The following is a 57,671-nucleotide window of genomic DNA, read 5'->3' on the forward strand; positions in this document are numbered from 1 at the left end:
AGCGCCGGACGGGGCGGCACGGAGAACGACGGGATTCGCTGCTTGAGCCGCACCGGCCGGTGGAAGTCGAGGATCGGCCACCCGCGTGCCACGGCCTCCCGTCGCAGCGCCCGGTCCGGGTTCACGGCGTGCGGATGGCCCACTTCCTTCAGCATCGGAAGATCGGTCGCCGAATCGCTGTAGGCGTAACAGCGCGAGAGGTCGTACCCCTCGGACGCGGCCAGCTCCTTGACCGCCTCCGCCTTGGTGGGGCCGTACGCGTAGTACTCCACCTCGCCGGTGTAGCAGCCGTCCTCGCCCACCACCATCCGGGTGGCCACCACACGGTCCGCGCCCAGGAGTTCACCGATCGGCTCGACCACCTCGGCGCCCGACGTCGACACGATGACGACGTCCCGGCCGGCCACGTGGTGCTCCTCGATCAGCGAGGCCGCCTCGTCGTAGATGAGGGGATCGATCAAGTCATGAAGGGTCTCGGCGACGATTTCCTTCACCTGTTGGACGTTCCAGCCGCGCACCATCCGGGACAGGTACTCTCGGGTCCGCTCCATCTGGTCGTGGTCCATACCGCCGACGAGGAAGACGAACTGGGCGTACGCGGTCCGCAAGGCGGCCCTGCGGTTGATCAGTCCGCCTTGGTAGAAGGACTTGCTGAAGGTGAGCGTGCTCGACTTCGCAATGACCGTCTTGTCCAGGTCAAAGAAGGCCGCTGTGCGGGGCAAGGAGTGGTTTTCCACAAGCATGAGCATAGGGGCAGCCCATTCGGCGTAAGGTGGGCGCGTGGGTTTGCCTGAGAAGGCTCTCGGGTACACCATGGAAGTCACGGATCGTTCGCGACCGTGCTAACCCGGTCCGGCTCCTCCCCCCCCGAGTCGGCCGTGGAGACGACCCCCGCTCTCCCCCCCGGCGGGGGTCGTCGCATGTCCGGGTGGGTTTTTCCCTTCTGAACACGGCCGTGGCGCCGTACCGAGGCGGCTGCGGCCGCCTCTTCCGCATGTCCGTGGTCCGTCACTTTGGGTAGTCGTCTGACTGCTCTGCGGAAGTCGCGCGGAGGGCGGCCCGGGGGTGGCCGGCGGGTGGTCCCGGCATGGTGCGGGGCTCACCGGTATGGGTGACGACGATATTCACAAGCACCCGCTTGTCCACAGTTTTCCACCAAGATCCACATCATTTCCGTCTTCGCTGCACCGTGATTCCGAAGCGCCCGCTCGGGCCGCGTTCATGGCCGGGTTCAAGCCCGGTTCATGGCCGGTTCCCTTTGGCCGGCGCACCCGGGCGGTTTCCGTCCGGGCTGTTCATACGGAGACCGGTTGCCCGGTTCTTCACACATTTGGGAATCGCGGGACCGCGGAAGACTGCGCGGCCCGCAGCGAAGGGGGATGGAAACCGTGACCGGAGCCGTCACACACGACCCGCCGCCCACGGCCGGAGACCGGCCGGGCAAGCCGCTGATCGTCACCGAGGACGCGGCACTCCTCGACGACCTGCTGCGCCTGTGCGCCGCGGCGGGCGCCACACCCGAGGTGCACCCCTCGGTGCCCGCACGCCGCGGAAGCTGGGAGGCGGCGCCACTCGTCCTGGTCGGCGACGACGCCGCGCACCGGGTGCGCGGGGCCGCCCGCAGACGAGGCGTGGTCCTCGTCGGACGCGACCAGGACGACTCCGGGGTCTGGCGGCGCGCCGTCGAGATCGGCGCCGACCATGTGCTGATGCTGCCCGACGGCGAACAGTGGCTGGTCGACCGCATCGCCGACGTCGCCGAGGGCGTCGGCCGGCCCGCGCTCACCGTCGGCGTGATGGGCGGCCGCGGCGGCGCCGGAGCCTCCACGCTCGCGTGCGCCCTCGCCGTCACCTCCGCGCGGGAGGGCCTGCGCACCCTTCTGGTGGACGCCGATCCAACTGGAGATCCGGCGGGTTCCCGTACAGCTTCCGTACGTGCTTATCCGCTGTTTGCGCTGGTTGCAGCCCGATGAGCGTGGTCCACACGATCGTGTGAGGTTTTCACCGTTACTGGCAGATTCCAGGTGATCGGCCCGTAATTTGCTGGCTCGTGGCGGATTCCAGAACACGTCGCTTCTCGCTCATCGCGGGTGAGGCTGGTGCGGACGTACAGGACGGACCCCGGCAGGAAGCCGGGCTCGCCGACGTGCTCACGCTGCAACAGCAGGCCTTCGAGACGTCCTCGCCGGCGGACGAGAGGGCACTGTTCCACGACACGCTCGCCGAGTACTGCTGGGCGAGGGATGTAGCTGGGCTGTCGGCGAAGACGCTCCAGACGCTGGTGGTGCCGGTGCTGGAGATCTGCTCGTTCTACGACGTCGTGCCCTGGCGGCTGACCTCGCGGGATCTGGACCGGTACTTCGCCGGGCCGGGCAAGCCCGGGCGGCACGCGACGATGCGGTCGAAGCTGACGAAGATCGACAATTACTTCGCCTTCCTCGAACAGCGCTACGCGGGCGAGATTCTGCGGCGGTTCGGGGCGGCGGTGGAGTCGCCGATCGACCCGTTCAACAGGCCCCGACACCGCGGCGACTTCGGGTTGAGGATCCCGCCGTCGGCGCGGGCGATGAAGGAGTTTTTCGCCTCCTGGCGGGACGTGTTGCCGACCGAGCGGAAGTATCCGGTCGCCGCCAGGAACTACGTGATGTCCAAGCTCACCTACATCTCCGGAGTGCGGGCCGCCGAACTGTGCGCGGTGCGGATCGGCGACGTCCACTGGGAAAACGGCCAGTGGGGCCGCTTCCTCGTCCAGGGCAAGGGCGCCAACGGCTCTGGACCGCGCGAACGCGAGGCGTTTTTGTTCCAGGACGGCCGTGAACTTCTGTGGTGGTACGTCGAGGAGATCCGCGGCGAGTTCCGCGACGACGCGAGCGATCCGCACGCCCCGTTGTTCCCCTCCGAGCGGCTGCCGAAGGCGATCGCCGCACTGAACATGCCGATCGCCCCGGCGGTGCTGCCGGACACCTTCCGCCGAGCCTTGAAGACCGCCTCCAAGCAGCACCTGAAGGGGTCGGTCACCGAGTTGTTCCCGCACTTGCTGCGGCACGCTTGCGCGACCCACAACTACGAGTCGGGCATGCCGTTGTGGGACGTGCAGGTCTTGTTGGGCCACACCTGGGCGACCACGACGGTCGGGTATCTCGCGACCGCCAAGGGCGACCCGGAAAGGCAGAGCCTGGAGTCCTCCCGGCGAGCGGTTCGCCGACTGAGCATGGAGTCGTGATCCGATGAAGTGGAACCTGCGCTGGGTCGCCGCCCGGCGCGACATCTGGCGCCCCACCCAGTTGCAGGCTGCCTTCGCCGAAGTGGGGTTCACGCCCTCGCTGAGCAAGGTCGCCGCCTTGTGGTCGAACAAGCCGATCACGGTCCGCCTCGACGACCTTGACATGATCTGCACCGCGCTGGACTGCACCGTCGCGGACCTGATGGAGGCCGAGCCGGTCGAGCTGGTGGACGGCGGCCGCGAGACCGAGCGGCGGGCCGCCGCAGGCGGCGCCGAGGCCGGGCCGAACGGCCCGGCCCGGCCGGTCCCCAAGCCGGGCAGCAACGGCCGGCGCCGCTCGATGCCGCCGAACTGACCGGGGACGAGGCGATGGCACGGCGGCAACGGCCCCCGGTGGGCTCCTGCGAGTACTGCGCGAGCTGGGGCGAGGTGACCATGCACTGGCTCTGTCCGCCCTGCGGGCGGCTGCGGACCTGGGCGAACAAGGGCACCCACGGCCGCTACCTGGGCACCTGCCGCCGCTGCGGCTACCCGCAGTCCGTCGCCCAGGACGGCACCTGCCGGGCCTGTCTGCTGGCCGTTCGCGCGGGCCAGGACGAGGACTGGATGTGGTCCGAGGTCCGTCGCGGCTACCTGCCGCCGGGCAGGCCCCGGCAGCTGACCTTCTCCCTGGCCGGCGTCACCCCGCCCGAGGCGAACCCGCTGCGGAGACACGATCAGCCGATGGCGAGGCAGAAGATTCCGCCCTGGGTGAGGGAGTTGTGTCCGTCGCCGGTGCGGGACGACCCGCGGATCTGTCCGCCGCAGATGCCCGGGCAGCTCGGTCTGTTCCCCGTCCCGCGGCGGACCTTCACGAGGCACGACGGCGGGCGCATTCACGACCGTGAGGTCCCCGATCTCCCGACCGTGATCGCCGAATTGAGGAAGATCGCCGACGAGCGGGGCGTCACGGCCGCGTCCTGGTCCCGGATGACCTGGAACCTTGCCCGGCTCGCGCTGGCCGCCCGCGAGCCCGGCGAACGGCAGGTCCGCCCGGAGCTGGTCCAGCAGCTGCCGACCATGCAGCCCACCGTCGGAGAGGCACTGCGGCGGGCCGGGCTGCTGGCGCCCAAACGGCCCCGCCTCGTTCCGGCCGACGAACTCGACTACGGCAGCTGCGGACACTGCTTCGCCTGGGCCAACGATGGACTGACGGTCTGCCTGGGCTGTCGCCAGTGGTCCTATCTGCACCGCGGCACCGGCGAATGCCGCCGCTGTCACCGCGACCTTCCGATCGCCGAGTCCGACGGGCTCTGCCGGTTCTGCCGGGTGGTGACCATGGAGAGCGAGATCGACTTCGCCGGGATCGCCCTGGTCGGCGGCGATCAGTTGTGGCTCGGCCGGGAGGTTGCCCCGCAACTGCGGACGCTCGACGCCCGCTACCCGGGAACCCGTCGCAAGGGCCGTTTCGAGTCCAAGCGCAAGCTCGCGCAGGCCGCCGAAAGAGCGGCCCGCCCCGTCTCCACCCAGCTCGTCGTCCCCGGGCAGCTGGAGCTGTTCCCCGCTCCGCCACGGGACTGGGGACGGCTGGACGAAGCCGAACTTCCCACTCTGACCGCGAAGGCGGAGTCGGTAATGGCCGACTTCGTGACCTACATCGAGCAACGCGGCTGGACAGTGGCACAGATGGGCGGCAGCACCCGCACCCTGCGGATCCTGGTCGCCCACCTCGGCGCCGACGCACCGATCCGCGAGAAGGACGTGAGGTCGGTGGCCTCACTCAGCTCGAACCACCAAGGCGCCCGCGTCGTCAATTACCTGCGGCGACGCGGCCTCCTGGCCATCGAGGAGCCGGTTGACGGGCAGATCGCCGCGGCCCGCAGGATCGCGGAAGGGCTGCCCAAGGCGTTCGGCGACGCAGTTCACGCCTGGATCGACGTGCTGACCGGCCAGGGGAGCAAGCCGAGCCTGCCCCGCAGCTCGGAGACCGTCAACCGCTACGTCCGCGACGTCGCCCCCACCCTGCGGGCCTGGGAGGCGTCCGGTCTCGCCGACCCAAGAGAGATCACGAAGCAGCACGTCGAGGACGTCGTCAAACCGCTGCGGGGGACTGCCGCCCGCAACATCCACGTCGGCCTCCGGTCGATGTTCCGGGCGTTGAAGCGGGAGCGTCTGATCTTCCGCGACCCCGCCCGCACCGTCTCCCTGGCCGTCGCACGGCGCCTGCCGGCACCACTGCCCTCGGACCGCCTCCGAGGTCTGCTCGACAAGGTCCCCGGCGTCCGGGACAAGCTGATCGTCGCCCTGACGGCGGTGCATGCCCTCCCTATGACGCAGATCCGCCGACTGCGGCTGGAAGACCTGGACCGGGCCCGCGGTCAGCTGCGAGTCCGCCGCCATGGCCGCATGGACCACGTGGTCTATCTCGACGAACTCACCATGAACCTGGCAACCGCCTGGATCATCGAGCGCGTCGAGCGGTGGCCCGACTGCACTAACCCCTACCTGATCGTCAGCAGACAGACCGCGGTCGACGATCTGCACCCGCAGGTCAGCAACGAGGTCATCAAAACCCCCTTCCAGCGGGCCCGCATCAGCCCGGACAAGCTCCGGCAGGACCGGCTCTTCGACGAGGCCCGGGAAACCGCCGACCCGGTCCGCCTCATGCGCGTCTTCGGCATCTGCGGCGCGACCGCGACAAGATACGTCGCCGCCGCCCACCCGGACAAAAAGGTTGATTTAACCAAAGCGTGATCATCTTCCTCGTGTTGTCCGGAACGATCCGACTGATTCGGCGCCTGGATACGCGATGACCTGGGCTTTCTTGCAAAGTAGTCCGGGGTGGTCCGGCCTTACAGGTTCGGCAGCTTGGTGAACCTGATATTTCACGGCACGAGCTTCAGGGTCCACGCCGTTGGGACTGACGTTCATCCCAGGCCATCTGCCACATCTGCTCAAGTCGGGCCTTGGTGTCCCGAGGGAGGCGCCTTTCTCCCCCGCTCATCCGTTGCAACGCCTCCAGCAGGACGTGCAGAGTTGGCCAGTCTCGCGGGATAGTTCTCCCTGTCAACCAGTCGCTGAGCGTGCTTCTCGACGGCGCCACCCTGTTGTTGGTCATCAGAAGCTCGCGCGTGATCGAGTCCAAGGTTGGCCTGCCGGCGAGCTCGTGAGTCCGCCGCAGCTCGTTGGTGAAACGCTCGAAGGCCGGGCCCCGTTCACCGCGTGACCGGCCCTCCGATGCCGCGGACGGCTCATTTTGCAACGTGGAGCCAGGGGCGATACCGCGTTCCCTTGCGGTCTTGTCGGCCACTGCGGCACCCAGGGCGTCGAGAGCCCGCCGGATGGCCTGCTTGCGCTGGCTCGCGTCGGCTTCCGACTCCTCTTCCTCTCTGCTCTGGAAGAGGGCCCCCACGACGGTCTTCACGAGGCTCTGGCTAGGGAGATCGGGTCCCCTCAGTGCCTTATGCAGTGCCTGGCGCGAATAACCCGTCATCTTCGCCATCGCTGCCAGAGATGGATCATCGCGTTCGAGGACGAACTGCTGCATGAGGGCGAAGAATTCGAATTGCGGACCGGCGGGAGCCAGGGGTATGCCTAAGCGCCGCTTTGCCAAGATCACTCCTCCGTCAGGCAGTTGTCAACTAGATGTCTCTAGTGCGTCTACAACTTATCCCCGGATGCCCGTGCGTTGACCTGCGACGACGTGACCGTAGTACAACAGAAACGTCCATATGATCCGGACGCCCGCCGGACCTGATGGTTACTCGGCTCCTACACACGAGCCATCAGGCCAGGCGGTCGCCGCGACCGAGAGCAGGCTGAATGAACAAGCTCCGGCACCTCAAGAGTGCCCTACTGAAGCGGCTGGCGGAAAGGCGACGCCTCGCCATCAGTGTGTCCGTCGCGCTCGTCGGGTTCACCTGCGGGGCTCTCATGCCCTACGAGCGGGTTCTCGCGGGCGCTGCGGTTGCGGCGGTGGCCGTGGCGTTGACCCAGCTGATCTTCAACCTCCTTGACAAGAAGAGCGACGGCGGACCCCCGCCCCAGCCGCCCGAGACGCCGGAGGCCCCCTCGGACCTCGTCTGAGGCCACCAGCCCGGCCTAGAAGCCCCGCCGACACCGGCGGGGCTTCTTTTTTTGTGCTCCACTGGAACCCGACGCCGACCAGGGCTTCTAAGGTGAACGGCCTGCCGGTTCGAGGCTGATCTGCCTCCAGATTCGGCGAACCCGTCGGTTTCCCTGGGCGGCGGACTCGACGTCCTGCTCGGCGGCGAGACCACCGAAGGGCTGCGTTGGCCGGCCTTCGCCGCCTCGCGCGGCCGGGTCGGCGGCGGCGCCCTGGAGGAATCGCTGCCCAAACTGCACTCCCTGCGCGTGCTGAGCTGGGACCGCGGCGACTGCGTCGCCGTCCCGCCCCAGGCCGTCCGCGCGGTGCTCGCCGCAGCGCGCCGCCGAGGGGGCACGGTCGTCGTCGACCTGCCCCGCCGCATCGACGACGGCGTCGCCGAGATCCTCGCCCAGCTCGACCTCGGGATCCTCGTGGTCCCCGCGGAGCTGCGCGCCGTCGCCGCCGCCGGACGGGTCGCCTCCGCCGCCGGCATGGTCCTGCGCGACCTGCGGGTGGCCGTCCGCGGCCCCTACGCGCCCGGCCTCGACGACCACGAGGTGGCCAGGCTGCTCACCCTGCCCCTGGCCGGCGAGGTGCCCGTCGAGCCGGGACTGCACCGGGAGGACGGCGGCAGGACACCCCCCGGAGCCACCGCACGCGGGCCCCTCGCCCGCTTCTGCAAGAACTTCTGGGAGCGGGCCCTGACCGAGGCGAGCGGCACATGAGCACACCACCCGGACCCGAAGGGCTCCTGCTGGACGGCGTACGGCAGTGGCTCGCCGACAGCGGGGCGGAACCCACACCCGCGCGCGTGGCGCAGGCCCTGCGCGAACAGGGCCGCGTCCTCGGAGACGCCGAGGTGCTCGGCGCGGCGGAGCGGCTGCGCCGCGAACTGACCGGCAGCGGGCCCCTGGAGCCGCTGCTCGCCGACCCGTCGGTCACCGACGTCCTGGTCTCGGCCCCGGACCGGGTCTGGGTCGACCGGGGCGGCGGTCTCGAACTGACCACCGTCGCCTTCCCCGACGCGGCCGCCGTACGACGGCTCGCGCAGCGGCTGGCCGCGGTGGCGGGGCGGCGCCTGGACGACGCCCGGCCGTGGGTCGACGCCCGGCTGCCCGACGGGACCCGGCTGCACGCGGTGCTGCCCCCGGTCGCCGTCGGCTGCACCTGTCTGTCGCTGCGGGTGGTACGGCCGCGCGCGTTCACCCTCGACGAACTGGTGGCCGCCGGCACGGTCCCGCCGGGCGGCGACGGGATCCTGCGGGCCCTGCTACGGGCGCGGCTGTCCTTCCTGATCAGCGGCGGCACCGGCAGCGGCAAGACCACCCTGCTGAGCGCGCTGCTGGGGCTGGTCGGGCCCCGGGAGCGGATCGTGCTCGCCGAGGACTCGTCGGAGCTGCGGCCGGACCATCCGCACGTGGTCCGGCTGGAGAGCAGACCGGCCAACCAGGAGGGTGCCGGGCTCGTCACGCTCGAGGACCTGGTGCGGCAGGCCCTGCGAATGCGACCGGACCGGCTCGTCGTGGGCGAGGTGCGAGGGCGGGAGGTCGTGGACCTGCTGGCCGCGCTCAACACGGGCCACGAAGGCGGCTGCGGGACGGTCCACGCCAACACCGCCGCGGATGTCCCCGCACGGCTGGAGGCGCTCGGCACGGCGGCCGGGCTCGACCGGGCCGCGCTGCACAGCCAGGTGGCCGCCGCCCTGTCGGTGGTCCTGCATCTTGTCCGGGATCCGGTGGGGCGGCGCCGGATCGCCGAGGTGGACGTGTTGGAGCGGGACCCGTCCGGGCTGGTGCGGACTGTGCCGGCGCTGCGGTGGCAGGCCGACGCTTTCGCCTATGAACGGGGGTGGCCGCGGCTGCGGGAGCTGCTGCGGGGTGCGGGGAGCGGTGGGGCCGGCGGGAGCGGGGAGCGCGGAGGAATCGGATGCGGCGGACGACGTGGTGGGACCGAGGGGAGTGGAGAAGGCGATGAGCTGGACGGGTGAAATTCCGATGGCGGCTGCCGTGGCCTGTGCCGGCGCGGCGGCGTGGATGCTGGGCGGGCCGTACTCCGGGGCCAGGCGCGCACAGTTGCTGCTGGCCGGGGGAGGAGTGGTCGGCGTCGGGCCCCCGGCCTGGCCGGAGCCGGCCCGGATGATGCGGTGGCTGCGCGACCGGTGGCGGCCCGAGTGGTGGGCGCCGGTCGTCGGGCTGGCCCTGGCGGTGCTGGGCGCCTCGGTGCTGCCGCTCCTCGCGGGGGCGGCCGCAGTGCCCCTGCTGCGGCGGGCCCTGAGGGCCGCCGAGGCGCGGCGGGACGGGGAGCGGCGCGGGGACGCGGTGATCGCGTTGTGCGCGGCGCTCGCCGGGGAGGTGCGTGCGGGACGGCAGCCCGGGGAGGCGTTGCAGCGGGCCGCTCGGGACACCGGCGGTCTTGGCGAGGCTCAGGCGGCGGTGCTGGCGGCGGCGAGGTTCGGCGAGGACGTCCCGCAGGCCCTTGCGGCTGCGGCGCGCCGACCGGGTGCCGAAGGGCTGCTGGGACTCGCGGCGTGCTGGCGGGTGGCCGTGGACAGAGGCGCCGGGCTCGCGGCCGGACTCGACCGTCTCGAAGCGGCGTTGCGTGCCGAGCGCGACCAACGGGCCGATCTCAGTGCCCAGTTGGCGGGGCCTAGGGCCACGGCGGTGCTGCTCGCCGGCCTGCCGGCCGTCGGCCTTCTCCTGGGCACGGCTCTCGGTGCCGACCCGCTGCACGTCCTGCTCCACACCGGCCTGGGGCTGGCCTGCCTGGCGGTCGGCGGGGCGCTGGAGGCGGCCGGGGTGTGGTGGGTGCTGTGGATCGTGCGGAAGGCGGAGGGACGGGACGGTCGGGACGGGCGTGGTGAGCGAGGTGCGCGAGGCGGGCCTGAGGGGCGTGCGGCGCGGGCGGTGACGGCCCGTGTGGGGCGGGCCGCGGCGGGGCGGGTGACGGCGAGGTGGGTGTCGTGAGCGGAGTCGATGTGGGTGGAGGCGGTGTGGGCGCGGAGGTTTTCCACAGGCTGGGGGTGACCTTGGGGGTCGTACTGCTCCTGGTGTGGTGCGTGAGGTGGCTGGAGACCGTCCGGCGGCGGCGCGGGGCGCGGCGACGACTGGCCGGACTGCTGCCCTGGCTGCCGGCGGCGGCAAAGGAGGAGGCCGGGCGTCGGGTGCGTCGGGCGGCTGTGCGGCAGTGGCTGCCGGAGATCGCGGTGGCCGGTGCCGGGTGCGCGGTGGTCGGTGGCATCGGCGGCCTCGCGGTCGGGGCGATCGGTGCGCTGGCGTTGCGGCGGTGGCGTCGTGGGCGACGGCGGCCGACGGAGTCCGTGAGTGCGGCCGACGCGCGGTTGGCGGCCCGTCAACTCCCCTTGGCGGCCGATCTGCTAGCTGCGTGCATCGCGGCGGGCGCCGGTCCGGTGATCGCGGCCCAGGCCGTGGGCGAGGCGCTGGGCGGGCCCGTCGGGGAGGCGTTGGAACGGGGTGCCGCCGAGGTGCGGCTCGGCGGTGAACCGGACACCGCCTGGCGGAGGTTGGCCGCCACGCCCGGTGCCGCGGCGTTGGCCCGGCTGCTGGAGCGGGCCGGTGTCTCGGGGGTGCCCGCGGCCGGACCGGTCGCCCGGGTCGCTTCGGACGCCCGGGCCGACTGGACACGCGCCGCGACGATCCGGGCCCGGCGGGCGGCCGTCATGGTCACCGCGCCGGTGGGGCTCTGCTTCCTGCCCGCCTTCATCGCGGTCGGCGTCGCACCCGTGGTGATCGGGCTCGCGGGCGGGGCGTTGGGCGGAGGGAGGTGAGCGGGATGAGGTGAGCGAGATGCGGTGAGACGACGCGTGGAGCGTGCGCGCATGACCAGTGGTGACGAACAGACCGAGACCTCACGGGGGTTGAGATGTACAAGGCGGTACGGGCGCGGCTGCGCGCCCTGGTGCGCGGGAAACGACGTGGACGCGGGGACGCCGGAATGGTGACCTCCGAGTACGCGACGGGGATCGTGGCGGTGGTCGGCTTCGCCGTGCTGCTCTACCAGGTGCTGACGAGCGACAGCGTCAGGGCGCTGTTGGACGACATCGTGAAGAAGGCGCTCAGTGGCCAGATGTGAGCGGGAGCGGGAGTACGGGCGGCGTCGGTGGCGGGGCTCCGACGGGGGATTCGTGACGGCTGAGTCGGCGGTTGTGCTGCCGGTGCTGGTGGCGTTCACGCTGGCGCTGATGTGGGGGCTGCTCGTCGTCGCCGCCCAGCTCCAGTGCGTGGACGCCGCCAGGGCCGGTGCCCGGGCGGCGGCCCGGCAGGACCCTCCCGAAGCGGTCGTCGCACTGGCCCGCGAGGCCGCGCCGCGCGGGGCGAGCGTGACGGTGAGCCGGGAGGGGGACCAGGTCCGGGTGGTGGTCGTGGCACAGCCCGCGGTACTGCGCGGGCTGCCGTTCGAGGTACGGGAGGAGGCCGTGGCGGTGGCGGAGGACGCGGGGGCTGCGGACGGGGTGTCGGCGGGCGACGAGGGAGTGACGGTGACCGAGGACGCGGGGGCGGACGAGGCCGGGGCGGGGCCGTGAGGGCGGCCCGTGGCCGTGGGGACGAGGGTTCCGCCACCATCCTGAGCCTCGCGGTGATCGCCGTGCTGTGTGTGGTGTTCGGGGCGCTGCTGGCGTACGGGCAGGCCGTGGTGATTCGGCACCGGGCGGCGGGCGGCGCGGATCTCGCGGCGCTCGCGGCGGCGGACCACTGGACGGACGGTGAGCGGGACGCCTGTGCCCGGGCGGGCCGGGTGGCCCGGGCACAGGGGGTGCGGCTGGTGCGGTGCGCGGTCGTCGGGGAGATCTCGGACGTGACGGCGGCGTCGGGGCAGGGTCTCTTCCGGGCCGAGGTCAGGGCGCGGGCGGGCCCTCCGGAGCCGGCACCGGCGCCGCTGCCGACGGGGTCTTCTGAGCAGCCCGAGCACCCCTTGCCGGACCAGTCTCCGACTCCGTCCCCGGCGCCGCCTTCGCCCCCGGCTCCGCCTTCGCCGGAGACACCTGGGCCCCACCACTCCCCGCAGGCGGCTCCTGAAGCCCGTCTTCCGCCCCCAGGGTGACCGGCGCCCCGTTTTCCGCCCCCGGGGTGACCTCCGCCCCGCTTTCCGCCCCGGAGCGACCGGCGCCCCGCCTTCCCCCTGGGGTGACCCGCGCCCCCCTTCCGCCCCTGGGCGACCCCCGCCCCGCCCTCCGTCCCCGGAGTGACCGGCCCACCGCCTGTCACCCCTGGAGTGACCGGCGCCCCGTCTCCCGCCCCTGGGGTGACCCGCCCTCGGTCTCCACCCTCGGAGATCCCAGGCTCGCTTCGTCCCCCCTCGCCGCGGCGTCCTCCGAGTCCGCCTCGCCCTCCGAGTCCGCCCCGGCCCCCGCATCGGCGGCGCCCCCCAAACCGTCCCCATCTCCCTCCGGCGCCCCCCGCAGCAGCTCCGTAAGGAGCCGGACCGCCCCCCGCTTGTGCAGCGGGTCGTTGCCGTTGCCGCACTTGGGGGACTGGATGCAGGACGGGCAGCCGGCGTCGCATTCGCAGGAGGCGATGGCCTGGCGGGTGGCGGTCAGCCAGGCGCGGGCGGTGTGGAAGGCGCGCTCCGCGAAGCCCGCGCCGCCCGGATGGCCGTCGTAGACGAAGACCGTCGGGAGGAGGGTGTCGGGGTGCAGGGGGACCGACACGCCGCCGATGTCCCAGCGGTCGCAGGTCGCGAAGAGCGGGAGGAGGCCGATGGAGGCGTGTTCGGCGGCGTGCAGGGCGCCGCCGAGGATCTCGGGGTTGATGCGGGCCGCGTCGAGCTGGTCCTCGGTGACCGTCCACCACACCGCGCGGGTGCGCAGCGTACGAGGAGGGAGGTCGAGTTTCGACTCGCCGAGCACTTCGCCGGTGATGAGCCGCCGGCGCAGGAAGGAGACGACCTGGTTGGTGACCTCGACGGAGCCGTAACAGAGCCGGCCGTCGCCCCAGGGGATCTCGACGTCCGTCTCCAGGACGGAGATGGCGGTGGTGTCGCGGGCGACCGTCGAGTAGGGCGGGCCGGCCTCCTCGACGAGGGCGACCGAGTCCTCCAGGTCCAGGGAGCGGACCAGATAGGTGCGGCCCTGGTGGAGGTGGACGGCGCCCTCGTGGACGGTGGTGTGGGCGGAGCCGGCGTCGACCGTGCCGAGCAGCCGTCCCGTCCCCTCCTCGACGATCTGCACGGGCCGGCCGCCCTCGCCGCGGATGTCGGTGAGGTCGGCGGCGCGCTCGCGGCGGGTCCAGTGCCAGGCTTTGGTGCGGCGGCGCAGCAGTTTCGCGGCCTCCAGTTGCGGCAGCAGGGCCTCGGTCTCGGGGCCGAACAGGGCCAGGTCCTCGTCGGTGAGCGGGAGTTCCGCGGCGGCGGCGCACAGGTGCGGGGCGAGGACGTAGGGGTTGTCGGGGTCGAGGACCGTCGACTCCACCGGGCGGTCGAACAGTGCCTCGGGATGGTGGACGAGGTAGGTGTCCAGCGGGTCGTCGCGGGCCACCAGGATCGCCAGGGCGCCCTGTCCGGCGCGGCCCGCCCGGCCGGCCTGCTGCCACAGGGACGCGCGGGTGCCCGGGTAGCCGGCGATCAGGACGGCGTCGAGGCCGGAGACGTCGATGCCGAGTTCCAGGGCGGTGGTGGCGGCGAGGCCGAGGAGTTCGCCGGAGTGGAGGGCCTGTTCGAGAGCGCGCCGTTCCTCGGGGAGGTAGCCGCCGCGGTAGGCCGCGACACGCCGGGCCAGTGAGCGGTCGACCTCGGCGAGCCGTTCCTGGGCGATCACCGAGATCAGCTCGGCGCCGCGCCGGGAGCGGACGAAGGCGACCGTGCGCACGCCCTGCACGGCGAGGTCGGTGAGCAGGTCGGCGGTCTCGGCGGTGGCGGTACGCCGGACGGGCGCACCCTTCTCACCCTGGAGCTCGGTAAGCGGGGGCTCCCAGAGGGCGAACACCAGTTCACCGCGGGGCGAGGCGTCGTCGGCGACCTCGACCACCGGGAGGCCGGTCAGACGGCCCGCTGCGGCCGCGGGGTCGGCGGAGGTCGCCGAGGCCAGCAGGAAGACCGGAGAGGCGCCGTAGCGGGCGCACAGGCGCCGCAGCCGGCGCAGCACCTGGGCGACGTGGGAGCCGAACACGCCGCGGTAGGTGTGGCACTCGTCGATGACGACGTACTTCAGCGACTTCAGGAAGGAGGACCAGCGGGGGTGGGACGGCAGGATGCCCCGGTGCAGCATGTCCGGGTTGGTCAGGACGTAATTGGCGTACTGGCGGATCCACTCGCGGTCCTCGACCGGCGTGTCGCCGTCGTAGACGGCCGGTCGCACCGCGTGGCCTAGCGGCCGGGAGAGTTCCTTCACCGCGCGGCGCTGGTCGGCCGCGAGGGCCTTGGTGGGGGCGAGGTAGAGGGCGGTGGCGCCGCGGCCGTTCGGGGCCTCGGAGCCGTCCAGGAGGGTGGAGAGGACCGGCACGAGGTACGCCAGGGACTTGCCGGACGCGGTGCCGGTGGCGACGACCACGCTGTCGCCGTCCAGGGCGTGCTCGGCGGCCCGTGCCTGGTGGGCCCAGGGGTGCTCGATCCCGCAGGCCTGGACCGCCGCGACGACCTCGGACCGAATCCGGTCCGGCCAGACGGCATGGCGACCCGCGCGTGGGGGCAAGTGCTCCGTATGAGTGATGCGCGACGTCCGGCTCGGGCCCGGGGCGAGCCGGTCCAGGAGCGCCCCCGGCGCCAGCCGGGACGCGGGCTGTGCCGAGGATCGATCGGATCGGTGATTCTTGGCCATCGGCACCGAGTGTGTCACTGGCGTGACGGACAATGGGGCCAAGGCGTCGTGCACGCCTGCCGGTAAGTGATTGAATGCCATCGCGGCTGGCGAACCGTCCCGGGGGCTCCTGCCCAGGTTTCCCGAGGGGCGACCGCTCGATAGCAAGGTGCTGGAGGATCCGTGGACCTGTCCCTGTCGACCCGTACCGTCGGCGATCGTACGGTCGTCGAGGTCGGTGGCGAAATCGACGTATATACCGCGCCCAAGCTGCGCGAGCAGCTCGTTGAGCTGGTGAACGACGGGAATTTCCACCTCGTCGTCGACATGGAGGGCGTGGACTTCCTCGACTCCACCGGGCTCGGCGTGCTGGTCGGTGGCCTGAAGCGGGTGCGTGCCCATGAGGGCTCGCTCCGTCTGGTGTGCAACCAGGAGCGCATTCTGAAGATCTTCCGCATCACCGGTCTGACCAAGGTGTTCCCGATTCACACCTCGGTCGACGAAGCGGTCGCTGCCACCGACTGAGACCACCCCGTGCCGGGCCTCCGGGCCCGGCCGGCGGTCGAACGAAGGTCGAAGAACAAGGGGGCCCGGGCTTCGGCGTCCCGGCCCCCCGACAGCACGCCCGTAGTTCCGAGGGGGACGCATGGCCACCGTTGAACTCCGCTTCAGCGCGCTGCCCGAGCATGTCAGGACCGCCCGACTGGTGGCGGCGGCGGTGGCGCGCAGGGCCGGGGTGGACGAGGCCGTTCTCGACGAGGTGCGGCTCGCCGTGGGCGAGGCGTGTACGCGGGCCGTCGGCCTGCACCAGAGCGGTGGCATCACCGCCCCGGTGAAGGTGGCGCTCATCGAGGAGGAGAAGCAGTTCTCCATCGAGGTGGGCGACGAAGCGCCCCGGGTGGCTCCGGGCGACCGGGCGCCCGGCTCCGGCGTGGACGACACGGACGTCGAGGAGGACGAGATGGGCCTCGCGGTCATCAGCGGCCTCGTGGACGACGTGGAGGTCAGCGCCGGGGAACACGGCGGGCTCATCCGTATGACCTGGCCGAGGACACCCCTGGCGGTGACACCGGCCTGAGCCGACCGGCTCGACAGACTCACCCGAAGGGCCCCACTCCGGTGGGGCCCTTCGGCATGCGCGCCCCGGGGTGTCCGTGCCTACAGTGGTTCCCAGGAAATGAATCATGGAACAGCGTATTCGTGAAGCAATTCACGAATGAGTTTCAGCCGGCGTATTCGATCAATGCTTTCAAGGCATTACTCGACACAAAGGCGAATTCCGTTTACCGCCCACTGTTTTGATCAGGTTCCGGTACCTACAATCCGTCCACATCTTGAGCTCAGCCCAAGCGTCAAGGAGGACGAATGGCGGGGCTTTCTCTCACCCCTCAACTGCTGGACCACTCCACCACCCTCGCGGCCGAGGTACGTCTGACCGACGGCAACCGTCTGCTCGTGGTGGTCTTCGTGGTCGTCGCCCTGGCCGCGCTCGCCGTAGCGGGCGTCCTGCTGCGCCAGGTGCTCACGGCCGGCGAGGGCACCGACCGCATGAAGGAGATCGCGGGAGCCATCCAGGAAGGCGCCAACGCCTATCTGGCGCGGCAGTTGCGCACGCTCGGCGTATTCGCCGTCGTCGTGTTCTTCCTGCTCATGCTGCTGCCCGCGGACGACTGGAATCAGCGCATCGGACGATCGGTGTTCTTCTTGATCGGAGCGGCGTTCTCGGCGGCCACCGGCTACATCGGTATGTGGCTCGCCGTGCGCAGCAATGTGCGGGTCGCCGCGGCGGCCCGTGAAGCCACTCCGGCGGAAGGCGAACCGGAAAAGGATCTCACCGCCGTCTCGCACAGAGCGATGAAGATCGCTTTCCGTACGGGCGGTGTCGTCGGCATGTTCACGGTGGGGCTCGGCCTGCTGGGCGCCTCCTGTGTGGTGCTGGTGTACGCGGCGGACGCGCCGAAGGTGCTGGAGGGCTTCGGACTCGGCGCGGCGCTCATCGCGATGTTCATGAGGGTCGGCGGCGGCATCTTCACCAAGGCCGCCGACGTCGGCGCCGACCTGGTCGGCAAGGTCGAGCAGGGCATTCCGGAGGACGATCCGCGCAATGCCGCGACCATTGCCGACAACGTGGGCGACAACGTCGGCGACTGCGCGGGTATGGCGGCCGACCTCTTCGAGTCGTACGCCGTGACGCTGGTCGCCGCGCTGATCCTCGGTAAGGTCGCCTTCGGGGACGCCGGACTGGCCTTCCCGCTGCTGGTGCCCGCCATCGGGGTGCTCACCGCGATGATCGGCATCTTCGCGGTCGCACCCCGCCGCACCGACCGCAGCGGAATGTCGGCCATCAATCGGGGCTTCTTCATCTCGGCGGTGATCTCGCTGGCCCTGGTGGCCGTGGCCGTCTTCGTCTACCTCCCGGGCTCCTACGCGGACCTCGACGGGGTCACCGACGCGGCGATCGCGGGCAAGGGCGGCGACCCGCGCATCCTCGCGCTGGTCGCGGTGGCGATCGGCATCCTCCTGGCCGCCGTCATCCAGCAGCTCACCGGGTACTTCACCGAGACCACCCGCCGTCCGGTCCGCGACATCGGCAAGTCGTCGCTGACCGGCCCCGCGACCGTCGTCCTGGCCGGTGTCTCCATCGGACTGGAATCGGCCGTCTACACCGCCCTGTTGATCGGTCTGGGTGTGTACGGGGCGTTCCTGCTCGGCGGTACGTCGATCATGCTGGCGCTGTTCGCGGTGGCGCTGGCCGGCACCGGACTGCTCACCACGGTCGGTGTGATCGTCGCGATGGACACCTTCGGGCCGGTCTCCGACAACGCGCAGGGCATCGCCGAGATGTCCGGTGACGTCGAGGGCGAGGGCGCGCAGGTGCTCACCAACCTGGACGCCGTCGGCAACACCACCAAGGCGATCACCAAGGGCATCGCGATCGCCACGGCCGTGCTCGCGGCGGCGGCGCTCTTCGGGTCGTACCGGGACGCCATCACCACGGGCGCGCAGGACGTCGGGGAGAGCCTCTCCGGCGACGGCGCGGCGATGAGCCTGATGATGGACATCTCGCAGCCCAACAACCTCGTCGGGCTGATCGCCGGCGCGGCGGTCGTCTTCCTCTTCTCGGGGCTGGCGATCAACGCGGTGTCGCGGTCGGCGGGTTCGGTGGTCTACGAGGTGCGGCGGCAGTTCCGCGAGCACCCCGGGATCATGGACCGCACCGAGAAACCCGAGTACGGCAAGGTCGTCGACATCTGCACCCGGGACGCGCTCCGGGAGCTGGCGACCCCGGGTCTGCTCGCCGTCATGGCGCCGATCTTCATCGGGTTCACGCTCGGCGTCGGCCCGCTCGGCGCGTATCTCGCGGGCGCGATCGGGGCGGGCACCCTGATGGCGGTGTTCCTCGCCAACTCCGGCGGCGCGTGGGACAACGCCAAGAAACTGGTCGAGGACGGCAACCACGGCGGCAAGGGCAGCGAGGCGCACGCGGCGACGGTGATCGGCGACACGGTCGGCGACCCCTTCAAGGACACCGCGGGCCCGGCGATCAACCCGCTGCTCAAGGTCATGAACCTGGTGGCCCTGCTCATCGCGCCCGCCGTGATCAAGTTCAGCTACGGCGAGGACAAGAGCATCGGCGTACGGATCCTGATCGCGGTGCTCGCGCTGGTGGTGATCGTGGGCGCGGTCTACGTCTCCAAGCGGCGCGGCATCGCCATGGGCGACGAGGACGACGCCGACTCCTCGCCCAAGTCGGCGGATCCGGCGGTGGTTTCGTAGGGACGGACGGAGGAGTCCCCGGCAAGAGGCGGGCGGGCGGCGCGTGTTGACGCACCGCCCGCCCGTCGTCGTGTCCGGGCGCGGGCCGTGAGCCTTCTCTCCCCCGTCGTAAATGCTGATGAAAGTATGCAGATCAGACATCCCTTCTGGGGGTGTCGTCCGGTTGGCGTGTATGTTCCGGGGCCGAGGGCCATGGAAGGGACCAAACCGGTGAACAAGAAGCTCGCTGCCGCACTGTCCGGCGGTGCGGTACTGGTACTGGCGCTGACCGGATGCAGCGACGAGAAGGACAACAAGGAGCTGGACGCCTGGGCCGAGCAGGTCTGCAAGACCGTGCCCGCCCAGCAGGCGAAGATCACGGCCGCCTACGACGCGCTGGCCAAGGTCGCCAAGGACGGCAAGCCGGAGGAGCTCCAGAAGACCGACTCCGAGGCGTTCCAGAACCTCTCCGACGGGTTCAAGGCGCGTGCGACCGCCCTCGGCTCGGCCGGCGCCCCTCCCGGTGTGGAGGGCGCGGAGAAGAAGCACAAGGACGCCGTCGACAAGCTCACCCTGCTGTCCGACTCCTACGCCGACCTGAAGAAGCAGGTCGACGCGCTCGACACGAAGGACCAGGCGAAGTTCGCCTCCGGCCTGGACGACGTCTCCGAGCAGATGAAGAAGGTGTCGCAGCAGTACGAGAGCGCGGTCGCCTCGCTCCAGAGCCTGGAGGAGGGCGACGTCAAGGAGGCCGTGGCCAAGCAGCCGGGCTGCAAGAAGGCCGCCGCGTCGGCGTCGTCCGCCGATAGCTGAGACGGCGCGGGACGCACGGCACGCGGCAGTGGGCGCGGGACACAATGGGTGGCGTGAGTAACGCCACCCTGCCGCCCCCGCCGCCCCTGCCCTCCGCCGACCGCCCCGACGTCGCCGCGCACCTGCGCGAGGCGCTCCTCGCCGCCTCCTTCACCGCCGACGGGCTGCTCGAACTGCTCGGCGCCCCCGCGTACGCGGCGCTGGCCCGCAGCGAGACCGTGCCCGCGCTCCGGGCCACGCGCGGGGAGACGCCCCTGGAGACGCTCGCCCGTCTCTTCCTGCTCCAGCAGCCCGTGCCCCACGCGCGCGTGGAGAAGGTGCTGCCCGTACGCGCGTGCGTGGACAGCGGCTGGCTGGTCCCCGTCGGCGCCGACGAGGTCGCCGCGACCGTGGACGTACGGCCGTACGGCGGGCCGGACGGCGAGGACTGGTTCATCGTCTCCGACCTCGGATGCGCCGTCGGCGGCGCCGGGGGCATCGGCGGCGGGGACGGCCCGGCGGACACCGCCGTCGTCCTGGGCGTGGGCGGCGCCTCCATGACCCTCGCCGGCATCACCGTCCGTACGCCCGTCGCCGCCGCCCTCGACCTCGGCACCGGCTCGGGCATCCAGGCGCTGCACGCCGCCCGGCACGCCACGCGCGTGACGGCCACCGACCTCAACCCGCGCGCGCTGCACATCACCTCGCTCACCCTCGCCCTGTCCGGCGCCCCCGCCGCGGATCTGCGCGAGGGCTCCCTCTTCGAACCGGTCAAGGACGACGAGACGTACGACCTGATCGTCTCGAACCCGCCGTTCGTGATCTCGCCCGGCGCCCGCCTCACCTATCGCGACGGCGGCATGGCCGGGGACGATCTGTGCCGCTCGCTCGTTCAGGGAGCGGGGGAACGGCTGAACGAGGGCGGGTTCGCGCAGTTCCTCGCCAACTGGCAGCACGTGGAAGGGGAGGACTGGCAGGAGAGGCTCAGGTCATGGGTGCCGCGGGGCTGCGACGCGTGGATCGTGCAGCGCGAGGTGCAGGACATCACGCAGTACGCCGAGCTGTGGTTGAGGGACGCCGGTGACCACCGCGGTGACCAGGCCACGTACCAGGCGCGCTACGACGCGTGGCTCGACGAGTTCGAGGCGCGCAAGGTGAAGGCCGTCGGCTTCGGCTGGATCACCCTGTGCAGGACGGCCGCCGCCGAACCCGTCGTCACCGTGGAGGAGTGGCCGCACCCGGTCGAACAGCCGCTCGGTGACACCGTCCGGGCGCACTTCGAACGGCTCGACTATCTGCGGGCGAACGACGACGCGGCCCTGCTCGCCGCGCACTTCCGGCTGGCCGGCGAGGTCGTGCAGGAACAGGTCGGGCTGCCCGGCGCCGAGGACCCGGAGCACGTCGTGCTGCGCCAGAACCGCGGCATGCGCCGGGCCACCAAGGTGGACACGGTCGGCGCGGGCTTCGCCGGCGTCTGCGACGGCACGCTGAGCGCGGGCCGCATCCTGGACGCCATCGCCCAGCTCGTCGGCGAGGACCCGGTGCTGCTGCGCGACCGCACCCCGGCGCAGATCCGGCTGCTGGTGGGACAGGGGTTCCTGGAACCGGTGGGGTGAGCGACGCCTCACCGGAAGGAGCCGGTCGGGAGAACCGGCGGGGTGAGCGAAGCCTCACTGCGAGAAGTCGGCCGGAAACGGTCCCCGCCGGGTCCCGCCCCCGTCCGTAGCCCTCCCGTTCACCTCCGGTTCGCCGCGGCGCCGCACGCGCGTGTCAGCCTCCCCTGGCTGGGGCAGGCGCGGGCGGCGGAACAAAGGGGCGGGCGATCATGGAGAGCGGGCCGGCGATCTTCGCGGGAATGGTGTTCGCCCTGTTCGGAGGCGCGCTGCTGCTGTGGACCGCGGTGCGGGTGCGGCAGCGGCAGCCCGTCGCACAGGGGGTGAGCCCCGTCGCGTCCGTGACCCTCGCGACACTCACCGCGGTCGTGGCGCTGGCCCTCGGCGTCTGGTGCCTCACCCGCCCCTGAGGCGCAACACGCGCGCGGTTCGCACATCACTTCGAACCCGGCGCGTACACGATCTCGCCGATCCCTGTTCGACCCGCGTGAGCGCGGGCATGCCGGTAAAGGAGAGGACGCGTTCCGGTCCGACGGAAATCGACCGGTCGGCAGTCCGGGCGGCAGGAATGGCGGTAGTCGGGTTACCGTTCGAGTGGCCGTTGCGGGCTTTTCCCGTTTGACACGGGGGCGGGATGTACCGTCACACTCCGCAGCGTCACCCGACCCGCCCCCGGGATCCAGAGCCCGGGGAGGCCCCAGCCTCGACCGGAGAGAAGAGCGAAGTTGTCCCCGACCAGCGAGACCGCGAAGGGCGGCCGCCGACTCGTCATCGTCGAGTCGCCTGCCAAGGCGAAGACGATCAAGGGTTACCTCGGCCCCGGCTACATCGTCGAGGCCAGCGTCGGGCACATCCGCGACCTTCCCAACGGCGCCGCGGAGGTGCCGGAGAAGTACACCGGCGAGGTCCGCCGCCTCGGCGTCGACGTCGAGCACGACTTCCAGCCGATCTACGTGGTCAACGCGGACAAGCGGGCCCAGGTCAAGAAGCTCAAGGACCTGCTCAAGGAGTCCGACGAACTCTTCCTCGCCACGGACGAGGACCGGGAGGGCGAGGCGATCGCCTGGCACCTCCAGGAGGTCCTCAAGCCGAAGATCCCCGTCAAGCGGATGGTCTTCCACGAGATCACCAAGGACGCGATCCGGGCCGCCGTGGCCAACCCGCGCCAGCTCAACCAGTTGCTCGTCGACGCCCAGGAGACCCGCCGCATCCTCGACCGCCTCTACGGCTACGAGGTCTCGCCGGTCCTGTGGAAGAAGGTCATGCCGCGCCTGTCGGCCGGCCGTGTCCAGTCCGTCGCCACCCGTCTCGTCGTCGAGCGGGAACGCGAACGCATCGCCTTTCGTTCTGCCGAGTACTGGGACCTGACGGGCACCTTCGGCACCGGCCGCGCCGGAGACCCCTCGGACCCGTCGTCGCTGGTCGCCCGCCTCCAGACCGTCGACGGCAGGCGGGTCGCGCAGGGCCGCGACTTCGACTCCCTGGGACAACTGAAGAGCGCGAACACCCTCCACCTCGACGAGGCGAACGCCCGCGCCCTCGCCGCCGCCCTGGAGAACACCCGCTTCTCCGTCCGGTCCGTCGAGTCCAAGCCGTACCGCCGCTCGCCGTACGCCCCGTTCCGTACGACGACGCTCCAGCAGGAGGCCAGCCGCAAGCTCGGCTTCGGGGCGAAGGCCACCATGCAGGTCGCCCAGAAGCTGTACGAGAACGGCTACATCACCTACATGCGTACCGACTCCACCACGCTGAGCGAGACCGCCGTGTCCGCCGCGCGGGCCCAGGTCACGCAGTTGTACGGCGCCGACTACCTGCCGCCGCAGCCGCGTACGTACGCCGGAAAGGTGAAGAACGCGCAGGAGGCGCACGAGGCGATCCGCCCCTCGGGTGATCGTTTCCGCACGCCCGCGGAGACCGGTCTGACCGGTGACCAGTTCAAGCTGTACGAACTGATCTGGAAGCGGACCGTCGCCTCCCAGATGAAGGACGCCACCGGCAACAGCGTGACGGTCAAGATCGGTGGCACCGCCGCCGACGGCCGGGACGTCGAGTTCAGCGCCTCCGGCAAGACGATCACCTTCCACGGCTTCCTGAAGGCGTACGTCGAGGGCGCCGACGACCCGAACGCCGAGCTGGACGACCGCGAGCGCCGGCTGCCCCAGGTCACCGAGGGCGACGCGCTCAGCGCCGACGAGATCACGGTCGACGGGCACGCCACCAAGCCCCCGGCCCGCTACACCGAGGCCAGCCTGGTCAAGGAGCTGGAGGAGCGGGAGATCGGCCGCCCGTCGACGTACGCGTCGATCATCGGCACGATCCTCGACCGCGGCTATGTCTTCAAGAAGGGCACCGCGCTCGTCCCGTCCTTCCTGTCCTTCGCCGTGGTCAACCTCCTGGAGAAGCACTTCGGGCGGCTCGTCGACTACGACTTCACCGCCAAGATGGAGGACGACCTCGACCGCATCGCCCGCGGTGAGGCCCAGGCCGTGCCGTGGCTGAAGCGCTTCTACTTCGGTGAGGTCGAGGGAGCCGACGCGGGCGGCGCCGCCGACGCCGGCAACGGCGACGGGGACCACCTCGGCGGCCTCAAGGAACTGGTGACCGACCTGGGCGCGATCGACGCGCGCGAGGTGTCGTCGTTCCCCGTGGGCAACGGCATCGTGCTGCGGGTCGGCCGCTACGGCCCGTACATCGAGCGGGGCGAGAAGGACGCGGAGGGCCACCAGCGCGCCGACATCCCCGAGGACCTGGCGCCCGACGAGCTCTCCGTCGAGCTGGCCGAGGAACTCCTCGCCAAGCCGAGCGGCGACTTCGAGCTGGGCACCGACCCGGCCAGCGGCCACCCGGTCATCGCCCGCGCCGGCCGGTACGGCCCGTACGTCACCGAGGTGCTCCCCGAGGGCACCCCGAAGACCGGCAAGAACGCCGTCAAGCCGCGCACGGCCTCGCTGTTCAAGTCGATGTCGCTGGACACGGTCACGCTGGAGGACGCCCTCAAGCTGATGTCGCTCCCGCGTGTCGTCGGCACCGACGCCGAGGGCCAGGAGATCACCGCGCAGAACGGCCGCTACGGCCCGTACCTGAAGAAGGGGACGGACTCCCGCTCCCTCCAGACCGAGGACCAGCTCTTCACGATCACCCTCGAAGAGGCGCTGGCGATCTACGCCCAGCCCAAGCAGCGCGGCCGCGCCGCCGCCAAGCCGCCGCTGAAGGAACTGGGCACCGACCCGGTCAGCGAGAAGCCGGTCGTCGTCAAGGACGGCCGCTTCGGACCGTACGTCACCGACGGGGAGACCAACGCGACCCTGCGCTCCGGCGACAGCGTCGAGGAGATCACCCCCGAGCGCGGCTACGAACTGCTCGCCGAGAAGCGCGCCAAGGGCCCCGCCAAGAAGACGGCGAAGAAGGCACCCGCGAAGAAGGCGACGGCCAAGAAGACCACGGCCAAGAAGGCGGCCCCGGCGAAGAAGACGGCCGCCAAGAAGACCACGGCGAAGAAGACGACGACGGCCGCGAAGACCACCGCGGCCGCGAAGAAGACGACGGCGTCCGCCCCGCAGGAGGACTGACCCCGGCCCCTCCGGGCCATCGCCACCGTCGTCACCGTTTCTCCACGGCCGGTCCACGAGACGACCGCCCCGGCATCACTTTGGTGTCGGGGCGGTCGTACGTGCGGACGGACGCCCCGAGCTGTCAGTCGCTGCCGATAGGCTGAAAGCATGACGCGAGCCGAGCAGCCAACGGCCCACCACCCGGCCCCGGACGACGCCCTGGTGGCCGACTCACGCGAGCGCGCCGTGCGCGCCCTGTTGCGCGAGCCCCAGCTCAAGCGGCTGTGGAGCGCCCAGTTGGTGGGGGGTGTGGCGGACACCCTGGCCCTGCTGGTGTTCGTCTTCCTCGCCCTCCAGGCGGCCATCGTCGAGGGCGCCTTCGGGAGCGGCTACCGGGGCGTGGCGTTCGCCGTGGCGTCCGTCTTCGCCGTACGGATCCTCGCCACCCTCCTCTTCGGCGCCGTCCTCCTCGGCCCGCTCAGCTCGCTCACCTCACCCGAGGGGCCGCTCGACCGGCGCTGGACCATGGTCGGCGCCGACGGTGTGCGCGCCGCGCTGCTGATCGTCGCGCCCCTGTGGATCGACTGGACGCCGGACGACGCGCTGGCCCTGCTGCTGGTCACCGTCTTCGTGACCGGTGTCGCCGAGCGGTTCTGGACCGTCGCCCGCGAGAGCGCCGCCCCCGCGCTGCTGCCCGCCCCGCCCCTGGAGGGCGCGACGGTACGGCCGCTGCCGGACCATCTGGACGCCCTGCGCCGGCTCGCCGTGCGCACCGGCTTCGTGGCGATCCCGCTCGGCGCGGCCGTGCTGGTCGGGGCCTCGCTGGTCAACAACCTGCTGGGCGCCGGCATCGACTGGTTCGCCCAGCATCAGGCCGCCCTCGCCTCGTACGTCGCCGGGGGGCTCTTCGCCGGGTCCCTGTCGGTCGTGGTCTTCCTGGAGCTGCCCTCGACGCGCACCCCGCGCGCGCGGTCCCCGCTGGAGGGCCTGCGCCGGCCCCGTACGGCCACCGGTGTCGACGCCGGCCGCACCGGCGCCGTGCCGCTGCTGGTCCTCTCCTGCGCGGCCGTCGCCGCCGCGATCGCGGCCGCCGTCGCCGTGGCCGTCCTGCACGCCACGTACCTGGGCGGCGGCCCGGTGCTGTACGGCCTGTTCGTGCTCGGCCTCACCGGCGGCGTCGTCGTCGGCGTGCGGACGGCACCCAAGGTGCTGGTGTCGCTGTCGCGGCGCCGCCTGCTCGCCCTGGCCATCGCCTTCACCGGCATCGCCCTGCTCGCCGCCGGGCTGGTCCCGGACGTCACCAGCGTGCTGCTGATCACCACCCTGGCCGGCGTCGGCGCGGGCGTCGCCGCCAACACCGGGCACGCCCTGCTCGACCAGGAGACCGAGGACCACCGCCGCGCCCGGACCACCGAGCATCTGCACGCGGTCGTCCGGGTGTCCGTCGCGCTGGCGGCGCTGATCGCCCCGCTGGTCGCGGCGCTGATCGGCCCGCACCGCCTGGAGAACGGCAAGTTCGTGTTCGCGCACGGCGGCGCCGCGTTCACCCTGATGCTGGTCGGCGCGCTGCTGCTGCCGGTGGCCGCGCTGGTGCTGGCCAAGGTCGACGACCGTTCCGGCGTCCCGCTGCGCCAGGACCTGCGGGACGCGCTGCTCGGCGGCGACGACCCGGTGCAGGCGCCCGCCCCGACCGGCTTCTTCATCGCCCTGGAGGGCGGCGACGGCGCCGGCAAGTCCACCCAGGCCGAGGCGCTCGCCGAGTGGATCCGCGCCAAGGGCCACGAGGTCGTCCTCACGCGCGAGCCGGGGGCCACCCCCGTGGGCAAGCGGCTGCGCTCGATCCTGCTGGACGTGTCGTCCGCGGGCCTCTCGCACCGCGCGGAGGCGCTGCTGTACGCGGCGGACCGCGCGGAGCACGTCGACACCGTCGTCCGGCCCGCCCTGGAGCGCGGCGCGGTCGTGATCACCGACCGGTACATCGACTCGTCCGTGGCCTACCAGGGCGCGGGCCGCGACCTCTCCCCGACCGAGATCGCCCGGATCTCCCGCTGGGCGACCGACGGCCTGGTGCCGCATCTGACGGTGCTGCTCGACGTCTCCCCGGAGACCGCCCGCGAGCGGTTCACGGAGGCACCCGACCGTCTGGAGTCGGAGCCGGCGGAGTTCCACACGCGTGTGCGCTCCGGTTTCCTCACCCTGGCCGCCGCCGACCCCGGCCGCTACCTGGTGGTCGACGCGGGCCAGCAGCCCGAGGCCGTCACCACCGTCGTACGCGCCCGGCTCGACCGGATGCTGCCGCTGTCCGAGGCCGAGATCGCGGCCCAGGAGGAGGCGCGCCGCAAGGCCGAGGAGGAGGCCCGGCGCAAGGCCGAGGAAGAGGCCGCGCGCAAGGCCGAGGAGGAGCGCCTGGAGCGCGAGCGCGAGGAGCAGCTCGCCAAGCTGCGCGCCGAGGAGGAGGAGCGCAAGCGGCGCGAGCTGGAGGAGGCGCAGCGGCGCGAGGCCGAGCGCCAGGCCGAGGAGGCCCGGCTGCGCGCCGAGGAGGCCCAGCGGCGTGCGGAGGAGGAGCGCAAGCGGCTCCTCGCCGAGGAGAAGGCCCGCGCGGAGGAGGAGGCCCGCCGTAAGGCGGAGGAGGAACGGCGCCGTCGGCAGGCCGAGGAGGAGGCCCGGCTGCGGGCCGAGGCCGAGACGCGGCGCCTGGAGAAGCAGCGCAAGGCGGAGGAGGCCCTGTTGCGGGCCGAGGAGGCACGCCGTGCGGCGGAGCAGGCCGCGGCCGCGGCGCAGGCCGGTCCTCGCAAGCCGCCGCCGGCCGCGCCGCAGGAGGCGGTGACCGTGCCCACTCCTGTCGTGTCCCCGGCGAACGTGCCGGGTGGCTCCGGGGCGCCGGGTGGTTCTGGCTCGGTGGAGGACACCGCGAAGCTGCCCCGGGTCCGCCCGGGCAAGAACGCGGCGGACAGCGCGCCCGCGCGGGCCCGCCTGGAGAAGGACCCGGAGCCCACACAGGCCGAGGTGACGACCGAGCTGCCCGTGCCTCCGGCGGGGGCCGCGGACGAGACGGCGGTCCTGCCGCCCGTGCCCCCGGCCGGTGCGGCGGACGAGACGGCTGTGCTGCCGCCGGTCCGTGACCAGCGTGCCGCGGACGAGACCGCGGTGCTGCCTCCGGTACGGGGGGACAGTCCCGCGGACCGGGTGCCCACGGGGTTCTTCCGTGACGAGCGGGGGGACGCCGGGCCGGGCGCCGGTCCCGACGGGTCCGAGGGCAGCACGCGTGAGCTGCCGCAGGTCGACGAGGAGGGCGCGCCCCGCAGACGGCCTCGCCCCGACTGGGCCGAGGAGACCCCGCTGGACGACCTGCCGTCCCTCGCGGACGAACTGCTGGGCCCGCACCGGGACGACGACGACTTCGATGAGGGCGGCCGGGACGGCGGCGGCAGGGGGCGCGGGGGGCGACGGCGCTGAGCGCGTCGGTGAGGTCGGCCGCGGTTGACGCGGCGGACCGCGTTGTCAGTGGTGGCCCGCACAATGGAAGCGGCCACCACGGCTGGGCGGGTGCCGATGCCGAGGCATGCCGCAAGGACGACGTGCCGGTAGGACGGCAGGCCCCGCTAGGGCGATGTGACGGAAGGACGGCGTGACCCATGACCGTATGGGACGACCTCGTCGGGCAGGAGAAGGTCAGCGGCCAGCTCGCCGCCGCGGCCCGTGACGCCGACGCGCTCGTCACCGCGGCCACCACGGGCGCCCCGCCGCCCGAGGCGTCGAAGATGACCCACGCCTGGCTGTTCACCGGCCCGCCCGGCGCCGGCCGGACGCAGGTGGCGCGGGCGTTCGCCGCCGCGTTGCAGTGCGTCAGCCCGGACCGCGCGCTCGGCGGCGCCCCCGGCTGCGGCTTCTGCGACGGCTGCCACACGGCGCTCATCGGCACCCACGCCGATGTCACCACCGTGGCCGCCGTGGGCTCGCAGATCCTCGCCGAGGACATGCGCGACACGGTCCGCAAGTCCTACACCTCGCCGGCCACGGGCCGCTGGCAGGTCATCCTCGTCGAGGACGCCGAGCGGCTGAACGAGAAGTCGGCCAACGCCGTCCTGAAGGCGGTCGAGGAGCCGGCCCCCCGTACGGTCTGGCTGCTCTGCGCCCCCTCCCTGGAGGACGTGCTGCCCACGATCCGCTCCCGCTGCCGTCACCTGAACCTGCGCACGCCGTCCGTCGAGGCCGTCGCCGACCTGCTCGTACGGCGCGAGGGCATCGAGCCGGCCGTCGCCGAGGCCGCCGCCCGCGCCACCCAGGGGCATGTGGACCGGGCCCGCCGTCTGGCCACCGACCCGGCCGCGCGCGAGCGCCGCGCCGCCGTGCTGAAGCTGCCGCTGCGCGTCGAGGACGTGGGCGGCTGCCTCAAGGCCGCGCAGGAACTGGTCGACGCGGCGGCGGAGGACGCCAAGGTGCTCGCCGAGGAGATGGACGGCAAGGAGACCGAGGAACTGAAGGCGGCCCTGGGTGCGGCCCAGGGCGGGCGGCTGCCGCGCGGCACGGCGGGCGTGATGAAGGACCTGGAGGACAAGCAGAAGCGCCGTCGCACCCGCACGCAGCGCGACAGCCTCGACCTCGCGCTCACCGACCTCACCGGCTTCTACCGCGACGTCCTCGCCCTCCAGCTCGGCTCCCGTGTCGCGATCGCCAACGGGGACGCGGAGGACGCCCTGGAACGGCTCGCGCGCGGCAGCTCCCCGGAGTCCACCCTGCGCCGTATCGAGGCGATCGCCGCGTGCAGAGACGCCCTCGACCGGAACGTGGCGCCGCTGCTGGCGGTGGAGGCGATGACGATGGCGCTGAGAGCGGGCTGAGCGGTCTGAGCGGTCTGAGTCGCGCTCGGGAGGGGTACCCGCTCCGGGACGTTGACGCCGTCACTCGTCCGTGCCACTTCGCGCACGTAAGGCGTTCATCCGGTCGCGCAGAGTTACGCTCGCGGCATGCACACCAGGCGCTCACCCGGCAGGCCCCCGCGCAGGTCCCTCGTTGCCGTCACGCTGCTCTCCGTCGCGGCGCTGCTGGTCCCGGCCTGCTCCCCCTCCCGGGACACGACGAGTCCGGCGGGCTCGGCGGCCCGGGCGGAACTGGCCGCGCTGCCGAAGGCGACGCCGTCGGCGCTGGCGCCGTACTACGGGCAGAAGCCGGCCTGGCGCTCCTGCGGCGTCCCCGGTTTCCAGTGCGCCACGATGAAGGCGCCGCTCGACTACGCCGACCCGGCCAAGGGCGACGTCCGCCTCGCCGTCGCCCGCAAGAAGGCCACCGGGCCGGGCAAGCGGCTGGGCTCCCTGCTGGTGAACCCGGGCGGGCCCGGCGGATCGGCGGTCGGCTACCTCCAGGGGTACGCGGGGATCGGCTACCCGGCCGAGGTCCGCGCGCGGTACGACATGGTCGCCGTCGACCCGCGCGGGGTGGCCCGCAGCGAGCCCGTGCTCTGTCTCGACGGGCGCGCGATGGACGCGTACACGCAGACCGACGTGACCCCCGACGACCAGCGGGAGACCGGAAAACTGGTCGACGCGTACCAGAAGTTCGCGGAGAGCTGCGGGGCGAAGTCCGCGCGGCTGCTGCGGCACGTCTCGACCGTCGAGGCGGCCCGTGACATGGACGTGCTGCGCGGGGTGCTGGGGGACCGGCGGCTGACGTACGTGGGCGCGTCGTACGGGACGCTGCTCGGCGCGACGTACGCCGGGCTGTTCCCGGAGCGGGTGGGCCGGCTGGTCCTGGACGGCGCGATGGACCCCTCGCTGTCCGCCCGCCGGCTGAGCCTGGACCAGACGGCGGGCTTCGAGACGGCGTTCCGGTCCTTCGCCAAGGACTGCGCGCGCACCGCCGGCTGCCCGCTCGGCAGGGAGGAGGGCGAGGTCGGCCGCAACCTCAAGGCGTTCTTCCGCCGCCTCGACGCCCGCCCTGTCCCCACCGGCGACCCGTCCGGCCGCCCGCTCGGCGAGGCGCTCGCCACCACCGGCGTGATCGCGGCGATGTACGACGAGAGCTCCTGGGAGCAGCTCCGCGACGCGCTGACCTCGGCGATCGAGGAGAACGACGGCTCGGGCCTGCTCGCCCTGTCCGACAGCTACTACGAACGCGACGGCGACGGCCGCTACGCCAACCTCATGGCCGCCAACGCCGCCGTGAACTGCCTCGACCTCCCGTCCGCCTTCTCGGGCCCCGAGGACGTACGGCGGGCGCTGCCGTCCTTCGAGAAGGCGTCCCCGGTCTTCGGCGAGGGCCTCGCCTGGGCCTCACTGAACTGCACGTACTGGCCGGTCCGGGCCACGGGCGAGCCGCGCCGCATCGAGGCGAAGGGCGCCGCCCCGATCGTCGTCGTCGGCACCACCCGCGACCCGGCGACCCCCTACCGCTGGGCCCAGGCCCTCTCCGGCCAGCTCGCCTCGGCCCGCCTCCTCACCTACGTCGGCGACGGCCACACCGCCTACGGCCGGGGCAGCGCCTGCATCGACTCCACGATCGACACCTACCTCCTGACCGGCACACCCCCACCCTCCGGCAAGCGCTGCCACTGACCCCAAGGGGTGGTCCGAGCCCCTCCAGAAACTGTGTAGACTTACCGACGTTGCTGACCGCACCATGGTGCGCACAGCGCGCCGCCTTAGCTCAGATGGCCAGAGCAACGCACTCGTAATGCGTAGGTCTCGGGTTCGAATCCCGAAGGCGGCTCTTTCTAAGCCCAGCCCAGACAGTGTCTGAGCTGGGCTTTCTCGTTCAGCGGATGCGGTCGTGGCCACGGGCAGCTTCCGCGTGGCTGTCCGTGGTCTCAATGACTGGCTCAGCATGGGGCCGGATTGCTGCGAGATGAGAGCAGCGGGTCCGCCCGTACCGCTCAACGCGGGCGCCCCGATCAGAACGGTTGCCTGACTATGCTCCCCAGATGGCCGCTGGGATCGACGAGCAAGAAGTCCTACGGGCGCTGCTGACCCGTATGGAGAAGGCGAAGGCATTCCAGGAGCTGACCAGCACGCCGGAGTCAGCGTGGACGGTCGAGCCCGGGAGCCCTCTCGCTGGTGATGACGCGAAGACCGCCCCATACCAGGTCTCCCAACTGGCCTGGCAAGCGCTCCTCGTGTCCTCGGATCACTTGCACTGCCTGCGCCGCAGCCTCGTCGGCGATAGTCCGAGCAAACACATCACATTTGCGATGCACATCTATGCACAGGCCACTCTTATCCGGGGCGCATATGAAAACGCGGCTCGCGCCGTGTGGCTGCTCGCACCCACGGCGCGTCGGACGCGTGTCCAGCGGCGCTTGTCTCTGCACATGGACGACAACAAGCACGCGAACCGGATGCACGAGCTCATGAAGCATGACTCCAGCGCGCCCACTGGCTGATCGGACACAGCACCTCGTCGACTTGGCCAAAGCTGCTGGCTGGGAGGAGAGCACGCTTCCGAAAGCGATCAGGTTCCCTGGCTTCAAGGAGATGGTCCGCGCAGCGGGGGACCATCTGGGCGTCGGAGCGGATACCGCCGAGACCGTCTGGAGCGCTTGCAGCTCTCTCGCTCACGGCGACATTCACAGCATGAGCTTCCTTGAGCGGGAAATCGTCGGCACCGTGGGCACGGTCCACCAGGCGAAGCTGTCGGCTGATGCAGGCGTGCTGCTATGGGCGACTGATCACACCGTGCGGATGCTGGAGTTCGCTTTCCAGCTTCATCAGTCGCGTTGCGCGGCCCCCTGGCGTTAGCTCGGGACCGATGACCGCCGTAGTGGGCCCCGCACGATTGGTGAGGGCAAAGGGATGACCAACGAGCGGGCTCCCCCTGCTCGTGGCCTCAAGCCAGCGATTTGCGCACCGCCTCAACCGGGCCCCGCCCGCTCAATGTCGGGGCCGCTGATGATGACGATGGCGCAGCTTACCGAGGGGCATCGAGGCGCCGAGCTGGGGCTCACTCAATGGACGCGGCGTCGGCGTCGCGTGCCTTCTGCTCGTGTGCCTATGACAGCCGGGGCATCAAGGCGTGGCCGATCCGGCGCATGGCGTCCATGGATAGATGCGATCGGCCCTTAACGTGCAGGCGGGTCTGGCTGATCTGGGTGTGCCGCAGGATCTCCATGATCGTGGGCATGTCCACCCCGTGCACACCGGAGAGGTCGGATTTGGGCTTGGTGCCGAGGTTGGCGCGAGTGCCGGCTCGGGTGTAACCGGCGTCACGAAGCTCTGGACTTGGTAGCACGTAGTGTGGGCGGCTTCCGGGCGGGCCACAGGCAGGCCGTGAAGCCGTCCGGACCCCAAATATTGGAGAGTGTGTGTTTCATTTCGTATGGGCTGTGGCGGTTGCTGTCCTCGGCACACTGATCGCCCTTGATTACCGCAACCTGGCCATTCGGGTGTACGACGTGATCGGGATGGTCACGCCGGGAGGACCGCCCAGTCCTCGGTTCACTCTGGACTATCTCAGAGTTGTCTGGGGAATATTGGCGGTCGTTTCTGGCGTGGTGGCGGTTGTGAGAGGCGTGGCGTTGTTCGGCTGATCCACATCATGCCGTCGCCGGCGCCAAGAGCGCCTTGGGCTACAACGGGGCGGGTAATATCACCTGGTGGGGCCTTCTTTGTGAGTGTTAATTCCACCGATCTTGAGTCACTGCGGGGAGACGGCTGGGGTGGCTACGGTGTGGGCACGCCGATAAGTCATGACCGAGTAATTGGTGCGAGTAATAGTCGTGGCGAACCGGTGGGAATGCTAAATCCAGTTCGTCGGTAACGAGAGAAACGTGAAACATGTGGAAGTTGCAGAGTTGGCGGGCCGTGGCCCAACCGAGATGAGCGTCGCATGGCTCGTTATCTTCGCACTTCGCTTCGCTGGTTGGGTCATCGCGTTCCTCTCCTTCGTGGGGATGGTAGCTGAAATTAGATCAGGCGTTACCTGACGCTTCGCGTGGTGGGACTGTCATTTTCTGCAACGTGGAAACAGTGGGCAAGTGTGGGTGGCTGGGCGCGGAGGTAATGTGTCTCATTTCGTGTGGGCTGTGGCAGTTGCCTTTGGTGGGACGGCGTTGTTCGGCTGATTCGAATTGGTGGCGCTCGCCGCAGGCGCCTCGGCGCTTCTCGGGCTGGCTGCCGTCCAGATCTGGCCGTTGGTCCGCGCCGTGCGCGGGGACGGAGTCTGGGTCGCGCCACCGAGGGTGTGGCTGATCGGGCAGTTGGTTCTCACCTACCTGCCGGTTCTCCTGTTCAAAGATGCCTGGCTGTACGTTCCCGGATTGCTTGTCGCTTCCGTCCTGCTCACGCTCGACGGCCCCAGGTCGTGGCTGCTGAGCGCGGCCGTCGTCGTGAGTGTGCCGGCTCTGGTGTACTTCCAGCCCATCGACAACGTCCTCGGCCTTCGCCGCGGGCTGCTCGCCGCGGTGCTGGGGCTACTGCTCGCCGGCGCGGTGCGCCTGTCGCGGGACCTGGCAAGGCAGCAGACTCGTAGTCGATACGAAGCGCAACTGGCCGTCCTGCACGAACGGCAGCGTGTGACGCAGGACCTCCACGACGGACTGGGGCTGCGGCTCGCGACGATCACCTTGCGAGGTGAGCTCGCGCATCGACTGCTGGCCGACGGCGATGCGGCGCGGGCCGTCCAAGAACTCGCCTCCGTCACAGAGAGTGCCCGAGCTGCACAGTCGGAGATGCATGAGGCGCTGAGCGGCCGGTGGGTGCTCAGCCTGCGGCGGGAGAGCGAGCAGGCCGAGCAGGTACTCGTGGCGGCCGGGAGCGCCGAAGCCGTAGCCAGGGCGGAGCGCTCCGGCTGGCTGCCGTTGCGTTTGCCGACGAGTTGACTCGGGAGCTCTGGAGTCCCGGGAGTCGGCAGAGAGTACGGAGGCCGAGATCCGGAAGCACCTCGGAGCGGGGTTTCTCGGCCGCCGGGGCGGGTTCTCGCCTGGTCTTCTCCGGGGTTCCGTCCTCTCGATAGCATTGTGGGAACGGCGAGTTGGGAGATTCCGGGGTGGAAGCGTTGCTGGGTGTGGTGCTCTCGGCCGTTGGGACTGTGGCTTCGGGGGCGTTGTCCGGGGCCGGTGGGGAGATGGGGCGGCGGACTTCCGAGCGGCTCTGTGGGTTGCTCGGGCGGGCGCGTGGTGATGGGGGGCAGGGGGAGCCCACGTTGCCGGTTTCCGAGGACGAGCAGGCGGCGGCCGCGTTACGGCTGATGGAAAGGGCTCGTAGATCGCCGGAGTTCGCGCGGGAGGTCGCCGAGTGGGTGCGGGATGCCGGGTGGCTGGCTCCGCGGGCCGTGCCGGCCGTGGCTCCGGAGGCTTCGCGGCCGCAGATGCTGCCGCCGGTGACCGCGGCGTTCACGGACCGTGAGGATGTGATCGCCTGGATCACGGAGGTGCTGGACGGTGCGGATCCCGCGGGGGGTGCGCCGACCATCGCCGTGCTCACCGGGGCGGGCGGGATCGGGAAGACGGCTGCCGTCGTCCGGTGTGCCTACGCGCTTCGGGAGCGGTTTCCCGACGGTGTGCTGTTCGTGGACCTGGCCGGGGCGTCGGTCGGTACGGCTCTTCCGCCGTCGGATGTGCTCGCGCGGTTCCTGGAGAGGCTCGGGGTGCCGCCCGACCGGGTGCCGGGTGACGAGGCACGGCAGCGGGATCTGTTCCGTGACTGTATGGCCGACCGGCGCATGATGGTTGTTCTGGACAATGCAAATACCGAGGCCCAGGTTGTTCCGTTGCTGCCGGCGTCGCCAGGGTCTCTGGTTCTGGTGACGAGCCGGTACCGGCTGGGGCGGCTCGTGTCGGAGCACGGGGCCCGGCCGTTCGTGCTCGGGCCGTTGTCGACCGTGGACTCCGTCCGGCTGCTGCGGCGGGTCGTGGGGAGCCGGCGGGCGGACGCTCCCGACGCGGCGGTGCAGGCCGTGGCGGAGGCGGCCGGTGGTGTTCCGCTCGCGTTGTGCACGACGGGCGCCGGTCTCGCCGTACGGGAGCATCTGACGTGGGAGCGGGTGGCGCGACAGTTGTCCGAGCGGATTCAGGGGCAGGGGCAGGGGCCGTCGGGGGCAAGCGGCGGGGGCGGTGATCCTGTGCGGCAGGCGCACGATGCCTCTTACGGCGAGCTGACCGCCGAGTGTGCCGCCTTCTATCGTGCGCTCGCGGTGTGGGCCTAGCCGACCGTGACCGTCATGTGCGCCGCGCGGGCCGCCGATGTGGACGAGGGCCGAGCCCGGGAGTTGCTGGAGCAGTTGGCGAGGGTGCATCTGCTGGAGGAGGTCGGTGAGGAGCGCTACCGCTTCCACGACCTGGTGCGGGCGCACGCGCATGGGCTGGCGGTGGCCGAGGACGGTCACGGCCGTATGTCCGCCGCGGTCCGCCGGGTTGCGGTCGCCCATCTGCGGTTCGCGGCCGAACTGGACTTCCGGGTCATGCCGTTGCGTTGGCGTCTCGGCCCCGCGTACGGGGGGCTGGTCCTGCCAGTCGACCGTGATCCTGCGGACGGGAAGCATGCGTTGGCGGAGTTGCGCCGTGAGCGCGAGAACCTCGCGGCGGTCGTCCGGGCGGCCGATCAGTACGGATTCGACGATCCCGTATGGCAGTTGTGCGAGGCGATGTGGGGACTGCATCTGCTGCTCGGCTTCCACGCCCAGTGGATCGACACGCATCTGCTCGGCGTCGAGGCCGCCCGGCGTCGCGCCGAGGAGTTCGGTGACCGGCGTGCGGTGGGCCGGATGCTGGTCCAACTCGCCTTCGCTTATATGGGAGTCGGGCGGGCGGACGATGCCGCCGAGGCTCTCGCGCAGGCCGTCGCCGCGGACGAGGCGTGCGGTCACCATCGTGGACAGGCCAGCGCCGTCGAGGCGTTGGGGCTGCTTCGCCTCAAGCAATGGCGGTACGTGGACGCCCAGCGGTGCTTCGAGGAGGCGCGGGAGATCCTGGGGCGGATCCGGGAGGGGGACGACGGGTGGCGGGACGTTCCTCGTGCCACGGCCCTCCTGGAGCACCACATCGGCCGCGCCCAGACCAAGCAGCGCGACTTCACGGCGGCCCTCGCCCGGCTCAACGACGCGCTGGTGTGCTTCCGCCGGCTGCCCGGCGGCGGCGACGCCTACAACGAGGGCCGCGTCTACATGAGTCTGGGTGAGATGCACCTGGACGCCGGGGACCCGGACCTCGCGCGTGTGTGCCTGGACAAGGCCGTCAAGGCGATGGAGGCGGCGGGCGCGGGGCTCCAGCTCGCCGATGTCTTCGAGTCGCGGGCCCGGTGCCATCGGCTCGCGGCCCGCCAGGCGGAGGCGGTGGCGGATCTGCGTACCGCCGCGGCGTACTACGAGGAGAACGGCGACCGGGTCGGCGCCGAGCGGATCCGGGCCGGAATCGCCGAACTGGAGGACTGAGGAGCGGGGCATGGCAGCAGTTCGACGGTGACGCGGTGCGCCGTGGTGCCCGTGCGTACCGTGATCTCCGGGAGCGCTTCGCCCAGGGGCCGTCCGCTCGCCAGCCAGCCGTAGAGCGCGGAGGCGTAGGCGGCCGGGTCGCACAGATCGGGGCGTCCGTCCGGATCCGGGGCGGCGGACAGGCGTACGAGGTCTCCCGCGCGGGTGCGGACGACACAGCGGTCGGGGCCGTCGACGTACGCGACCAGCCCGCAGTACGGGTACCGCGTGAGCGCCTCCGACGTCCAGGCGGCGGGCGGGCCGACCCGGGGGTCGTCGGCCGCCGCGCATCGTACGACGATGTCCGCGAGCTGTAGTCGGCCCGTCTCCCGAGTTTCCTCGTCAACGAGGGTGTGGGCGGCTTCGGCCTGGCCCGCCGGGGTTTCCGGCAGGTCGGGGCCGTCGCCGATCACCGCGTGACGGATGACCGTGACCTGTGGCGGAGTCGTGTCGGAAGTCTCCGTGAGCACGCGCATGGGTGCGGTGCGGCGGGCGGGGCCGTACGGCGGCAGCGGCAGCGGATCGAGCAGCGCCGCGTGCTCTGAGGGCTCGGGCAGGTCCATGAGGCCGTAGAACAGGCGGCGCAGCAGGGCGGCCGACTCCCCGGGTGACGAACTCGCCTGCTCCGCAAGCTCCTTGTAGAGGCCGGGGTCGTGCGAGGTGATCGCTCGGTCGATCTGCGCGCGGAGACTGTCGTGACGGAGGAGACGGGGAGCCGTACGGCCGAGGGCTGCCACCGGGGACAGCGGGTCGAGATCCTCCTGAGGGAACGCTCCGAGGAGGACAGGGATACCGATGGACGCCGCGTAGTAGGTCACGCTGGAGTGGTCGCCCAGGACGCAGTCGGCGGCGATCAGTGCCTGTCGCCAGCCTTCGAGCGGTGGGATCGCGTCCAGGCCGGCGCGTCGGGCGCTGTCGAGCCAGGCGCGGACCTGTCCCGGGCCGTGGCCGTGCCAGATGTTCGGGTGCAGGACGGCGACGGTCCGGTACTCGTCGGCCGGCAGTTCTGTGGTCAGACGGGAGAGCAGCCAGGGCAGCAGGTCGTCGTCCGCCTTCGGGGCACCGGCTCCGCCGAAGAGGGAGCGAGGTGCCCAGGTCGAGCTGAGGACGACAAGCTGTTGGCCGTGCGTCACGCCCAACGCCCGGCGGAAGCGGTCGCGTTGGGGGAGTGCGGCGAGGATGCGGTCGTAGCAGGGGTCCCCGGCGAGTACCGCGGTGGACGACGCCTCGGGGCAGGAGGCGCGCAGTCGTTCCAACTGTTCGGGGTGTGACAGGACGGTGGCGGTGGCGAGGGGACGGCCGTCTTCCAGGAGCCACTCCGGCGACAGGCCGAAGACCGGTGTCCGGGAGCCTGGAACCGGGGTCCTGGATTGTTCGGCGTCCGGCGTCCGCAGCCGCTTGTTGTAGCCCATCCCGTGGGACAGGACCACCAACTTGCCTCGAATCGACCCCAGTTCACCGCCATAACTGGCCGACACCGCCAGGTCGAATTCCGTCGCCTTCGCTTGTTCCCAAGGGAGTACCGGCAGTCCCGCCCGTGCCAGCAGTTCTGGTACGCCGGCGAGGAAGGGTGATGAACCCGTGCACGTGGCGAACATCTGGACTCGTATGTCGCTGTGGAAGAGCGGGAGTACGTCCAGCAGGCGGGCCGCGGAGGTCACGTTGTGGATGATGAAGAGGACGCGGCGGCAGCCTGTGCGGGTGATCCAGCGGTTCGCGTCCTCGCCCACCGGTACGCGTAGCCACACCGACTCGCCTGTCACGCTTGCTCGTACCCCTGACTTGATCGAGTCCGTCGCCCTCGCCGATGGTATCGGGGCGCGCGTGTTCGAAAAGGGCGCCTCCGCCCGTCCGTCGGGAAAAGTCTCTAGAGTGCTTGATCAGCACGCTGTGGATGGTCGAGGGGGACTGTGGTGAGGGTCGAACTTCCGCCGGAGCCGGTGTACTTCGTCAATCGTGACGACGAGCGGGAGCGCGCCCTGCGGGCCGTCACCGAGTGGCGGAGCCGTTCGCGGCCGCTGGTTCTGGCGGTGAGCGGGGCGGGTGGTCTGGGGAAGACGGAGCTGGCCGGGCTGATCGCCCGTACGCTGCTCGACCAACACTCCTTCCCCGACGGGGCGTTGTCCGTCGATCTGGATGACTTCCGGGCCGACGGGGTGCTCGATCCCGGGGATGTGCTCACCCAGTTGCTGGGCTCTCTCGATGTGGCACAGGAGCAGGTGCAGCGGTCGTACGCGGCCCGGTGCAGGCAGTACTGGAACAGGACCGCCGGCGCGAAGCTGGTGCTGCTGCTGGACAACGCGCGGTACGCCTCGGAGGTCGTCCCGCTGCTGCCGGCGTCGGGCGACAGCGTGGTGATCGTCACGAGTCACGGTCCGCTGCACGACCTGGAGGCCGGGGCCGCGGTGGATCTGGCGCTGGCGCCGCTGGAGGAGCGGGCCGCCACGGAACTGCTGGAGCTGATCGTCCGCGACCACCGGATGGCCGCCGATCCGGAGGCGGTACGGGCGGTGGTCCGGCTGTGCGACGGGCTCCCCGCGGCCCTGCATGTGGCGGGACGCTGGGTGCGTACGCACCGGCTGCGGCCGCTCGCCCGCGTCGTCTCCGACCTCCGGGCCGAGCTGGACGAGAAGGGCGTGTCCGGCGTGGAGCACGTCTGGGACATGGCCTACGAGGATCTGTCGAGTCCGGCGGCCCTGCTCTACCGGCTGCTTCCGCACCACCCCGGCGAGACCTTCACGCTCCACTCCGCCACCGCGCTGTCCGGGCTGGACCCGGAGGCATGCCAGGACGCCCTGGAGGAACTGGACCGGGCCGGGTTACTCGACCTGCGTCTGCTCGCGCTGACCGTCGCCGGTCAGATGCGGCTGCCCGGGCCGCAGCGTGGACACGCCCTGCGCCGTTCCCGCCGGGAGACCTCCGACGGGGAGGTGGCCGAGGCGCAGGTCAGGCTGGTGCGCTGGCTGGTCCGGCAGGCTCAGCTCGCCGACCAGTACGCCGCCGGGCGCCGGCTCACCGTCGTGTCGTTGCTGGATCCCCTGCCCGGGGTGCCTGACGGCCCCCTTGAGGATCCGGAGGCGGCGGAGGACGCGGCGACGCGGACCGCGCGCGCCGAACGGGCGGCGCGGTGGCTCGACGAGGAACGCCATGTGCTGTTCGCGTGCTCCCGCCTCGCCCACGCCCGTGGCATGGACACCGAGACCGTGGCCCTGTCCGAGCCCGTGTGGACGCATGCCCTCGACCATCCCCATCAGTCCGAGGTCGCGGAGGTCCTGCGGCGTGCCGTCGACTCGGCGGTCCGGTACGGCGGGAACGCCGGCTGGCTCGTGCGTACGCGTTGCCAACTGGCCCGGCCACTCTGGGAGTCGGAAGAACTGGCCGCCGCCCAGGAGCAGATCGACGGCGCGATGTCCGCCCTCGAACTCCTCGGCGAATCCGAACGGGAGCGGAAGCTCGCCGCGTCCGCCGTCGAGCACCGTGGGATGCTCAAGGGGGCCCGAGGTGAGTGGAGTTCGGCCCTCGGCGACTTCGCCGGTGCTCGCGATCTGCATCGGGCGATTCCCAATCCCTACGGCGTCCTGCTCATGACCTATCGGATGGGTGAGGCGAGCGCGAAGACCGGCGACCTCGATACCGCGCGGCTGCTGCTGGCCGAGGCGCACGCCGGGTTCGTGGCGCAGGGGCGCGAGAGGCTGATCGGGCGTTCGGCGTTCGCTCTCGCCGGGGTTCTGCACCGTCTCGGCCGGGCGGACGACGCCCGTGAGCTGTACGAGCAGTCCCTCGGGCGGGCCGCCCGGCGGCGGTCGGGCTTCGACGCGGCCCGCGTCCACGACGCCCTTGCCGAACTGAACGAGGGGGACGGGCACTTGGCGGAGGCCGAGGAGCATCGGGTGGCTGCCCGGGCTCTTCGACAGCGGAATGGTCTGATCTAGATCGCTGCTGTCGTCTCTGCCTCTGTGGCCGGGCGGACGGTGATGTGGAACGTCCGTTCTCCGATGCGGCAGTTGAGGCCGGGCTCGCCTCCGCCTGGTCGTGCGAGCAGTCGTGCGTACGCGGCCGACAGGGCCACCGCCGGGTCCAGCCGTACGATCCGTTCGCCCTCGGTGAGTGGTTCTGCCCGGACGGCGTACGGCTGTTCGTGGCCCCGGATCCGGAGCAGGCTCCCGCCCGACGGGAGCAGCGCCGCGGCCGCGCGGCAGTTCGGGTAGGCGGACAGGGTGTGCCGGGTCCAGCCGTCGGCCGTCCAGGTCAGGTCCACCGGGGCGGGGGTGGGGGTGGACGCCGGGAGCGGGCGGCGGAACAACAGACCTGCCGAGCGGGCCAGTTGTTCGCTCGCGGCGTCGTGTTCCACGGCCAGGTGGTGGCCGGGCGGGCCGCCGGTGCCTACCGGGTGTCGGGTGATTCGGAGGCCGTTGTTCTCGGTGGCCTCCACATGGACGTCGAACGCGACAGGGGTTCGGCGGGAGGGCGCGGGCACCGGGAGTGGGCGGGGCGCGACGCTGTGGGACGGAGGCGTCAGTCCGAGCAGGGCGTAGACCTCGGTCCGTAGGCGCTCCACGGCGTCACCGGGAGGCGCGAACGCGGCCTCGGCGGCTGCCTTTCCGGGACCCGGACGGTATGCCCGTAGCGCCTCGATGATGTTCTCCGCACGCTCCAACTGCGGTACCCGGTCCAGGAGTACGGCCATCGGGCTGCCGGGGATCAGTTCGCCGCCGCCTTCATGGACGCTCATGACGGGGCGGTCCTCGGCGGCGGCGCAGTAGTACAGCGCGGTCGAGCCGTGGTCAGTGACCAGGGCGTCGGCGGCGATCAGGGCGGAGGCCCACTCGTCGTGGGCGCCGGCCAGGATCATTCCGGCGTCCAGGGCCGGGGCCAGGCGTTCGGTGAGTTCGTACGTCCCCAGCAGGCTGCGTTCGTTGGGGTGAATGACGAGCGCCAACTGGTATTCGTCGTACGGCAGTTGCCGCGTGAGCCGGGCGGGCAGCTCGGGGTGTCGTCGGATGAGGGACTCCGGTCCCCAGGTGGAGGTCAGGACCAGCAGTGTGCGGGCGCCGGTGCCCAGGGCTGCCCGGTAGCGGTCGCGGAGGGGGGAGGAGGCGAGGACGCGTTCCAGGGTGAGGTCGCCGATCACCTTCGCGCGGCTCGCGGCGCTCGGGTCAACGGCGGTCACGGTGGCGACCTGGTCGGGGTGGGCCAGGGCGTGCAGCGCTATCGGGGCACCCTCGTGGCGGGCGGCCCGGCGCAGGAACTCCGGGTCCAGACCGGACGCCGAGTCGGCCGAACCCTCGCCGGGGATCGACTTGTTGAAGCCGGCGCCGTGGGGGAGGAGGACGTGGGGGCCGTGCAGCAGGTGCAGGTCGCCCTTCGGGCTGGCGGTGACTATGAGGTCGTAGGGGCGTTCGCACGCCTCGGCCCAGGGGACGGTGCGTCCGCCGAGGGCGTCGATCGCGGCGAGGGTGTCGGTGTCGTAGTCGGAGCCGGGGACAAGTGTGAACCTGCGGGTGATGCGGTGGTCACCGGAGAGGGCGGGGAGCACGTCGAGCAGCCGATAGAGAGCCACCGCCGACCGGGCCGCGAACAACACAGTCCGCCCGTCGCCCGTCGCCCGAGTGTCCAGTCTAGCGGGGACCGGTGGGCGGGGAGGGGTGTTTCCGCAGGTCGGAGTGGGTTCGTTCGCGTCGTCGAGCGACATGGGCCGATCCTATCGCGCAGCGTTCGAGCGTCGCCGAGAGTGATCCGCGCCGCACATTCGGCAAGCGCGGTGTGCCGTGCCGTGGCTTCTCGCGAGGATGGCCCCATGAGTGAGTGGGCCATCGCACTGATCGCCGCCGGTTCGGCAGTCGCGGGCAGTGTCGTCACCGGCTGGTACACGCGCACCGCCGGCATCCGGCAGGCCGACGCCGCACGCCACGCGGGTGACCGGCAGGCGGACGCGCTGCTCGACTCGGTGCGCATGACGCTGCGCGCGGAGTCGGAGCACCGTGAGTTCGCGCTCCGCCGCCAGATCTACGCCGAGTTCCTCGGATCGGCCGAGGCCAGGATCCTCGCCGAACGCAACGGCCGGGGTCAGGCAGATGACGAGGTCGCACTTCAACGTGCCCTGAGCGGAGTGTTGTTGGAGGGGCCGCCCGAGGCGGCCACCGCCGCTCAACACCTCGTCGACAGTCTGCGGCGTCACGAACGGCCCGACGAACTCAAGCGCGCCAAGCTGGAGTTCGTGTCCGTGGCCCAGGAGTGCTGTCGGCCGCCGCGATGACCCCCGGCCGCCCCGGCTCACCCCTCCCGCCCGATGTCGTCCGCGCGAGCGGTGAACCGTAGAACCCCGGACGTCACCCGGTACAGGAACGCGCCCCCGTCCTCCGGCGGGTCGTAGAACTGCGACTCCGCGTTGAACGCGACGCGGCGCGTGATGCCCTGCCACGGGCGGCGCAGGAGCGCGGAGCGCAGGGCGGTGCGGCCGTCGTCGCCGGCGACGGTCAGGCCGTGCGCGGCGAACCGTACGGCGTCGTACGCCTCGGCGGCCCAGGGCGCGGGGGCGCTGCCGTGCCGTTCGCGATGGGCGGCGGTGAACTCCGCGACGCGGGGATCGGCGGCCGCGTCCGCGTACCCGGTGCCGATCCACCACCCCTCCGCCGCCGCCTCCGCGAGGAAGCGGGCGTCCGCGACGTGCTCGGTCGCCACGCGCGGGCCCCGGTGTCCCGCCTCGCGCAGGGCGCGGGCGCAGGCGGCGGCGCGTTCGGCGCGCAGGCCCGCGAAGAGCACCGCGTCGTCCGGGCGGGCGGCCGTGCGCCGGGCCATCGGTCCGAAGCCGGCCCCGGCGGCGACCTCCTCGACCACGGCCTCGCCGTCGAGCTTGTCGTGCACGGTGACGATACGGACCGTCGGGGCGCTCTCGGCGGCGTCGCTCAGGTCGTGCACGAGCACCGTGCGCGCGGGCTTCACCACCCGGTTGAGGTGGCGCAGGATCGCGGGCGGACCGGCGGTCCTGGTGGAGCGCAGGACGAGCGCGGTGGTCAGTACGACACCCTCCAGCCGGTCGGTGTCCGCGCGCGTGACCAGCAGCGTCACGCGCGCGGAGGTGCAGGCGGGTACGGCGGCGGGCACGGTCGCGTTCGTCCCGGCGCCGATCACCACGGCCACGTCCGGGTCGGCGGCCAGCCGGGCGGCCGCCGCGGCGGACCCCTTCGCGGTGCCGCCGTCGTCGGCGGTGCGCAGGACGAGGTCGAAGGCCCGGTCGGCCGTGCGGTTGTGCCGGTCGACGGCGAGGCGCGCGCCACGCTCCTGAGCCGTGAACGCGGCGTCGGACCGGTCACCGAGCAGGCCGATCACCTGACGGGGGCGGCGCGCCGCCGAGCCGCCCGGCGCGGACGAGGGACGCCGTCCACCCCCGCCCACAGCCCACCACGTGCCCGCACCGACCGCCGCGACCCCCAGGACCGCACCCCCGGCGGCCAGCAGCCGCCGACGGGTGGCCGTCGGTCCCGATGAGCCCGGTCCAGAAAGGTCGTCCGGGGACGCGTCCACGGCCGTCGGCTCCGGTGTCGGCAGGTCGAGGACCCGGGCCGCGCGGGCGGCGACCAGCGCGGGGAGACCGGCCGGCAGCCATCCGTCCGCGTCGAACGGGCCCAACAGCGAACGGAGTTCGGGGATGCCGGGGCGGGCGTCCGGTTCCTTGGCCAGACACGGCCGTACGATCGCGGCGAGCGCCGCCGGTACGCCGTCCAGGTCCGGTTCCTCGTGCACGGTCCGGTAGAGCACGCCCGCCGCGCCACCGGCGCCGAACACCGGGCGCCCCGTGGTCGCGTGGGCGAGGACGCAAGCCAGGGAGAACACGTCGCTCGGCGGTCCGACCGTACGGCCGCGGGCCTGTTCGGGGGAGAGGTAGCCGGGGGAGCCGACGACCGTGCCGTCCGCGGTGAGGGCGGTGACGCCGACCGCGCGGGCGATGCCGAAGTCGATCAGGCGGGGGCCGTCGGCGGCGAGGAGGATGTTCGCGGGCTTCACGTCACGGTGGACGAGTCCGCACGCGTGCACCCCGTCCAGTGCCTCGGTCAACGCAGCGCCCAGGGAGCGCAGTTGAGCCCCCGGCCAGGGGCCGTGCAGGGCGACGGCCTCGGCGAGGGAGGGGCCGGGCACGTAGGCGGTGGCCAGCCACGGGGCGGGCGATTCGGCGTCGGCCGCGACGACGGGGACCGTCCACCGGCCCGTCAGCCGTGCCGCGAGATCCGCCTCCCGCCGGAACCGGGCCCGGAAACCGGAGTCGTCGGCGTACTCGGCGCGGATCACCTTCAGCGCGCACCAGGCGCCGCCGTGCGGGGAGCGCGCCAGGTAGACGACGCCCATCCCGCCCGTGCCGAGCCGCGCCACGAGCCGGTGGCCGCCGATCGCGGAAGGGTCGGAGGGCAGCAGCCGTTCCACCCGTCACCCGTCGGTCTTGCCGGTGCGCTCCAGGTCGGTGAGCGACCCGAGTTGGCGGAAGCGACCGCCGCCGACCTGGTGGACGAACGTGCCGTCCGCCCAACCGCGTTGGTCGGCCTCGTACTGGTGGTACGCGCCGAAGCGGTACGGCCGGGCGATGCCCTGGTACCGGGCCTCGGCCAGCCGCTCGGCGAGCGCCGCCCGCGCGGGACGGCGCCCTGAACCGGCGGTGGGTGTACCGGTGTTGCTGCTGCTGCTGCTGCTGCTTGCGACGGCGGCCGGTACCGTCCCGGCGAACTCGGCGAGCAGCATCCGTACGGTGTCGTACGCCTCGGTGGCGTACGGCCCGGGCGCGGAGCCGTGGCGGCGGCGCCACGCGGCGGTGAAGTCGCGGGCCTCCGGCGAGGTGAGCGCGGACGGGTCCACGGCCGAGGTGACCACGTACCAGCCCTCGCCCGCCGCACCGGCCAGCCGCGGGAACTCCGAGCCGTACAGCAGGTGTTGCATCCAGCGGGGGCCGTCGAAGCGGGCCGCGGCCAGGTCCTGGGCCGCGCGGACGGTGGCGTCCAGGGGGCCGAGGTAGGCGACGGCGGTGACATCGGCGTCGAGCAGGGAGCGGACGGCGGCCCGGCCGTCGTCGGTGCCCTCGGCCACGACCCTCGGCAGGACCTCCGCGCCGAGGGTGTCCCGCCACTGGCTGACCAGCAAGGTGGCCTGGTCCTGGACGACCGGCCCGCCGGACCGGTCGAGGACCAGGCCGAGCCGGCCGAGGCCGCCGGTCACGAAGGCGTGCAGCGCGATCCAGCCGCCGAGCGCGGTGTGGGCGGCGCCGGTCTGGAACGACGTCTTCGGGGACGGCAGGTAGTAGTCCTGCTGGCCGGTGGTGCTGGACACATGGGTGAGGCCGGCCGCGCCGTAGACGTTCGCGGCGGTCCGCATCGGGATCTCGCCGACCGGTCCGAAGACGGCGACGACCTCTCGGTCGGCGCTGAACCGCTGGGCCACCTCGCGTGCGCCGGACGCGTCGCCGTGGTCCCGCAGGACGCGTATCCGCAGGTCGTAGGCGCGGCCGGGGGTGGCGTTGTGCTGGTCGACGGCGAGGCGGGCGGCGTCCTCGCAGGCCCGGCTGAACGGTGCGGCGGCGGCGCCCTCCGTGGTGTGCACTCCGAGGACGTAGGTGGGGCGGGTGCCGGAGGTTTCCGTGCGGTCGTCGTCGCTGTCCCTCGTGGCGAGGAGGGCGGCCGCCGTGCCGCCGCCCGCGGCGAGCAGCAGGGCGCCGCCGGCGAGGAGCAGACGACGGCGGCCGGGGCCCCGGGCGTCGGGTCCGGTCTTGTCGACGGCCGTCGGCTCGATCTCGGGCAGGGCGAGACCTTCGGCGGAGCGTACGGCGATCATGCGGGCGACGGGGTCGGGGAGCCAGGGGGTGTCGTTGACGGGGTCAGTGAGCAGTTGCCGCAGTTCCTCTGCCGTGGGCCGTTCCTCCGGGGTCTTGGCCAGGCACCGCGCCACCAGTGGACGCAACGCCTCCGGTACGGCGTCGAGGGCGGGCTCGTCGTGGACCGTGCGATACAGCAGGGCGTCGGGCTCCCCGGTGCCGAACGGCGGCCTGCCGGTCGTCGCGTGGACCAGGACGCCGCCCAGCGCGAAGACGTCGCTCGCGGGCCCGGCCGGTTCGCCGCGCGCCTGCTCCGGGGCGAGGAAACCGGGGGTGCCGACGACCAGGCCGGACGCGGTGAGGGCGGTGTCGTCGTCGGCGCGGGCGATGCCGAAGTCGATCAGCCGGGGGCCGTCGAGGGCGAGCAGGACGTTGCCCGGTTTGACGTCCCGGTGGACCAGCCCGGCCGTGTGCACGCTCGCGAGGGCCTCGGCGAGCAGCCGGCCGAGGACGCGTGCGGAGCGGGCCGGCAGGGGGCCGTGCGCGGCGACCGCCTCGGTGAGCGACGGGCCCGGCACGAACGCGGTCGCCAGCCAGGGCGCTTCGGCCTCGGCGTCCGCGTCGAGCACGGGGACCACCCAGGGACTGTCGACGCGCCGCGCCAGCTCGGCCTCCCGGGCGAAACGGGCGCGGAAGCCGGGGTCGGCCGTGCTCTCGCCGCGGACGACCTTGACGGCCGCGAGCGTGCCGGTGTCGGTGCGTCCCAGGTAGACGACGCCCATGCCGCCTGCGCCGAGCCGCCGCAGCAGCCGGAAACCGGCGACGCGGGAGGGGTCGGAGGGGAGCAGCGGTTCACTCATCGCGCGCCCTCCTCGGCGAGGCGGTCCACCTCGGCGGCGGTGAAGCCGACGCCCTTCGCGACGTCCTGCGAGACGGCGGTCGTCTCCTCCTCGTTCCGGCCGGCGCCGATACGGCCGGTCGCGGCGACGGTGACGGTTCCGAGGCGGTACTTGAACCAGTCGAAGGGGAGCGCGGTGTCGTCGCCGTCCACGAGGTATTCGCCGCTCTCCACGAGGTTGTCGTCGGCGATGGCGTTACGGCCGTCCGTGAACTCGTCGGCCCGTGAGTACAGGCCGCGGACCCGGTCGGTGGCGTTGAGCCGCTGCTCCGGGCAGCGCAGGGCCTCTTCCAGCGATACGGCCATGTTGCGGCGCGCGGCCGTGGTGTCCCGGTGCACGGTGACCGTCAACGACACGTGGACCGGCCCTTTGCCGCCGGCCGCGGGCAACTCGAACCTCCGGGTGAGACCGGCCAACGCGGTGTCGGGCAACGGCTCCCGGCGCCACAGGCAGTCCTCCCCGAGCACGGCCCACGTGTCGGTACGGCTGTCCAGGGACGGCCTTTCACGGAACCCCGCGCCGAAGTGGTCCGCCCGTATGCCGAGTTCCTGGACGAAGGCGACGGCTTCGGCGCGGGTGCGGGGGGCGTCGTCTTCGGTGACGGTGTAAGGGGAGTCGGAGGGGACGGGGGCGACCGGTGTCGGGGACGCCTGCCGGGAAGCGGTCGGACTGGGCTCGGGCGTCCCCCCGGTACACCCCACGAGCAGCAGCACCCCTACGACCACACCCGGCCAGGGTCTCCACGCCACCATCCCAGCTCCCGATCCGTAGGGCTGCGATCCTGAAAGCCAGTGTGACGTACGGGGGTGGGTTGCGGTACCCAACTCGAGTGTGGAGATGGGGACTTGGGGCTGTCCCGGCTACGGCGACTGGTGGGTCGGTGCGTCCGCGCGGATGCGTGTGAGGAGGTGGGCGAGGGCGTTGAGAGGTGCGGTGAGGGTGGTTGCCGGGGTGTCGGACTCGCGGAGGTGGAGGTTGGTGGGGGTCGAGCCGAGTTCGAGGCAGGCGTTACCGTCGCCGCTGCCGGAGAAGGAGGACTTCTGCCAGGTGCGGGGGGTGTTCAAGGTGCTGACGTCTGGTCGGCGACCGTGTCGGCCCGGAGTCCCGCGAGCAAGTGCGCGAAGGGGGCTCGGGTGGTGGTCAGGACGGTGGTGGGGGCGTCGGACTCGCGGAAGTGGAGCTTCGCGGGGGTCGAGGCGAGTTCGAGGCAGTTGTTGCCGTCGGAGCCGCCGGAGAAGGACGACTTCTGCCAGGTGCTGATCATGGTCACAGTGCGCCTCACAGTTCCTTGGCCAGCCTGTTGATGAAGTCTCGTGACCGCTCAGGGGTCAGGGACTCCGCCTCCAGCTTACGGAAGAGCAGGCGGAGGGAGTTGAGTTGATCCTCGGAGTCGACGAGCGCGGTTCCTTCAGGGCCGTCGCGCTGCGCGGAGTCCAGCTTGGGGACAGGGCCGCCTGTCAACGTCATGGTGTTCCAGGCTCCCGCGAAGCCGTCCCGATCGAACGGAATCACCCGCACGCTGACATGGTCCGCCTCGGACAGTTCCAGGACGTAGGTGAGTTGGGCGCGGGCGGCAGCCCGGTCACCGGCCCTGATGCGCAGCGCTGCTTCGTGGATCACGGCCTCGTACGGGACGGGCTCCGGACGCTCGATGATCGCTTTGCGGCCCATCCGGTGACGGACACGCAACTCAAGGTCCTCGCTGGGTAGTTCCGGGATCCTGTACGCGAACACCGCACGTGCGTACTCCTCCGTCTGAAGAAGCCCGGGGATGTGCAGGCACTCCACATCGGCCCGGTAAGTGGCATGGTGTTCCAACTCGGCGAGGTCCAGGAATGCCGAGGGAAGCAGACCCCGGTACTCCTCCCACCAGCCCCGGACCCGCTCCGTCGCCATCGTCACCAGCGCCTCGATCAACGCGGCGTCCGTACACGCATAGTGGGCGACAAGCCGCCGCACCGTTTCCTCGCTCACCCCCGCGACGCCGGACTCGATCTGGCTCAGCCGGCCCGCGTCCGTCCCCAGGAGCGAGGCCGCTTCACGCCCCTTGAGTCCCGCCGCCTCGCGGAGTTTCCGCAGTTCGGCCCCCAGACGTTCCTGACGGGCGGTCACTTGCGTTCTGCGGGCCACGACTTCCTCCTTGAACTCGTTCGGGTTCAGATTAGGGCAGCGGCTTGCGGTGGACCAAGCTTGGCCCCTACCGTCTGTGATGCGTACTTCACGCAACGAAACCCCCTCGCGCCCTGGAGCTGACGCATGCCCGAAACCGAACCGAACGCCTGGGAGTACACCCTCTACATCCCCACCGACCCCGTCGCCGTCCCCGTCTGCCGCCGCACCCTCCGCCTCATCCTCACCCTCCACCACCTGCCCCACCTCACCGAGACCGCCGAACTCCTCGTCTCCGAGCTGGTCTCCAACGCCGTACAGCACACCAAGGGCCCCGCCGCCCTCCGGATCCGTTTCCGCGACGGCGTCCTCCAGATCGGCGCCTGGGACAGCGACCCCCAACCACCCCACCCACCAGGCGACTTCGACAAGCTCACCGACTCCGAAAGCGGACGCGGATTCGCCATCGTGCGGGCCTGCGCCGACACCTGGGGCTGGCAACCCCTCGCCCGGCTGGGCCACCGCGGCAAGCTCGTGTGGTGCGAACTGGGACCCGCGCTACCGTGAAGACGTGAGCGGTCACCCCGGCACCCCCCTCGCGAAGAAACTCGGCATCCGGCCAGGTCACCGGCTGCGCCTACGGCACGCCCCGCCCGGGTGGGCCGTACCCGACCTCCCCGACGGCGTCACCCCCCGCCCCGGCGGCCCCCGCGACGCGGACGTCACCGTCGCGTTCTACCGCGCCCACGCCGACCTCGCCGCCGAGACCGCAGCCCTCGTCCGCGACCTCGCCGACGACGCCATGCTCTGGGTCGCCTGGCCCCGCAAAGCCGCCGGACACCACAGCGACCTCACCGAGAACGACCTGCGCGACCTCTTCCTCCCCCTCGGAGTCGTCGACGTGAAGGTCGCCGCGCTGGGCGACGACTGGTCCGGCCTGAAATTCGTCCGCCGCACGGAGAACCGCCGTAAGCCGAAGCCGACGTAGCCCACATCACCGCAACCCCAAATCACTCTAAACCCGGCACCAAGTGAACCGCCGTCGGAGCAACCTCCCCGCGTGAGGCAACATCTTCGTGAACAGACGGAGTCGACGGGTGAGGGGTGTGAGCGACATGGCGGAGCCGAGGATCGCCGTTGCCGTGGTGACGATGGGCAACCGGCCCGCCGAGGTGGACGCCCTGCTGGAGTCCGTCGCCAAGCAGGACCTCGCCCCGGCGAGGATCGTCGTCGTCGGCAACGGCTGCGCGCTCCCCGAGTTCGCCGAGCGCCTCTCCCTGCCCGGCGAGGTCACCACCATCGACGTCGAGGAGAACCTCGGCTGCCCCGGCGGCCGCAACGTCGCCCTGGCCCGCCTGCGCGAGTACGGCGACGTCGATGTCGTCGTGGAACTGGACGACGACGGCCTCCTCGTCGACGCCGACGTGCTGCGCCGCGTCCGCGAGCTGTACACCGCCGACCCCCGCCTCGGCATCGTCGGATTCCGGATCGCCGACGAGCACGGCGAGACCCAGCGCCGTCACGTACCGCGCGTCGGCGCCTCCGACCCCATGCAGGGCGGCTACGTCACCGGCTTCCTCGGCGGCGGCCACGCGCTCAGCATGGCCATGCTCGCGGAGACCGGCGACTGGCCCGCCGAGTTCTTCTTCGCGCACGAGGAGACCGACCTCGCCTGGCGCGCCACCGACGCCGGCTGGAAGATCCTCTACGCCCCCGAGCTGCTGCTCCAGCACCCCAAGACCTCACCCGCCCGGCACGCCATCTACCACCGCGTCACCGCCCGCAACCGCGTCTGGCTGGTCCGGCGCAACCTCCCGCTGCCGCTCATCCCCGTGCACCTCGGCGTCTGGACGGCCGTCACCCTGCTGCGCACCCGCTCGCTCGGCGGGCTCAAGGCGTGGTTCGGCGGCTTCGTGGAGGGCGTGCGCAAGCCGGCGGGCGCGCGGCGGCCGATGCGCTGGCGCACGGTGTGGCGTCTGACCCGGCTCGGCCGGCCGCCGGTCATCTGAGCCGGCCCGGCGACAGCAGGCGCCACCCAGCCATGAACGGCGCGCGGGCCCCGGTCGTTCACCTCCGACGACCGGGGCCCGCGCGCGCCTCCGAACCCGGCCACGGCGGCGACACTCCCCCGAGCAACGCGTCTGCACGCGCGTACCGTCGGGCCGGATTCAGTGATGTGATCACATCAGATCGCACCAACGAATCGCTAACATACGACCAACGATTCACCATGTCCTCGCTGGTCACACGGCATGGGCGGGCGGGAAGGCGAGGAACGGGGTGACACGGCGACGCCACTGCGAGCTGCGCTTCGGACTGCTGGGCCCACCGGTGCTTTACCCCGCCGCGGCCCCGGATCCTCATCCCCACCACGCCCAGGACACCGACGTACCGTACGAGACCGTCCGCAGCCCCAAGGTGCGCGCCCTCCTCGCCGCCCTCCTCCTCGACGCCGGCCGGGTCGTCCCCGTCGAGACGCTCAAGGAGATCCTGTGGGGCGGCGCGCCGCCCGCCTCCGCGCACGCCTCGCTGCACAACCACGTGACCCGGCTGCGCCGCCTCCTCGACGACCCCGAGCGACTGCGCGCCGTCCCGCCCGGCTACCAACTCCGCGTCGCCCAGGGCGAACTGGACGTCCACCTCTACGACCGTCACATCGCCGCCGCGCGCGGTGCGTACGCCGCCCGCAACTGGGAGCGGGTCGTGCGCGAGTGCGCCGCCGCCCTCGCCCTGTGGCGCGGCACCCCGCTCAGCGGCCTCCCCGCCGAACTGGGCGGCTACGCCTTCGCCCAGCGCCTGTCCGAGGCCCGGCTGCTCCTGCTGGAGTGGCGCTACGACGCCGAACTCGCCCTCGGCGGAAGCCGGTTGGACAGGATCGTCCCGGAGTTGACGGCGCTGGCCGCCGAGCATCCGCTGCGCGAGGCGTACCACCGTCAGCTCATGCTCGCCCTGTACCGCACCGGCCGCCGGGCCGAGGCGCTCGCCGTCCACCGCGATCTGCGCACCCGGCTGGTCGAGGACCTCGGCATCGAGCCGGGCCCGGCGGTCCGCGAGGCCCATGTGGAGGTGCTGCGCTCACCGGAGGAGGAGACGCGCCCGACGACCGCGAGCACCCCGCCCGCCGCCACCGTCGCCGTCCCGGCACCCTCTCCGCCCGACATCCGGCGCCCCGCCCAACTCCCGCCATCGCCAGCTCACTTCACCGGCCGAGACGAGCCCCTGCGCCTCCTCGAACACACCCTCACCGCGTCCGACGGCGCCCCGGCCGTCGTCGTCATCAGCGGCATGGCCGGCGTCGGCAAGACCGCCCTCGCACTCCAGCTCGCGCACGCTCTGAAGGAACGTTTCACCAGTGGTCAGCTCTACCTCAACCTGCACGGCGCCACCCCCGGCATGACCCCCCTGCCCGTCTGCCAGGCACTCGCCGCCCTGCTCCGCGACCTCGGCACCGAGCCCCGGCACATCCCCGAACACCCGGACGCTGCCGCCGCGTTGCTGCGCACCTTGCTCGCCCCGACCCGCACCCTCCTGGTTCTGGACGACGCCGCCACCGCCGCCCAGATCCGCCCGCTGCTGCCGGGCGGCCCCGACTGCGCGGTCATCGTCACCAGCCGCTCCCCGCTCACCGCCCTGGACGGCGCCCACCGCCTCCCACTCGGCCCCCTGACCAGCGAGGAGAGCGCCCGCCTGCTCCGCGCCGCGTCGGGCCGCGAGCCACTCACCGCGCCTGGGCCCGCCAGCCCGGCTGACCCCACCGAGCCCACCGGGCCGCACGGCCCCACCGGGCCTGCCAGCCCAGCCGAGCCCGCCGAGCCGACCAGCCCCGCCGAGCCCTCCGAACCCATCAGGCCCGCCAGCTCCGTCGAGCCCATCGGGCCCACCGGACCCGCCAGCTCTGTCGAGCCCACCTGGCCGAACGGCCCCACCGGGCCTGCCAGCCCAGCCGACTCCATCGAGCCGACCAGTCCCGTTGAGCTTTCCGAGCCCATCAGGCCCGCCAGCTCCGTCGAACCCTCCGAACCCACCAGCCCTGCCAACCCCGTCGGCCCCTTGGACGCCCCTCGCCCGCACGGCACCCCCAACCCCTTCGACACCCCTCGCCCGCAAGACACACCCGACCCCCTCGGCACCCCCCACCCCTTCGACCCCCCTCACCCGAAAGACACCCCCGACCCCCTCAACCCCCTCGACACCCCCCACCCCCTAGACGCCACCCACCCCCTAATCGCCCTCACCGGCCGCCTCCCCCTCGCCCTGCGGATCGTTGCCGCTCGGCTGGCCGCGCGGCGGGCGCTCACGCCGGACGCGCTCGCGCGGCAGCTCGCCGCAGCCGAAAGCCGGCTGTACCACCTGGAGTACGACGACCTCAGCGTCCGCCGCTCCCTCGCCGTCGCCCACGACGGGCTCGCCGCCTCCGCGCGCCGTACCGACCGGGACGCGGCGCTCGCCCTGCGCCACATCGGCGCGCTCGACCTGCCCGTCTACGGCGCACCCCTGCTGGCCAGGCTCACCGACACCGACGAACGGCACGCCGAGGCCGCCCTCGACCGGCTCGTCGACGTGGCGCTCCTGGAGGAGACGGCGTACGGCCGGTACGTGCCCCACGACCTGGTGCGGGACTTCGCCCGCGAACTCGTCGGGACCCTGGACGCGGGCGCCGCCGCCGAGACGGCCCTGCACTGGTACGCGGCCAGGGCCGAGCACGTCCTCACCGCCATCGTCGCCCCCGGACTCGACCGCGACGACCGCCTCCGCCCCACCACGGCCCAGCCCGCCGCGCACGCCGAGCACGTACGGGCCGTACCGCCCTTCGCAGGGCCCGAGGACGCCTTCGCCTGGGGCGACGCGGAGCTGGAGAACATCGTCGCCCTGGTGGAGAGCCGCGCCGACGCCACCGGGGACGCGCCCCTCGTCTCCACCCTGCTGCGGCTCCTCTTCCCCTACCTCCACCGCCGCGGCCGGGTCGCCGAGATGGAGATGCTCGGGCGCACCGCGCTGCGCACGGCCCGCCGGCTCGGGGACGAGGCCGCCGAGGCGTACGCGCTGGGCGATCTCGCCGGACTGCACTTCCTGACCGGCCGCCAGAAGGACGCGCTCGCGCTCAACGGGCGGGCCCTGGTCATCTGGCGCCGCCTCGGCCGCCCCTCCTGGATCCGCCGCTGCCTCAACAACCGGGGTCTGCTGCTGGAGAACCTCGGCCGCTACGACGAGTCCGGCGCCGCCCTCCGCCAGAGCCTGGAGTACTCCCGGCAGCTCGACGACCCCTACGGCGAGGCCGTCACCCACAGCCATCTCGGCAACCTGTACGAGCACACCGACCCGCGCGCCGCCATCGAGCAGCACCGGCGTTCGCTGGCCCTGGGGGAGGTGATTGGTGCCGTGATCGTGCGGCACTCGGCGCACTGCAACATCGGCTACGCGCATCTCTCCCTGGGCGAACCGGCCGCCGCCCTGCCGCACTTCGAGGAGAGCCTGCGCATCCTGGGCGGCCATGGCGACTGGCACGGCGAGTCCCAGACCCGGCTGGGTGCCGTCCGCGCCCTGCGTCTCCTGGGCCGTACCGAACGGGCGCTCGGGGAGTGCGCCGAACTCCTGCGCCGCGCCGAGACCCGCGCCGACCGCTACACCGGCGGTCTGGCCCGGCACCAGTACGGTCTGCTGCTGGTCGAGCGGGGGCGGCCGGACGAGGCGTACGAGGAGTGGCGACGGGCGCTGACGGCCCTGGACGGGACGGACGCGACGGCGGTCGTTCGCGAACTGCGGGACCTCCTCGCGGAGGAGAGGGGACAAGACGCCACCCGGCTCACTTCGCGTCCGCATAACACTCCACCACCGCCGTACTGAACGGAATCCGCACCGGCGTCTCCCCGAACGTCAGCCGCGCGGCCAGGTCGGACGCCTCGCGGATGGCCGCGACGACGGCCTCGGCCTCCTCCCGCGGACAGTGCACGATCACCTCGTCGTGCTGGAAGAACACCAGCTCGGCCGCCATGTCCGCACAGCTTCTGCGGAGCGCGGCGAGCAGCAGCAGGGTCCAGTCGGCGGCGCTGCCCTGGACGACGAAGTTACGGGCGAAGCGGCCCCGCGCGCGGGCGTCGGTCGAGGCGTATCCGGGCCCCCACTGCTCGACTGCGTCCCCGCTCCCGCCTCCGCTCCCGCCGCCCGTCGCGGAGTCGTCCTCGTCCGGAGGGATGCCCGCCTCCTCGGTGCCGTCGTCGCCGGTGCGGACGGCCGGCGGGCAGGTCCGGCCGAGCCAGGTGCGCACCAGCCGCCCTTCCTCGCCGGCCCGGGCCGCGTCGTCGACGTAGGCCACCGCGCGCGGGAAGCGGCGGCGCAGCGCGGCGAGGTTCTTCAGGCCGTCGCCGGAGGTCTGGCCGTAGACCGCGCCGAGGACGGCGATCTTGGCCTGGTCGCGGTCGCCGGAGAAGGCGCGGTCGGAGACGGACTGGTAGAGGTCGGTCTCCCGGCCCGCCACCTCCATCAGCCCGGGATCGCGGGAGATCGCCGCGAGGACGCGGGGTTCCATCTGGGCGGCGTCGGCGACGACCAGCCGCCAGCCGGGGTCGGCGACCACGGCCCGCCGGATCACCTTGGGGATCTGGAGGGCGCCCCCGCCGTTGGTCACCCAGCGGCCGGTGACCGTGCCGTGGGCGAGGAACTCGGGCCGGAACCGGCCCTCGCGCACCCAGTCCTGGAGCCAGGACCAGCCGTGGGCGACCCAGATGCGGTACAGCTTCTTGTACTCGATCAGCGGCTTCACGGCCGGATGGTCGAGGGACTCGATCTCCCAGCGCCGGGTCGACCTGATCCGGATGCCGGCCCGGCCGAAGGCCCTGATCACGTCGGCGGGCAGATCGGGGCGGACCCGGTGGCCGAACGCGGCGGACACCTCCTCGGCCAGCTCCACCAGACGGCGGGGCTCGCCGCCGCCCGCGTACCGCTCGCCGAGCAGGTCGTGGAGCACCGCGCGGTGCACCTCGGCGCTCCACGGCAGACCCGCGCGGTTCATCTCGGCGGCCACCAGCATCCCCGCCGACTCGGCCGCCGTCAGCAGCCGCATCCGGTCGGGGTGCCCGGCCCGGTCGTGGCGCCGCTGCTGCTCGGCGTAGACCTCGGCGAGGTCGGTCAGCGGCATCGGTGCCGACCGCACCGACTGCGGTTCGAACAGCGAGGACTGGGCGCCGGGCGCGGCCGACCGCTGCGGTGGGTCGGGCGGTACGGGGCCGCCGCGCAGCCGGGCCAGGGCCGCGGCCGCGGAGCGGGGTTCCCCGTACCGCCCTTCGTGGCCCAGGAGGAGGGTCTCGGCGTCCTCGACGTCGTAGCACCGCTCGACTCGCACCCCCGTGGCGAGCAGACGCGGATACACCTCGGCCGTGGAACGCCAGACCCAGCGGGTGACCTCGGGCCGCTCGCGCACGGCCCGGGACAGATCCGCCTCCCGCAGTACGGGACCGGCGGGCAGCCCGTCAGGACCGAGGGCCGCCAGCTCCACGCCGCCGTCCTCGACCGGAGCGAGCACCCACCGATCGACCACACCGCGAGTCTGCCAGGGGGGTCTGACAACGGCCCTTGACCTGCTGTTTCAGGGCCGCCTCAGCTCTCGTTCCGCTGCGCCGCCACGATGTCGGCCAGGGCCTTCACGACGTACAGCTCGGTGGCCGCCTTGTCGATGCCGAGGCCGGTCAGGACGCCCTCGCCGTTCTCG

At 72.1% G+C, this 57,671-nt stretch carries 45 protein-coding genes, 1 tRNA gene and 2 pseudogenes (2 of these 48 only partly in view); 35 read left to right on the top strand and 13 right to left on the bottom strand.

The annotated features are described in order from the left end of the window. Positions 1 to 749 carry the 5' portion of an HAD family phosphatase gene (locus G6W55_RS14320; protein WP_030795901.1) on the bottom strand. Its footprint begins 85 nt before the window's first position, so 749 of the gene's 834 nt are visible here — the first part of the coding sequence; the start codon lies at positions 747 to 749; its stop codon lies beyond the left edge, outside the window. A 630-nt stretch (positions 750 to 1,379) separates the two neighbouring features. On the opposite strand from G6W55_RS14320, the pseudogene ssd (G6W55_RS14325) reads away from it, so the two are divergent. The 4 genes and pseudogenes from ssd (G6W55_RS14325) to G6W55_RS14340 form a co-directional block, all read left to right on the top strand. Next, positions 1,380 to 1,970 (top strand): annotated as a pseudogene (ssd, locus tag G6W55_RS14325) (septum site-determining protein Ssd); the annotation flags it as partial. Positions 1,971 to 2,083: 113 nt separating this feature from the next. Continuing rightward, on the top strand, positions 2,084 to 3,223 hold the full coding sequence (locus G6W55_RS14330) for a site-specific integrase (RefSeq protein WP_175521275.1): 1,140 nt from the start codon (positions 2,084 to 2,086) through the stop codon (positions 3,221 to 3,223). 4 nt (positions 3,224 to 3,227) lie between these two features. After that, positions 3,228 to 3,578, top strand: coding sequence for a helix-turn-helix transcriptional regulator (locus tag G6W55_RS14335; RefSeq protein WP_175521206.1), 351 nt, complete (start codon positions 3,228 to 3,230; stop codon positions 3,576 to 3,578). 14 nt (positions 3,579 to 3,592) lie between these two features. Next, positions 3,593 to 5,956: a hypothetical protein gene (locus G6W55_RS14340; RefSeq protein WP_175521207.1), complete on the top strand. Its 2,364-nt coding sequence runs from the start codon at positions 3,593 to 3,595 to the stop codon at positions 5,954 to 5,956. 145 nt (positions 5,957 to 6,101) lie between these two features. On the opposite strand, the gene G6W55_RS14345 is transcribed toward G6W55_RS14340, so the two are convergent. Then, positions 6,102 to 6,749: a hypothetical protein gene (locus tag G6W55_RS14345; RefSeq protein WP_175521208.1), complete on the bottom strand. Its 648-nt coding sequence runs from the start codon at positions 6,747 to 6,749 to the stop codon at positions 6,102 to 6,104. A 275-nt stretch (positions 6,750 to 7,024) separates the two neighbouring features. Here G6W55_RS14345 and G6W55_RS14350 point away from each other — a divergent pair, with 275 nt between their 5' ends. The 8 genes and pseudogenes from G6W55_RS14350 (at position 7,025) to G6W55_RS39545 (ending at position 12,368) form a co-directional block, all read left to right on the top strand. Next, positions 7,025 to 7,288: a hypothetical protein gene (locus G6W55_RS14350; protein ID WP_175521209.1), complete on the top strand. Its 264-nt coding sequence runs from the start codon at positions 7,025 to 7,027 to the stop codon at positions 7,286 to 7,288. Positions 7,289 to 7,441: 153 nt separating this feature from the next. Next, positions 7,442 to 8,035, top strand: a pseudogene (ssd, locus tag G6W55_RS14355) (septum site-determining protein Ssd); the annotation flags it as partial. Next, the gene (locus G6W55_RS14360; protein ID WP_254876245.1) at positions 8,032 to 9,297 is read left to right on the top strand and encodes a TadA family conjugal transfer-associated ATPase; all 1,266 of its coding nucleotides are present in this window, start codon (positions 8,032 to 8,034) and stop codon (positions 9,295 to 9,297) included. The pseudogene ssd (G6W55_RS14355) and the gene G6W55_RS14360, both read left to right, overlap by 4 nt. A gap of 7 nt (positions 9,298 to 9,304) precedes the next feature. Beyond that, positions 9,305 to 10,273, top strand: coding sequence for a type II secretion system F family protein (locus G6W55_RS14365; protein ID WP_254876246.1), 969 nt, complete (start codon positions 9,305 to 9,307; stop codon positions 10,271 to 10,273). Between the two features lie 26 nt (positions 10,274 to 10,299). Then, a complete protein-coding gene (locus tag G6W55_RS14370; protein ID WP_175521211.1) occupies positions 10,300 to 11,094 on the top strand; it encodes a type II secretion system F family protein in 795 nt (264 codons plus the stop codon). Between the two features lie 95 nt (positions 11,095 to 11,189). After that, positions 11,190 to 11,399, top strand: coding sequence for a DUF4244 domain-containing protein (locus tag G6W55_RS14375; RefSeq protein WP_175521212.1), 210 nt, complete (start codon positions 11,190 to 11,192; stop codon positions 11,397 to 11,399). Further along, positions 11,386 to 11,850: a TadE family type IV pilus minor pilin gene (locus G6W55_RS14380; RefSeq protein ID WP_309243713.1), complete on the top strand. Its 465-nt coding sequence runs from the start codon at positions 11,386 to 11,388 to the stop codon at positions 11,848 to 11,850. Before G6W55_RS14375 ends, G6W55_RS14380 begins: the two co-directional genes overlap by 14 nt. Positions 11,851 to 11,924: 74 nt before the next feature. Further along, complete coding sequence (locus G6W55_RS39545) at positions 11,925 to 12,368, top strand: Rv3654c family TadE-like protein (RefSeq protein ID WP_375372449.1); 444 nt, start codon at positions 11,925 to 11,927, stop codon at positions 12,366 to 12,368. A gap of 160 nt (positions 12,369 to 12,528) precedes the next feature. On the opposite strand, the gene G6W55_RS14390 is transcribed toward G6W55_RS39545, so the two are convergent. Continuing rightward, on the bottom strand, positions 12,529 to 15,159 hold the full coding sequence (locus G6W55_RS14390; RefSeq protein WP_254876247.1) for a DEAD/DEAH box helicase: 2,631 nt from the start codon (positions 15,157 to 15,159) through the stop codon (positions 12,529 to 12,531). An 81-nt stretch (positions 15,160 to 15,240) separates the two neighbouring features. On the opposite strand from G6W55_RS14390, the gene bldG reads away from it, so the two are divergent. The 17 genes from bldG to G6W55_RS38640 all read left to right on the top strand — a co-directional run bounded on the left by bldG (position 15,241) and on the right by G6W55_RS38640 (position 37,126). Then, the gene (gene bldG, locus G6W55_RS14395) at positions 15,241 to 15,582 is read left to right on the top strand and encodes an anti-sigma factor antagonist BldG (protein ID WP_009189842.1); all 342 of its coding nucleotides are present in this window, start codon (positions 15,241 to 15,243) and stop codon (positions 15,580 to 15,582) included. Between the two features lie 121 nt (positions 15,583 to 15,703). Further along, complete coding sequence (locus G6W55_RS14400) at positions 15,704 to 16,135, top strand: ATP-binding protein (protein ID WP_030795892.1); 432 nt, start codon at positions 15,704 to 15,706, stop codon at positions 16,133 to 16,135. 287 nt (positions 16,136 to 16,422) lie between these two features. Beyond that, positions 16,423 to 18,834, top strand: a complete 2,412-nt coding sequence (locus tag G6W55_RS14405) for a sodium-translocating pyrophosphatase (protein WP_175521214.1) — start codon at positions 16,423 to 16,425, stop codon at positions 18,832 to 18,834. Positions 18,835 to 19,026: 192 nt separating this feature from the next. After that, entirely contained in the window at positions 19,027 to 19,626 is a 600-nt protein-coding gene (locus G6W55_RS14410) for a small secreted protein (protein ID WP_175521215.1), read from the top strand. A 44-nt stretch (positions 19,627 to 19,670) separates the two neighbouring features. Further along, complete coding sequence (locus G6W55_RS14415) at positions 19,671 to 21,221, top strand: class I SAM-dependent methyltransferase (protein WP_175521216.1); 1,551 nt, start codon at positions 19,671 to 19,673, stop codon at positions 21,219 to 21,221. A gap of 209 nt (positions 21,222 to 21,430) precedes the next feature. Next, a complete protein-coding gene (locus G6W55_RS14420) occupies positions 21,431 to 21,628 on the top strand; it encodes a hypothetical protein (protein WP_175521217.1) in 198 nt (65 codons plus the stop codon). Positions 21,629 to 21,943: 315 nt separating this feature from the next. Then, positions 21,944 to 24,787: a type I DNA topoisomerase gene (gene topA / locus G6W55_RS14425; RefSeq protein WP_175521218.1), complete on the top strand. Its 2,844-nt coding sequence runs from the start codon at positions 21,944 to 21,946 to the stop codon at positions 24,785 to 24,787. Between the two features lie 150 nt (positions 24,788 to 24,937). Beyond that, entirely contained in the window at positions 24,938 to 28,225 is a 3,288-nt protein-coding gene (gene tmk, locus G6W55_RS14430; RefSeq protein WP_175521219.1) for a dTMP kinase, read from the top strand. Between the two features lie 179 nt (positions 28,226 to 28,404). Further along, positions 28,405 to 29,610: a DNA polymerase III subunit delta' gene (locus G6W55_RS14435; protein WP_175521220.1), complete on the top strand. Its 1,206-nt coding sequence runs from the start codon at positions 28,405 to 28,407 to the stop codon at positions 29,608 to 29,610. A 126-nt stretch (positions 29,611 to 29,736) separates the two neighbouring features. Next, entirely contained in the window at positions 29,737 to 31,320 is a 1,584-nt protein-coding gene (locus tag G6W55_RS14440; protein ID WP_175521221.1) for an alpha/beta hydrolase, read from the top strand. Between the two features lie 80 nt (positions 31,321 to 31,400). Beyond that, a tRNA-Thr gene (locus G6W55_RS14445) sits at positions 31,401 to 31,474 on the top strand. A gap of 211 nt (positions 31,475 to 31,685) precedes the next feature. Next, positions 31,686 to 32,144, top strand: a complete 459-nt coding sequence (locus G6W55_RS14450; RefSeq protein ID WP_175521222.1) for a hypothetical protein — start codon at positions 31,686 to 31,688, stop codon at positions 32,142 to 32,144. 190 nt (positions 32,145 to 32,334) lie between these two features. Then, positions 32,335 to 32,499, top strand: coding sequence for a hypothetical protein (locus tag G6W55_RS14455; protein WP_175521223.1), 165 nt, complete (start codon positions 32,335 to 32,337; stop codon positions 32,497 to 32,499). Positions 32,500 to 33,083: 584 nt separating this feature from the next. Then, positions 33,084 to 33,287 carry a hypothetical protein gene (locus tag G6W55_RS14460; RefSeq protein WP_175521224.1) on the top strand — a complete coding sequence of 68 codons (204 nt, stop codon included), beginning with the start codon at positions 33,084 to 33,086 and terminating at the stop codon, positions 33,285 to 33,287. 543 nt (positions 33,288 to 33,830) lie between these two features. Next, complete coding sequence (locus G6W55_RS14465; RefSeq protein WP_175521225.1) at positions 33,831 to 34,577, top strand: histidine kinase; 747 nt, start codon at positions 33,831 to 33,833, stop codon at positions 34,575 to 34,577. Between the two features lie 167 nt (positions 34,578 to 34,744). Further along, positions 34,745 to 35,902, top strand: a complete 1,158-nt coding sequence (locus tag G6W55_RS38635; protein ID WP_309243714.1) for an NB-ARC domain-containing protein — start codon at positions 34,745 to 34,747, stop codon at positions 35,900 to 35,902. A 15-nt stretch (positions 35,903 to 35,917) separates the two neighbouring features. Beyond that, positions 35,918 to 37,126, top strand: coding sequence for a tetratricopeptide repeat protein (locus tag G6W55_RS38640; protein WP_244369460.1), 1,209 nt, complete (start codon positions 35,918 to 35,920; stop codon positions 37,124 to 37,126). On the opposite strand, the gene G6W55_RS14475 is transcribed toward G6W55_RS38640, so the two are convergent. After that, positions 37,057 to 38,928 carry a hypothetical protein gene (locus G6W55_RS14475; RefSeq protein WP_175521226.1) on the bottom strand — a complete coding sequence of 624 codons (1,872 nt, stop codon included), beginning with the start codon at positions 38,926 to 38,928 and terminating at the stop codon, positions 37,057 to 37,059. The genes G6W55_RS38640 and G6W55_RS14475 overlap by 70 nt on opposite strands. 150 nt (positions 38,929 to 39,078) lie before the next feature. Here G6W55_RS14475 and G6W55_RS14480 point away from each other — a divergent pair, with 150 nt between their 5' ends. Beyond that, on the top strand, positions 39,079 to 41,097 hold the full coding sequence (locus G6W55_RS14480; protein ID WP_175521227.1) for an NB-ARC domain-containing protein: 2,019 nt from the start codon (positions 39,079 to 39,081) through the stop codon (positions 41,095 to 41,097). On the opposite strand, the gene G6W55_RS14485 is transcribed toward G6W55_RS14480, so the two are convergent. Continuing rightward, on the bottom strand, positions 41,094 to 42,725 hold the full coding sequence (locus tag G6W55_RS14485; RefSeq protein ID WP_309243715.1) for a translation initiation factor 2: 1,632 nt from the start codon (positions 42,723 to 42,725) through the stop codon (positions 41,094 to 41,096). The two genes, G6W55_RS14480 and G6W55_RS14485, sit on opposite strands and share 4 nt — an antisense overlap. A 237-nt stretch (positions 42,726 to 42,962) precedes the next feature. Between G6W55_RS14485 and G6W55_RS14490 the strand changes: the two genes are divergently transcribed. Next, positions 42,963 to 43,421 (top strand): hypothetical protein, encoded by a 459-nt coding sequence (locus G6W55_RS14490; RefSeq protein ID WP_175521229.1) that lies wholly within the window; start codon positions 42,963 to 42,965, stop codon positions 43,419 to 43,421. A 17-nt stretch (positions 43,422 to 43,438) separates the two neighbouring features. Here the strand turns inward: G6W55_RS14490 and G6W55_RS14495 are convergent, their stop codons facing one another. From G6W55_RS14495 to G6W55_RS14520, 6 genes are all read right to left on the bottom strand, one after another. After that, positions 43,439 to 45,583 (bottom strand): bifunctional serine/threonine-protein kinase/ABC transporter substrate-binding protein, encoded by a 2,145-nt coding sequence (locus G6W55_RS14495; RefSeq protein WP_175521230.1) that lies wholly within the window; start codon positions 45,581 to 45,583, stop codon positions 43,439 to 43,441. 3 nt (positions 45,584 to 45,586) lie between these two features. Then, positions 45,587 to 47,818, bottom strand: coding sequence for a bifunctional serine/threonine-protein kinase/ABC transporter substrate-binding protein (locus G6W55_RS14500; RefSeq protein ID WP_175521231.1), 2,232 nt, complete (start codon positions 47,816 to 47,818; stop codon positions 45,587 to 45,589). After that, on the bottom strand, positions 47,815 to 48,609 hold the full coding sequence (locus G6W55_RS39235) for a hypothetical protein (protein WP_175521232.1): 795 nt from the start codon (positions 48,607 to 48,609) through the stop codon (positions 47,815 to 47,817). Before G6W55_RS39235 ends, G6W55_RS14500 begins: the two co-directional genes overlap by 4 nt. Positions 48,610 to 48,717: 108 nt before the next feature. Next, positions 48,718 to 48,921, bottom strand: coding sequence for a DUF397 domain-containing protein (locus G6W55_RS14510; protein ID WP_175521233.1), 204 nt, complete (start codon positions 48,919 to 48,921; stop codon positions 48,718 to 48,720). Continuing rightward, on the bottom strand, positions 48,918 to 49,121 hold the full coding sequence (locus tag G6W55_RS14515) for a DUF397 domain-containing protein (protein ID WP_175521276.1): 204 nt from the start codon (positions 49,119 to 49,121) through the stop codon (positions 48,918 to 48,920). Before G6W55_RS14515 ends, G6W55_RS14510 begins: the two co-directional genes overlap by 4 nt. Before the next feature lie 14 nt (positions 49,122 to 49,135). Continuing rightward, positions 49,136 to 49,987, bottom strand: a complete 852-nt coding sequence (locus G6W55_RS14520) for a helix-turn-helix transcriptional regulator (protein ID WP_175521234.1) — start codon at positions 49,985 to 49,987, stop codon at positions 49,136 to 49,138. A 126-nt stretch (positions 49,988 to 50,113) separates the two neighbouring features. On the opposite strand from G6W55_RS14520, the gene G6W55_RS14525 reads away from it, so the two are divergent. The 4 genes from G6W55_RS14525 (at position 50,114) to G6W55_RS14540 (ending at position 55,810) form a co-directional block, all read left to right on the top strand. Next, the gene (locus G6W55_RS14525) at positions 50,114 to 50,533 is read left to right on the top strand and encodes an ATP-binding protein (RefSeq protein WP_175521235.1); all 420 of its coding nucleotides are present in this window, start codon (positions 50,114 to 50,116) and stop codon (positions 50,531 to 50,533) included. A gap of 4 nt (positions 50,534 to 50,537) precedes the next feature. Beyond that, entirely contained in the window at positions 50,538 to 50,954 is a 417-nt protein-coding gene (locus G6W55_RS14530; protein ID WP_175521236.1) for a DUF3052 family protein, read from the top strand. A 127-nt stretch (positions 50,955 to 51,081) separates the two neighbouring features. Then, complete coding sequence (locus tag G6W55_RS14535) at positions 51,082 to 51,975, top strand: glycosyltransferase family 2 protein (RefSeq protein ID WP_175521277.1); 894 nt, start codon at positions 51,082 to 51,084, stop codon at positions 51,973 to 51,975. Between the two features lie 271 nt (positions 51,976 to 52,246). Next, a complete protein-coding gene (locus G6W55_RS14540; RefSeq protein WP_175521237.1) occupies positions 52,247 to 55,810 on the top strand; it encodes a BTAD domain-containing putative transcriptional regulator in 3,564 nt (1,187 codons plus the stop codon). Here G6W55_RS14540 and G6W55_RS14545 read toward each other — a convergent pair. Continuing rightward, positions 55,770 to 57,500, bottom strand: coding sequence for a bifunctional 3'-5' exonuclease/DNA polymerase (locus G6W55_RS14545; protein ID WP_175521238.1), 1,731 nt, complete (start codon positions 57,498 to 57,500; stop codon positions 55,770 to 55,772). The genes G6W55_RS14540 and G6W55_RS14545 overlap by 41 nt on opposite strands. A gap of 59 nt (positions 57,501 to 57,559) precedes the next feature. Continuing rightward, on the bottom strand, positions 57,560 to 57,671 hold the 3' portion of the coding sequence (locus G6W55_RS14550; RefSeq protein WP_175521239.1) for a Clp protease N-terminal domain-containing protein. The gene runs 623 nt beyond the window's last position; 112 of the gene's 735 nt are visible here — the last part of the coding sequence; its start codon lies off the right edge, out of view; its stop codon occupies positions 57,560 to 57,562.

Origin of the sequence: Streptomyces sp. CAI-85 (assembly GCF_013363615.1) — a bacterium.
GTDB classification, from domain to species: domain Bacteria; phylum Actinomycetota; class Actinomycetes; order Streptomycetales; family Streptomycetaceae; genus Streptomyces; species Streptomyces antibioticus_B.

What these genes read in the sequence shown, in the direction of transcription:
- G6W55_RS14335 (WP_175521206.1), top strand. Translation starts at nt 3,228, where the DNA reads ATGAAGTGGAACCTGCGCTGGGTCGCCGCCCGGCGCGACATCTGGCGC.
- G6W55_RS14340 (WP_175521207.1), top strand. Translation starts at nt 3,593, where the DNA reads ATGGCACGGCGGCAACGGCCCCCGGTGGGCTCCTGCGAGTACTGCGCG.
- G6W55_RS14345 (WP_175521208.1), bottom strand. Translation starts at nt 6,749, where the DNA reads ATGCAGCAGTTCGTCCTCGAACGCGATGATCCATCTCTGGCAGCGATG.
- G6W55_RS14350 (WP_175521209.1), top strand. Translation starts at nt 7,025, where the DNA reads ATGAACAAGCTCCGGCACCTCAAGAGTGCCCTACTGAAGCGGCTGGCG.
- G6W55_RS14360 (WP_254876245.1), top strand. Translation starts at nt 8,032, where the DNA reads ATGAGCACACCACCCGGACCCGAAGGGCTCCTGCTGGACGGCGTACGG.
- G6W55_RS14365 (WP_254876246.1), top strand. Translation starts at nt 9,305, where the DNA reads ATGGCGGCTGCCGTGGCCTGTGCCGGCGCGGCGGCGTGGATGCTGGGC.
- G6W55_RS14375 (WP_175521212.1), top strand. Translation starts at nt 11,190, where the DNA reads ATGTACAAGGCGGTACGGGCGCGGCTGCGCGCCCTGGTGCGCGGGAAA.
- G6W55_RS14390 (WP_254876247.1), bottom strand. Translation starts at nt 15,159, where the DNA reads ATGGCATTCAATCACTTACCGGCAGGCGTGCACGACGCCTTGGCCCCA.
- G6W55_RS14400 (WP_030795892.1), top strand. Translation starts at nt 15,704, where the DNA reads ATGGCCACCGTTGAACTCCGCTTCAGCGCGCTGCCCGAGCATGTCAGG.
- G6W55_RS14405 (WP_175521214.1), top strand. Translation starts at nt 16,423, where the DNA reads ATGGCGGGGCTTTCTCTCACCCCTCAACTGCTGGACCACTCCACCACC.
- G6W55_RS14410 (WP_175521215.1), top strand. Translation starts at nt 19,027, where the DNA reads ATGGAAGGGACCAAACCGGTGAACAAGAAGCTCGCTGCCGCACTGTCC.
- G6W55_RS14415 (WP_175521216.1), top strand. Translation starts at nt 19,671, where the DNA reads ATGGGTGGCGTGAGTAACGCCACCCTGCCGCCCCCGCCGCCCCTGCCC.
- G6W55_RS14420 (WP_175521217.1), top strand. Translation starts at nt 21,431, where the DNA reads ATGGAGAGCGGGCCGGCGATCTTCGCGGGAATGGTGTTCGCCCTGTTC.
- tmk (WP_175521219.1), top strand. Translation starts at nt 24,938, where the DNA reads ATGACGCGAGCCGAGCAGCCAACGGCCCACCACCCGGCCCCGGACGAC.
- G6W55_RS14435 (WP_175521220.1), top strand. Translation starts at nt 28,405, where the DNA reads ATGACCGTATGGGACGACCTCGTCGGGCAGGAGAAGGTCAGCGGCCAG.
- G6W55_RS14440 (WP_175521221.1), top strand. Translation starts at nt 29,737, where the DNA reads ATGCACACCAGGCGCTCACCCGGCAGGCCCCCGCGCAGGTCCCTCGTT.
- G6W55_RS14450 (WP_175521222.1), top strand. Translation starts at nt 31,686, where the DNA reads ATGGCCGCTGGGATCGACGAGCAAGAAGTCCTACGGGCGCTGCTGACC.
- G6W55_RS14455 (WP_175521223.1), top strand. Translation starts at nt 32,335, where the DNA reads ATGAGCTTCCTTGAGCGGGAAATCGTCGGCACCGTGGGCACGGTCCAC.
- G6W55_RS38640 (WP_244369460.1), top strand. Translation starts at nt 35,918, where the DNA reads ATGTGCGCCGCGCGGGCCGCCGATGTGGACGAGGGCCGAGCCCGGGAG.
- G6W55_RS14490 (WP_175521229.1), top strand. Translation starts at nt 42,963, where the DNA reads ATGAGTGAGTGGGCCATCGCACTGATCGCCGCCGGTTCGGCAGTCGCG.
- G6W55_RS14500 (WP_175521231.1), bottom strand. Translation starts at nt 47,818, where the DNA reads ATGAGTGAACCGCTGCTCCCCTCCGACCCCTCCCGCGTCGCCGGTTTC.
- G6W55_RS39235 (WP_175521232.1), bottom strand. Translation starts at nt 48,609, where the DNA reads ATGGTGGCGTGGAGACCCTGGCCGGGTGTGGTCGTAGGGGTGCTGCTG.
- G6W55_RS14515 (WP_175521276.1), bottom strand. Translation starts at nt 49,121, where the DNA reads ATGATCAGCACCTGGCAGAAGTCGTCCTTCTCCGGCGGCTCCGACGGC.
- G6W55_RS14525 (WP_175521235.1), top strand. Translation starts at nt 50,114, where the DNA reads ATGCCCGAAACCGAACCGAACGCCTGGGAGTACACCCTCTACATCCCC.
- G6W55_RS14535 (WP_175521277.1), top strand. Translation starts at nt 51,082, where the DNA reads ATGGCGGAGCCGAGGATCGCCGTTGCCGTGGTGACGATGGGCAACCGG.